This window comes from Streptomyces bikiniensis (assembly GCF_000716625.1).
GTDB lineage: Bacteria > Actinomycetota > Actinomycetes > Streptomycetales > Streptomycetaceae > Streptomyces > Streptomyces bikiniensis.
In genome coordinates this window covers 1-56,930 of sequence record NZ_JNXJ01000038.1, presented here as the reverse complement: position 1 = coordinate 56,930, position 56,930 = coordinate 1, and the positions used below count along the sequence as shown (strand labels likewise).

Below are 56,930 nucleotides of genomic sequence, written 5' to 3'. Positions count from 1 at the left end.
GAGCAGGCTGAGCGCGGTGTCCAGCTCCAGGCAGACCCGGACCTCCTCCGTGCCGCCCGCGCGGGCGGCGTCGATCAGGTCGAGCTGCGCCACGTCGTCCACCATCACGGTCACGGCGGCGGCGAGCTTCGGATCCCGCGCCAGCTCCCCGAACCCGGCGCGGTCCGCCGACGGGTACGCGAGCAGGACGTCCTCGAACCCGGCCCGGGCCAGCCACAGCGACTCGTCCAGCGTGAACGACATGATCCCGGCGAAGCCCTCCCGGGCGAGCGCCCGCTCCAGGAGCGCCCGGCACCGCACGGACTTGCTGGCCACCCGTATGGGCTTGCCCCCGGCCCGGCGCACGAGGTCCGCCGCGTTGGCGTCGAAGGCTTCGAGGTCGACGATCGCCACGGGCGCGTCGAGATGAGCGGTGGCCCGGTCGTAACGGGCCCGGTCGCCGGCACGGGGAGTCATGGCCCGAGCTTGCCAGACGGGTTTACGGGTGGGTAGCCCCTGGGTTCCCGTACGGCGGGGAACAGCCCGTAGAGTGACGGGCATTGTCGACACGAGCGGGAGACGGGGATGACCAGCGAGCACCGCCCCACGCCCTCCCGCATCACCGACCTCCTCCTCCCACCCCACCCGACGCCGCCCGCCCCCGTGGAGAACCCGGCCCCCGGCCGCCCCGGCCCCACCGGAAACCCGGTGCCACCGGCTCCCGCCGGCCCGGCGCCGTCCGGCCCCACCGGCTCGACCCCCGGGCAGTCGGCGCCACCCGCCACCACCGACTCGCCCTCCGGCCACCCGACACCGCCGAGGCCCGCCGGAAACCCGCTTCCCGCCCGTCCGACGTCCCCTGGTCCTGCCGGTCCGGCCCCCGCCCGTCCGACGTCCCCCGGGCCCGCCGGCTCGGCTCCCGCCCCTTCGGCGCCGCCGCGCCCTGCCGGAAGCCCGGCTCCCGCGCGTCGGGGGATGCCCGGCCCTGCAGGGAACTCGGTTTCCGGCCCTTCGGCGCCGCCGCGCCCTGCGGGAAGCCCGGCTCCCGCGCGTCCGGTGTCATCCGGTCCCGCCGGTCCGGCTCCCGCGCACTCGGTGCCGCCGCGCCCCGCCGGCAGCCCGGCCCCCGTCCGTCCGACGCCTCCCGGTCCTGCCGGTCCGGCTCCCGCGCACTCGGTGCCGCCGCGCCCCGCCGGTAACCCGGCCCCCGGCCGTCCGGCGGTGCCCGGCCCCGTCGGAAGCTCCGTTTCCGGGCGCCCGGTGTCCGCCGCCACCGATCCGCCCGCCGTCGAGACGACGGCCCGCCTCCGTCCGATCCGTCCCGCGGAGTCCCTGCCCGCGCAGGGTGCCACCGGCCCGCGGACCGGCCCGGCGCGCCCGGCCGCTCCGCCCCGTCCGGCGTCCAGGCCCGCCGTACCGGCACAGCCGCGGGTCGCGCCGCCCTCACCGGGTGCGGGGGCGCCGAGGCCCCCCGCACCCCCCACCCCCTTCGTACCGGCGCCCTACGCCCTGCCGCCCGAGGCGCCCGTCGAGACCACCACGCGGCTGCGGCCCGTCCGGGAGCGGCGGAGCACCGGGCGGACGGCCGCGGCCGCCGCCTGCGCCGTGCTCGGGGCCGGGCTCATCGGCGGCGCCCTCGCCGGGGTGTGGCTGGCGGCCTCCGAACCCGGGAAGCCCGCCGAACCCGCCGGGTACGCCGAGGCCCGGGAGCTCTGGCACAACGCCCCCGTCGACGCCCTCTTCCCCCGCACCCTCCCCGGCCCCGGCGCCGGCCCCGGCGCCGCCGACCGCACCTGGACCCGGATCGTCGTCGCCCCGGACGCCCCCTGCTCGCCCACCGTCCTCGCCAAGGGCCTGCTCGCCGCCGTCGAGCCGCTCGGCTGCGAGCGCGTCCTGCGCGCCACGTACACCGACGCCACCGCCAGCAGCGTGATCACCGTCGGCCTCGTCTTCACCCGCGCCGACGCCACCGCGCAGCGCGCCCTCGGAGAAGGCCTCACCGCCCGCCTCGGCCGGGACCTCCCCCCGGCCCTCTCCGGCCCCACCACCGTCGCCGCCCGCTTCGGCGACCGGCAGCGCGCGAGCTGGTGGACGAGCGCCCCCGCCGACCTCCCCGTCGTCGTCACCGCCGTCTCCGGCTTCGCCGACGGGCGGACCGTCGACGCCCCCCGGCCCGCCGACGAGGCCACCGCCAAGGGCCGCACCGACGCCGTCGCCCAGTCCGGCCTCGGCCACGAGGCCAAGGGCATCACCGAGCGACTGGAACGCCTGCTGCGCACGACCGCCACCGCGGCGGCGAAGGAGAAGAAGGCCCGGTGAACCGATCCGTCCGCCGGCGGGCGCGCGGCGGCGCGGCCGTCCTGCTCGCCGCCGCCTTCTCCGTCCTGCCCGCCACCACCGCACCCGCGCACGCCGACACCATCCGGGCCCGGCAGTGGGGCCTCGAAGCCCTCCGCACCACCGAGGCCTGGCGCACCACCAAGGGCGAGGGGATCACCGTCGCCGTCCTCGACACCGGCGTCGACGCCGAGCACCCCGACCTGGAGGGCTCCGTCCTGCCCGGTCGCGACCTCATCGGCTTCGGGGCCGCCCGGGGCGACCGCGCCTGGGCCCAGCACGGCACCGCCATGGCCGGGATCATCGCCGGGCACGGCCACGGCCCCGACGGCGAGGACGGCGTCCTCGGCATCGCCCCCGGGGCCGAGATCCTGCCCGTACGGGTCATCCTGGAGTCCTCCGACAAGGCCCGCGACAAGGCCCGCAAGAGCCGGGGCACCGCCCTCGCCCAGGGCATCCGCTGGGCCGCCGACCACGGCGCCGACGTCATCAACCTCTCCCTCGGCGACGACTCCGAGTCCGCCCACCCCGACGCGGGCGAGGACGCCGCCGTCCAGTACGCCCTGTCCAAGGGGGTCGCCGTCGTCGCCTCCGCCGGGAACGGCGGCGAGAAGGGCGACCACGCCTCGTACCCCGCCGCCTACCCCGGCGTCATCGCCGTGACCGCCGTCGACCGCTACGGGACCCGCGCCTCCTTCTCCACCCGCCGCTGGTACGCCACCGTCAGCGCCCCCGGCGTCGACATCGTCATGGCCTACCCCGACCGCCGCTATTACGAGGGCTGGGGCACCAGCGCCGCCGCCGCGTTCGTCTCCGGCGCCGTGGCCCTCGTCCGGTCCGCCCACCCCGGCCTCACCCCGGCCCAGGTCAAGACCCTCCTCATCGACACCGCGCGCAGCCGGCCGGAGGGCGGCCGCAGCGACGCCAAGGGGTACGGGACGGTCGACCCGGCCGCCGCGATCGAGGCGGGCGCCCGGCTGAAGGGCGGCGACCCGAAGAACGCCGCCACCGGCTACCGGGGGCGTCACTTCGGGCCCGGCCCCACCGCCCCCGCCGAGGAGCCCCGCTCCTTCGGCCTGCTCGCCCCGCTCCTCGGCGGCCTCGGCGCCCTGCTGCTCCTCACCGCCGTGGCCCTCCGCCGCACCCACCGCGACGGCTGACCCCACCGCGACGGCCGACCCCACCGCACCCGGCGGGCCGGGCGCACCGGCCCGGGGACTAGGCTCGGGGCGTGGCGCTCAAGAACATCCCGGACCCCGGTTTCTCCGACGACGACGGCACCGCCGACCCGCGGCTCGCCGCGGCCCTCGCGGCCTGGGCGGAGGACAGAACCGCCCACGGACCCGTCCTCGAAGCGCTCCGGGGGGCCCGTCTCCTCGTCCCCGTGGTCGCCGTCCTCGGCGAGGTCGAGACCGACGAGAACGGCCTGCGCCGCGAGAAGACCAGCGACATGGCGGTCCCCACCCTCACGGCCGGCGACCGGCGGGCCCTGCCCGCCTTCACCTCGACCGCCTCGCTCGCCCTCTGGGACCCGCAGGCCCGGCCCGTGGCCGTCCCGCTGCACCAGGCGCTCCAGGCCGTCGCGCACGAGAAGGCGGACACCCTCCTCCTCGACCTCGCGGGCCCCGTGCCGTACCAGGTCACCGGCCCCGCCCTGCTGGCCCTCGCCGAGGGCCGCGCCAGCGCCGACCCGCTCGACGACCCCGCCGTACGGGAGGCGGTCCGGGCCGCCGTCGCCGCCGAGCCCGCCGTGCTCCGCGCCCACCTGGGCCCCGGCACCGCCGACGGCACCCTCGCCCTGGTTCTCGCCGGGGACGCCTCCCCGGCGGACGCCGCCCGGCGCGTGGCGCGCGCCCTGGCCGCCGACGAAACACTGAGGGCCCGCCTGGTGCGGGGCCTCGACCTGGCGCTCCTGCCGGCCTCGGCCACGCCTCCGGGCGAGCCCTTCTACGTGAAGAACGACGAAGAGAACGTCTAGCCGTACACCGGCCTCGCGGCTGTTGTCTTCCGGGGGGCGACCCCCGTACCCCCGCGACGGGGTCCTAGCCGTACACCGGCCCCGTGGCTGTTGTCTTCCGGGGGGCGACCCCCGTACCCCCGCGACGGGGTCCTAGCCGTACACCGGCCCCGTGTACTTCTCGCCCGGCCCCTGGCCCGGCTCGTCCGGGATCAGGGAGGCCTCGCGGAAGGCGAGCTGGAGGGACTTCAGACCGTCCCGCAGGGGCGCGGCGTGGAAGGAGGACACCTCCGTCGCGCCGGCGTCGAGCAGCCCCGCGAGCGCGTGCACCAGCTTGCGGGCCTCGTCGAGGTCCTTGTGCTTGTCGCCCTCCTCGGTGAGACCGAGCTTCACCGCGGCGGCGCTCATCAGGTTGACGGCGACGGTCACGATCACCTCGACCGCCGGGACCTCGGCGATGTCGCGGGTCATGGCCTCGAAGTCGGGGGTGTCGGAGGAGTCGGGGGACTCGTTCTGGGGCGTCTCGCTCATGCCCCACACGATATGCCGGTCCGTCCCGTGCGGGGAGCGGCCGTCCCCGTTCGCGAACCGGGACGGGTCCTGCTAACCTTGTGTAACGACCGGCCGGACATCTCTGTGTCCGGCCCACAAGTGGAGGCTCCGTACTCCCACCTGACCACCCTCGCGGGTGGCGGGTCACCGGTCAGGCGGTCCCCATCGTTCCGTACGGACGATGGAACCGCCCGAATGCGCGCCCCGCGGCCATCGCGGCGGTGCTCCGGTTTCCGTGGAGCCCCGCCTGTGTACCGTCCGGGGCATTTTTCATGTACCGGCCCGGTTGGTCTCAACTGTTTCACGTGACGTGTCCGTCCGCCAAGGCGGTCGCGTGGTGCTACCGAGGAGGATCCATCAGCGCCGAGCCCCGCATCAACGAGCGGATTCGCGTTCCCGAGGTGCGTCTTGTCGGCCCCAGCGGCGAGCAGGTCGGCATTGTGCCGCTTGCCAAGGCCCTGGAGCTCGCTCAGGAGTACGACCTCGACCTGGTCGAGGTCGCGGCGAACGCCCGCCCGCCCGTGTGCAAGCTCATGGACTACGGGAAGTTCAAGTACGAGTCGGCCATGAAGGCCCGTGAGGCGCGCAAGAACCAGGCGCACACGGTCATCAAGGAGATGAAGCTCCGGCCGAAGATCGACCCGCACGACTACGACACCAAGAAGGGTCACGTCGTACGGTTCCTCAAGCAGGGCGACAAGGTCAAGATCACGATCATGTTCCGTGGTCGTGAGCAGTCCCGGCCCGAACTCGGTTACCGACTCCTGCAGCGCCTCGCCGAGGACGTCCAGGAACTCGGTTTCATCGAGTCCAACCCGAAGCAGGACGGCCGGAACATGATCATGGTTCTCGGTCCGCACAAGAAGAAGACCGAGGCCATGGCCGAGGCGCGCGAGGCCCAGGCCGCGCGCAAGGCGGAGCGCCAGGGCGGTTCGTCCGAGGCCGCCGCCGAGGCCCCCGAGGCGACCGCCCCGGAGACCCCGGCCGAGAACGCCGAGGCGTGATCCGAGGGGGCTGCCCCGCAGGCGGCCCCCGGGTTCCGCCCGGTTCCCACCCAATCGAAGAATGACGCTCCCCGCCGACCGGTGCCCGCACCGGGGGGAGCGCCACTGACGAGGAGAGAACGGCGCCATGCCGAAGAACAAGACGCACTCCGGTGCCAAGAAGCGCTTCAAGGTCACCGGCTCCGGCAAGATCCTGCGGGAGCGCGCCGGCAAGCGCCACCTGCTCGAGCACAAGTCGTCCAAGCTGACGCGTCGCCTCACCGGCAACGCCGAGATGGCCCCGGGTGACGCCGCCAAGATCAAGAAGATGCTGGGCATCTGAGCTGATCTCCCGCCCTCGGCGACGAGGGCATCCGGCACAGACCGGGACCCATCCGTTTTCCGGGTCGTGTGAGGACCACCACGACCCCGCTACAAGGAGTTAAGAAGTGGCACGCGTCAAGCGGGCAGTCAACGCCCACAAGAAGCGCCGGGCGATCCTCGAGCAGGCCTCCGGCTACCGCGGTCAGCGTTCGCGCCTGTACCGCAAGGCCAAGGAGCAGGTCACCCACTCGCTGGTCTACAACTACAACGACCGCAAGAAGCGCAAGGGCGACTTCCGTCAGCTGTGGATCCAGCGCATCAACGCCGCTGCCCGCCTGAACGGCATGACGTACAACCGCCTCATCCAGGGTCTGAAGGCCGCCAACATCGAGGTGGACCGCAAGATCCTCGCCGAGCTGGCCGTCAACGACGCCAACGCGTTCGCCGCGCTGGTCGAGGTCGCGCAGAAGGCCCTCCCGGCCGACGTCAACGCCCCGAAGGCCGCCGCCTGATCTTCCAGGCCGCAGTACCTCCGCCCGGACCCGCAGTCGCCCACGCGCCTGCGGGTCCGGGTGCGTCGGCCCCCTGAACCACCCGGCCCGCGCCGTACCCGTATCCGCGCCGTGCCCGTACCCGTGGCGCACGCGTGACGCGTCCTCGTGCCCGTGCCGTACCGGGCCGCGACCGTCCCCGGCCCCCCGCAGCCCCCGGCCCCGAAGAGAGAACCGCCGCACGCCATGGTCACCCCCGAGCTGATCTCCCCGCGTTCCCCGCGCGTCGTCGCCGCCCGGCGGCTCGCCAAGCGCAACTTCCGGGGCAAGGACCGCCTCTTCATCGCCGAGGGCCCCCAGGCCGTCCGCGAGGCCGTCGAGCACCGGGGACCCGGCGGGGAGCCCACCCTCGTCGAGCTGTTCACCACCGTCGAGGCCGCCGAGCGGTACGCCGCCATCATCGAGGCGGCCCACGCCGCCGGGGCCCGCGTCCACCACGCCTCCGACGCCGTCCTCGCCGAGGTCTCCCAGACCGTCACCCCGCAGGGGCTCGTCGGCGTCTGCCGGTTCCTCGACTCGCCGTTCGAGGAGATCGTCGCGGCCCGCCCCAGGCTGGTCGCCGTCCTCGCCCACGTGCGCGACCCCGGGAACGCCGGCACCGTGCTGCGCTGCGCCGACGCGGCCGGCGCCGACGCCGTCGTCCTCACCGACGCGTCCGTCGACCTCTACAACCCCAAGTCCGTGCGCGCCTCGGTCGGTTCGCTCTTCCACCTGCCGGTGGCCGTCGGCGTCCCCGTCGAGCAGGCCGTCGCCGGGCTCAAGGCCGCGGGCGTACGGATCCTCGCCGCCGACGGGGCCGGGCGGGACGACCTGGACGACGAGCTCGACGCCGGCACCATGGGCGGGCCCACCGCCTGGATCTTCGGCAACGAGGCCTGGGGGCTGCCCGAGGAGACCCGGGCCCTCGCCGACGCCGTCGTCCGCGTCCCGATCCACGGCAAGGCCGAGAGCCTCAACCTCGCCACCGCCGCCGCGGTCTGCCTGTACGCCTCCGCGCGCGCCCAGCGCCCCCGAACCTCTCCCTGAGAGCCCCCGGAAGGCCCCATTCCGCCCCGCCCGCCCAGTAGAGTGACGCACTCGGGGGCCCACTGCGCTACACGGAGGGGCGGGGACGGGGATGACGGTCGGCACGGACGGTTCCGCGGAAGCACGGAGCCCCGAGCCGCACGCCCCGAAACGCCCCGAGCAGCACACCCCGAAGCACCCCGGTCCCGGCGCCACGGACGCCCCGGTCCCCGCCGCCCCCTTCGGCTTCGCCGGGCTGCACCCCGACGACCTGCCCGACGGCCTCGTCGTCGCCGACGGGACCGGCCGCGTCGTCTGCTTCAACGCCGCCGCCGCCCGCATCACCGCCGTCCCCGCCGACCGGGCCCTCGGCCTCCCCCTCGACCGGGCGCTGCCCCTGGAGGACCTCAAGGGCCGCCGCTGGTGGGCGCTGACCGACCCGTACGGCGGACTCGCCACCCGCAACGGACAGCCCGAGCGCAACCTGCTCCTGCCCGGCGGCCGCGAGGTCCTCGTCTCCGCCCGCTACGTCCGCGAGCACCCCACCGGCCCCGTCCGCCGGGTCGTCGTCTCCCTGCGCGGCACCGAGGCCCGCCGCCGCACCGAGCGCAGCCACGCCGAGCTCATCGCCACCGTCGCCCACGAGCTGCGCTCCCCGCTCACCTCCGTCAAGGGCTTCACCGCCACCCTCCTCCACAAGTGGGAGCGGTTCACCGACGAGCAGAAGCGGCTGATGCTGGAGACCGTCGACGCCGACGCCGGCCGCATCAAGCGGCTCATCGCCGAACTCCTCGACATCTCCCGGATCGACTCCGGCCGCCTGGAGGTACGCCGCCAGCCCGTCGACATCGCGGCGGCCGTCGGCCGGCACGTCCACGCCCACACCACCGGCGGCCAGTCCCCGGACCGCTTCTTCGTACGGATCAGGCCCCAGCTGCCCCCGCTCTGGGCCGACCCCGACAAGATCGACCAGATCCTCGGGAACCTCCTCGAAAACGCGGTGCGCCACGGCGAGGGAACCGTCACCATCGAGGTGGCACCCACCACGGCGGGCGACGACGGAGAAGAGGGGACGGAGGTCACCGTGAGCGACGAGGGCCCCGGCATCCCCGAGGAGTCCATGAGCCGCGTCTTCACCCGCTTCTGGCGGGGCAGCAAGCGCGGCGGCACCGGTCTCGGCCTCTACATCGTCAAGGGCGTCGTCGAGGCCCACGGCGGAACCATCACCGTCGGACGGGGCCCCCGCGGCGGGGCCGAGTTCCGATTTACCCTGCCCGTCGGCACCCCGGCCCACCTCCTCTGACGTCTCGCCCCGCGAGACCTCGGACGATCAGGAGCCGCCCGGCCTGCCCACGGGCTCATTCGCGTCCCCCCACCCCGTTAGACTCGACCTTTGGCACGTTTGCGCCCTTGACGTCGAGCGGGGCCGCCCAGCCAAGCCAACGGAAGCACGGGAAGAGATGTCCGCACCCAATAAGTCGTACGACCCGGTTGAGGTCGAGGCACTGAAACCGGAAGAGATCGAGCGCATGCGGGACGAGGCGCTCGCCGCCTTCGCCGCCGCGGGCGACCTCGACGCGCTCGCGCACGCGAAGACCGCGCACACCGGTGGCACCTCGCCGCTGGCGCTCGCCAACCGGGAGATCGGCGCCCTGCCCCCGCAGGCCAAGGCCGCCGCCGGAAAGCTCGTGGGCCAGGCCCGCGGCGTCGTCTCCAAGGCGCTCGCCGCCCGCCAGGCCGAGCTGGAGGCCGAGCGCGACGCCCGCGTCCTCGTGGAGGAGGCCGTCGACGTCACCCTGCCGTACGACCGCGTCCCGGCCGGCGCCCGCCACCCGCTGACCACCCTCATGGAGCGCGTCTCCGACGTCTTCGTCTCCATGGGGTACGAGGTCGCCGAGGGCCCCGAGGTCGAGGCGGAGTGGTTCAACTTCGACGCCCTCAACTTCGTCCCGGACCACCCGGCGCGCCAGATGCAGGACACCTTCTTCGTCGAGGGCCCCGAGGGCACGACCGGCGACGGGTCCGGCGTCGTCCTGCGCACCCACACCTCCCCGGTGCAGGCCCGCACGCTCATCGACCGGGAGCCCCCGGTCTACGTCGTGTGCCCCGGCCGCGTCTACCGCACCGACGAGCTCGACGCCACGCACACCCCGGTCTTCCACCAGATCGAGCTGCTCGCCGTCGACGAGGGCCTCACCATGGCCGACCTCAAGGGCACCCTCGACCACATGGTCCAGGCGCTCTTCGGCCCGGACATGAAGACCCGGCTGCGCCCGAACTTCTTCCCGTTCACCGAGCCGTCCGCCGAGATGGACATGCTCTGCTACGTCTGCCGCGGCGAGTCCGTCGGCAACCCGGACCGGCCCTGCCGCACCTGCGGCAGCGAGGGCTGGATCGAGCTCGGCGGCTGCGGCATGGTCAACCCGAAGGTGCTCGTCGCCTGCGGCGTGGACCCCGAGAAGTACAGCGGATTCGCCTTCGGGTTCGGCATCGAGCGAATGCTGATGTTCCGCCACAACGTCGAAGACATGCGAGACATGGTCGAGGGTGACGTCCGGTTCACCCGGCCGTTCGGGATGGAGATCTGATGCGGGTCCCGCTTTCCTGGCTGCGGGAGTACGTCGACCTGCCGGCGACGGAGACCGGCCGCGACGTGCAGGCCAAACTCATTTCGGCGGGTCTCGAGGTCGAGACCGTCGAGCAGCTCGGCGCCGGCCTGTCCGGCCCGCTGGTGGTCGGCAGGGTCCTCACCATCGAGGAGCTGACGGAGTTCAAGAAGCCCATCCGCTTCTGCACCGTCGACGTCGGGCAGGCCAACGGCACCGGCGAGCCCCAGGAGATCATCTGCGGCGCCCGGAACTTCGCCGAGGGCGACAAGGTCGTCGTGGCGCTGCCCGGCGCCGTGCTCCCCGGTGACTTCCGGATCGCCGAGCGCAAGACGTACGGCCGCGTCTCCCGGGGCATGATCTGCTCCGGCGACGAGCTCGGCATGGGCGACGACGGTACGCACGGCATCATCGTGCTGCCGCCGGAGCACGAGGTCGGCACCGACGCCACGGTCCTCCTGGAGCTGTTCGACGAGGTCCTCGACATCGCCGTCACCCCGGACCGCGGCTACTGCCTCTCGATGCGCGGCGTCGCCCGCGAGACGGCCACCGCCTACGGCCTGCCGCTGCGCGACCCGGCGCTGCTCGACGTGCCCGCGCCGAACTCGTACGGCTACCCGGTCCAGATCACCGACCCGATCGGCTGCGACCGCTTCACCGCGCGCACCGTCGTCGGCCTGGCGCCCGAGGCCCGCTCCCCGATCTGGCTCCAGCGCCGCCTCCAGAAGGCCGGCATGCGCCCGATCTCGCTGGCCGTGGACGTCACCAACTACGTGATGCTGGAGCTCGGCCAGCCGCTCCACGCCTACGACCGCACCCGGCTCGACGGCCCCATCGGGGTCCGCCGCGCCGAGGCCGGCGAGAAGATCACCACGCTCGACGGCACCGTGCGCGTCCTGGACGCCGCCGACCTGGTCATCACCGACAACCGCGGCCCGATCGGCATCGCGGGCGTCATGGGCGGCGCCAACACGGAGATCGCCGACCCGGTCACCGACCCGGAGACCGGTGTCGTCACCGGCACCTCCGAGGTCGTCATCGAGGCCGCGCACTTCGACGCGATCTCGATCGCCCGCACGGCCCGCCGCCACAAGCTGTCCTCCGAGGCGTCCAAGCGCTTCGAGCGCGGCGTCGACCCGCAGGCCGCCGCCGCTGCCGCGCAGCGCACCGTCGACCTGCTCGTGCTGCTCGCGGGCGGCACGGCCGAGGCCGGCGTCACCGAGGTCGTGGCCCCGTCCGCGCCCCGGACGATCGTCGTCCCGGCGGACCACCCGGACAAGGTCGCGGGCGTCGCCTACGGCCGCGAGACCGTCGTCCGGCGCCTCCAGGAGGTCGGCTGCGACGTCTACGGCCAGGACGAGCTGGTCGTCACCGTGCCGTCGTGGCGCCCCGACCTCAACGAGCCGAACGACCTGGCCGAAGAGGTCATCCGCCTGGAGGGCTACGAGAACCTGCCCTCCACGCTGCCCAAGCCCCCGGCCGGCCGCGGGCTCACCGAGCGCCAGCGCGTCCACCGCCGCGTGGGCCGCGCCCTGGCCGGCGCCGGCTACGTCGAGGCGCTGAACTACCCGTTCATCGGCGAGCAGGCCCTCGACAACCTCGGCCTCGACGCGGACGACGCCCGCCGCCGGCTGGTGAAGCTGGTCAACCCGCTCTCGGACGAGGAGCCCGCGCTCCGTACGACGCTGCTCCCGGGCCTGCTCGGGGCGCTGCGCCGCAACGACAGCCGGGGCAGCCACGACCTGGCGCTCTTCGAGACCGGTCTGGTCTTCCTGGCCGGCGAGCGGCCGGGCGTCGCCGTCCGCCTCGGCGTCGACCGGCGTCCCACGGACGAGGAGATCGCCGAGGTCAACGCGGTCCTGCCCGCGCAGCCCCGGCACGTCGCCGTCGTCCTCGCCGGCGCGCGCGAGCAGGCCGGCTGGTGGGGCAAGGGCCGTCCGTCCGACTGGGCGGACGCGGTCGAGGCGGCCCGCACGGTCGCCCGCGAGGCCGGCGCCGAACTGATCGTGCGCCAGGGCCAGTACGGCCCGTGGCACCCGGGCCGTTGTGCCGAGCTGCTGGTCGTCGTCGACGGCGAGGAGCGCACGGCGGGCCACGCGGGCGAACTGCACCCGCGCGTCGTGAAGGCCTTCGGCCTGCCGGCCCGGACCAGCGCCATGGAACTGGACCTCGACCTGGTCGAGGCGGCGTCCGAGGGCCCCCTCAAGGCCCCCCGGATCTCCTCCTTCCCGGTCGCCACCCAGGACGTCGCCCTGGTCGTCGCCGACGGCGTCCCGGCCGCCGAGGTCGAGGCCGCCCTGCGCGAGGGCGCGGGCGAACTCCTGGAGTCCATCCGGCTGTTCGACGTCTACACCGGCGACCAGCTCGGCGAGGGCACCAAGTCCCTGGCGTACGCACTGAAGTTCCGCGCCCCGGACCGCACCCTGACGGTCGACGAGGCCTCCGCGGCCCGCGACGCGGCCGTCGCCCTGGCCGCCGACCGCACCGGCGCCGTCCTGCGCGGCGCCTGACCTCGCGGCGCCACCCGGCGGCACCAGGAGGGCCGCCCCGGAGATCCTCTCCGGGGCGGCCCTCCGTCGTTTCCGGAAACGCCGGCACCCGCCGTCCGTCAGGGCTTCACGAGGGCTGGTCCCCTGTTTCCCCGACGGTGAAAGCACCGGTGGCGGGAGCCACGCACGCGGTCACCTCCGTCGCCTCGCCCGCCGCCGTGCCCACCTCGCAGAGCCGGCCGCCGCCCTCCCGCAGGTCGAGTCGGAAGCGCGTGGTCCTGCCGTCCTGTTCGAGGCCGTGGATGCGCTCGTCGATGTATCCGAGGCCGTTCAGGGTCTTGCGGACGTTCGCGGGGGTGGGGTTCGCGACCGCCTGGAGCGCCTCGACGATGCGCTGCTCGTGCTGGACGCTCGCGCACCAGTCGCGGGCATTCAGCACCGTCTCGGGCCCGCTGGGGGCGCCGGGCTCGATCGGGCCGGTGGGGGGAGCCTCGCCCGGGGCGAGGCTCTGCTGCCGCTGCGCCCCGGTCGGCTTCGGGGCGGCGGGGGCCGTGCCGGGCGGAGGACACGGACGGGTGACCTCGTCGAGCATCGCCGCGAACGCCGCTCGCTCGGCCGACGACGACGGAGTGCCCGCCTTCCCGGCCTCGGCACCCGGACCCGGCCCGTCCTGCCCTCCGCAGCCGACAAGGGCCAGGGAGGCGAGGGCGGCGACCACGAAGGCGCGTCCGGGCCGGGCGAACGGGCCGCTGAGCGTGGAGGCGTGTGTCATGCGGTCAGCCTCCCGGAGAGGTCCGTTCTCCACATGAGTACGCGTACTCATGTGGAGAGAGCGCAAGATCGTCAACTCTTGGGACGCGATCGAGCGCGCAACCGGAAGTCTCCAGAAGGCTCTTGCGCTGCGAGGCGATCTCGATCTAGCGTCCACACCGATCCGTTTGGATCTTCACATTTTCTTCACGAGGGGGGAACTCGTGCGCAGAAGAAATGCGCTTCCTGTGCTGGCCGTGGCGTCCCTGTCCCTGCTGCTCCCGCAGGAGCTGTCCTGGGCGGCACCCGCGGCGGCCCTGCCCGCGGCGGGTGCCGCGGCCGTCGATCCGCCGCTGGCGGGGGGCGAACTCCAGCAGGTCGGTCCCGGTGTCTACTCGACCGCGGACCAGGCGTTCGAGATCTACGAGACCGATGTGCCCTTCGGCCTGATGGGCCGCAGCCACACCGTCTCCGTCCAGTCGGGCGGCGTCTCGAAGCCGGAGTCCGCGCCCGTGTCCCGCAAGGACATGGGGGTCTTCGGCCCGGGTTGGGAAGCCGAGTTCGTGGGGGGTCAGCTCAACCGCAAGCTTGAGCTGAAGGGCGGCACGGTCGTCGTCACCGATCTCAACGTGAAGTCCGCGACGACGTACAGCCTGAAGAGCAGCCTCGACTACCCGGACGGCGGCTGGGTCCGGAAGTACACGACGCCCGAGGGCGACACCTTCACCGAGACCACCAGGTTCAACGCGGCGACGGGCACGATGGTGTCCACCGGCACCGAGACCCTCAACGCCTCCACGTCGGTCCCGGACGAGGACCTGTCCGCCGACACCGACGCCGGCACCCCGGTCGACTACAACGACCTGGCGCCCTCCTACACCTGGAAGCAGGTGGGCTCAGGAGCCGACAACTGGCGCGTCACCGGCGTGGGCACCGTCTCCGACAACGCCCTTTCCACCGTCACGTACGACACCGCGGGCCGGATCTCCACCATCAAGGACACCGAGGTCGGGGAGACGACGTCCCGCCTCCTGACGGTCAAGTACTCGACCGCCACGACGGCCACCGGCACGAAGCCCGGCGAGTACGCGGGCCGCGCCAGGGAGATCACCCTGACCGACGGCGCCACGGTGCAGACGCTCGCCCGGTACTCGTACGACGCCTCCGGCCTGCTCCGCACGGTGGCCAACCCCGCCGCGGGCGTCGACACCGCCTCCGCGTACGAGTACGACACCACCGGGCGGGTCTCCGCCGTCGCCTCGCCGTCCAACGGCGAGTGGGACCTGGCGTTCCCGGCCGGATCGGCCTCCCCGAACGTCCTCCCGGTCGGCCCCGAGCGTCCGGCCTCGAACGCGCCGCTCCAGGGCGCCCCCGGGATCGACGACCCCGCCGCCGCCGGCCCGCCGGCGACCGACTTCGTCAACGGTGAGATCACCGACCCGCAGGCCTACCCGCGCCACTGCTCCGCTGCGACGGACTGGCTGTGGTACCTCAAGAAGGGCTGCGCCGCCTGGGTCGCGCACTACGGCTGGAGGTCCCCGTACTGGAAGCAGACGCCGACCAAGCACTGGGTCGTGGGCATCAACTACGACGGCTGCAGCACCCCCGGCCCCAACATCAGCCGGCCGGGCGGCTTCAACTTCCGGACCGCGTGTGACATGCACGACTACGGTTACGGCCTCATCGGCAACACGTACAAGGGCTACGCGTACTACCTCGACCGCAGCAAGAAGTCGAACGTCGAGAACGCCTTCCACACCACGATGAGGACCTACAGCTGCAAGGCCTACTTCATCACCAAGCGGCCGGCGTGCAACGCCTACGCACTGGCGTACTACAAGGCCGTGAGCAGCAAGCGCTGGGGCGGCGACCCGAAGAACGGCGCCAACGCCACGAGGTAGGGGCACCCGTCCTGCGCGGCAGCGCCTCGCCCCCGGCGCACCGACCGCCCGGGCGCACCGGCCGGACCCGGTGCGCCCTGGCCGACGGGGCCGGGCGCGGGACCCCTCCGCCCCGGCCCCGTCTCTCCGACGGGCCCGTACGTCACATGGGCTCCGCCCGCCCCGGCCCGCACCCGTGCGGCCGGCCACATCCTTCCGTCCCGGTGCACGCCCGCACCTGTCACACGTTCCTGGAGCAGAAGTTGAAGAGACCCATAGGCGGCATGGTCGTCGTCGCAGCAGCAGCGGCGGCTGCCCTGGTGGCCACCGTCACCCCGGCGGGTGCCGGCCCGTCGTCCGGAACCGCTTCCGTCGCCGAGGACGGCGGTCCGGTCGCCCCCCTGCTGTTCGACGAGACGCAGAACGGCGGCACCGTCCGCGTCAACGTCGTCACCGCCCAGCGGACCGACCTGGAATCCGTCGCCGACGCGGGCCAGACCCTCGTCTCGTACGACACGCTGCCGATGACCACCCTCCGGGTGGACAGGGCGGGTCTCGAAGAACTGAATGCCAAGCCGGGCGTCATCAGCGTCACCGAGGACGTCGCGGTCAAGCCCGCGCTGAACGAGTCCACCGCCAAGATCGGCGGCGACCAGACCGTCGCCGCCGGGAAGACGGGCGCCGGCACCGCGGTCGCGATCCTCGACACCGGCGTCGCCGTCGACCACCCGTTCCTCTCGGGCCGGGTGAAGGCCGAAGCGTGCTTCTCCGACAACGACCCGATCGCCGGTTCCAGCAGCCTGTGCCCCGACGGCTCCCCCGCGCAGGAGGGCCCCGGCAGCGCCGACGCCGACAGCGGCCCGTGCGCCACCTCGGGCGTCGACTGCTCCCACGGCACCCACGTCGCCGGCATCGCCGCCGGCAACGGAGCGGGCCTCAGCGGGGCGCCCCGGTACGGCGTCGCACCCGGTGCGGACGTCATCGCCGTCCAGGTGTTCTCCAAGTTCGACTCCGAGGACGTCTGCGGGGCCGGCCTGAGCCCGTGCGTGGCCAGCTTCACCAGCTCCCAGGCCAAGGGCCTGGAGAAGGTCCTCGCACTGAAGAAGGCCGGGACCGACATCGTCGCGGCCAACATGAGCCTGGGCGGCGGACGCTGGACCACGGCCTGCGACCAGGACCTCCGCAAGCCGGTCGTGGACGCCCTGCGCGCAGCGGGCGTCGCCACGGTCGTCGCCGCCGGAAACAACGGTTACACCGACGCCGTCAGCGCCCCCGGCTGCATCTCCTCCGCGATCACGGTCGGCTCGACCACCGACGAGGACCAGCTCTCCTCCTTCACCAACCGCGGACCGCTGCTCGACCTCCTGGCCCCCGGCACGAGCATCGTCTCCTCGGTCCCCGGCGGCGGCTACAGGACGAAGAACGGCACCTCCATGGCCGCCCCCCACGTCGCCGGGGCCCTCGCCGTGCTGAGGCAGACCTACCCCGACCTGGGCATCGGCCAGCTCGAAGCGCTGCTCAAGAGCAACGGCAAGGCCATCACGTACACCGGCGCCACCACTCCGCGGATCCAGCTCGGCCAGAGCGCGGCGCCCGCCGTTCCCGGCGACATGAACGGCGACAGGAAGCCGGACCTCGTCGCGGTCGACGAGGACGGCAAGCTGTGGCTGTACCCCGGCACCGGCACCGGCGCGCTCGGCTCCCGGATCCAGATCGGCACCGGCGGCTGGAGCGGCGCCTCGGTGGCGCACCGCGGCGACTGGACCGGTGACGGCACGGAGGACGTCGTCGCCGTCGTCGGCGGCCAACTGCTGGTCTACGCCAACCGCGGCAACGGCACCCTCGCCGCCCCCGTCAAGATCGCCACCGTGCCCACCACCACCCGGATCGTCGTCCCCGGTGACGTCAACAAGGACGGGCACCCCGACGTCGTCGCCTCCTACGACAACAAGCTCTACCTCTACACGGGCACCAGCGGCGCCAAGCCGGCCGTCTCCGCCCCGATCACCATCGGCACCGGCGGCTGGGGCGTCATGGACCTCGCCGCTCCCGGCGACGCCAACAAGGACGGCCGCGTCGACCTGCTGGCCCGCGACACCCGTGACGGCATCCTGTACCACTACGCCGGACTGCCCGACGGAAAGAACTTCAGCGAGCGCACCGAGTACGGGCACGGGTACACCACCTCCTTCCGGCCCCTGATCGCAGGGGCCGCCGACGCCGACCGCAACGGCGTCGCCGACACCTGGGCCACCGCGGGCGACGGCACCCTGAAGTTCTACAAGGGCGGCGCCGACATCCACGGCCCCATTGACGGCCCGAGCGTCCAGGTCGGCACCGGCGGCTGGCAGACCATCAAGTCCCTCAGCTGAACCGGGCCCCCTCCCCGGCGACCGCGCGACGCTCCGCACGGTGAGCCGCGCCGAAGGCCCCTCGCCACGACCGGCGAGGGGCCTTCGGGCGTGACGGGCACGGGCGGTCCCGAACCGCCGGCATCCGCTTCGTGGGAGCGGCGCTCCCTTCCCGAACCACGCGCCTCTGTACGGAGTTCGCGCACCCGTGCCGATGGCGCACCCCTGGCGAAGGGCGGCGCGCCGGGGGCGCTCACTCCTTCGGGTGAGATCGGCGGGGGGCGTTCCGCGGGGGCGGGCGCGGTCGGGAGAATCGACGCGGCCGCAGGGGCGGACCTGCGTGCCGCAGGGCCTTCGGGCACTGTCGGGGCTCGGGAAGGGCCGTGCATGATCCGTACGAGGTCGTTGGACTCCGATGGCTCCCGGCTCCGCCGGCTGGCCCCGCTCGCTCTTCCCGCCGCCTGGGGCGCGGTGGCCGTGGCGTGGAAGTTCGCCTGTCCGCCGGCCAGGGAGCCGGGGCTGCCGATGCGGATCGCCACCAGCGTCGTCCTCCTCTCCGTCGGCATCGCGCTCGTCCTCGGCGTCCGGCGCGGGCTCGCCCGCGAGCTGGCACGGGCGCGGACCGTCGCGGAGGCCACCCAGCGGGTGCTGCTGCGGCCGCCGCCGGGCCGCCTCGAAGGGCTGACCCTGGCCGCCGGGCAGCTCTCCGCCTCCCGGGGCGCCTCCGTCGGCGGGGACCTGTACGGGGCCGTGGCCACCCCCCACGGGGTGCGGATCGTCGTCGGGGACGTCCGGGGCCACGGGCTCGCCGCGCTCGGCGCCGTGGTCGCGGTGCTCGGCAGCTTCCGCGAGGCCGCCCACGACGAGCCCGAACTCGCCGGAGTGCTGCGGCGGTTGGAGCGCGCCCTGGAGCGGCACCTGCGCGAGCGGGCCCGGGACGAGCACCCGGCGCGGGCCGGGACGGACCCCGAGCACCCGGTGGCGGAGGAGTTCGTGACCCTGCTGCTCCTGGAGATCGGGCCCGACGGGCGGCTCGCCGTGTTCGACTGCGGCCACCCCGCCCCGTACCGCCTCGGCCGGACGGCGCAGCGGCTGCCCGTCGGCGACCCGCTGCCCCCGCTCGGGGTGCTGCCGCTGCCCGCCGTCCTCACGCCGTACACGGCGGCCCGGCTGCTGCCCGGCGAGACCCTCGTCCTGCACACCGACGGCGCGGAGGAGGCCCGGGACCACCGGGGCCGGTTCTTCGCCCTCGACACCGCCCTGGCCGGGCCTCCCGGCGAGGCGCCCGCGGCGCTCGTCCGCCGGGTCCGGACGGAGCTGCTGCACCACACGGGCGGCCGGCTCGCCGACGACGTCGCCCTCCTCGTCGTACGGAACGACCGTGCCAGGGTGCCGGCGCAGCCCGCCGAACCCGGGCTGCGCCGGCCCCGCACCGCCCCCTCCCCCCACTGCTGAGAGGAGGGGGACGGTACCGGCGCCGCCCGCCCCGCCACGGAGTGTCGGGCAGATCAGCGGGGCGGGCGACGCGGACCGGGCGGCCGCACTGTACGAGGGGGAGCCGGCGGCCCGGTCGTCGCCTTGCGGCGAGAAGCACAGTCAACCGGGGGCGGGACGGGCGCGGCAGAGCGCGCGGGCCGGAAGAACGGGTGATTCGTTCACACCCCGTGCGAAATCCTCGCGCAGGCCTCCGGGACCCTCCGCGCGTACACCCCGTGCACCCGATTCCCCCCGTACGGGGCCACTCCGCGCCACTCCGCCCCGCACGAAATCGGCCACCGCTACGCTGAGTTCACCGAGCGACCGGAGCGGCCATGCAGCCCAACACCTTGCTCGACGCCCTGCTCGACGAAGCGGGCGTCTCGCACGCCGGCCTCGCCACCCGGGTGAACCGGGCCGGCCGGGCCAGGGGACTCACCCTGCGCTACGAACACACCGCCGTGGCGCGCTGGTTGAAGGGCCAGCGGCCGCGCGGCCAGGTGCCGGACCTGATCTGCGAGGTGCTCGCCGCCCGGCTGGACCGGCAGGTGACCCTGGACGACATCGGCCTCGGGGTGCCGGGCGGCCCGGTCCCGCCGCCCGGTTCGCCGCTCTCCGGCTTCGTGGAGCGGGCGGCGGCCCTCTGGCGCTCCGACGAGCAGCAGCGGCCGCACATCGTCGCGGCGCCCGCCCTGACCGGCACCCCCGCGGTGATGCCCGTCTGGGAGTGGGAGAACCCGCCGGAGGACACGGACGTCTCCCGCACCGGCCGGACCGCGGTCTCGGCCGCCGACATCGACGTCCTGGTCGCCGCCCGGACCCACTACGAGCAGATGTACCGCAAGGCCGGGGGCATCGCGACCCGCGCCCGGATCGTCGGCTTCCTCACCGCCGGGACGGCACCGCTGCTCCGGGGCAGCTACGGCGACGACCTCGGACGGAGGCTGCACCGCGCCGCCGGCGGCCTGGTGGCGGTGGCCGGGATCTGCGCCTACGACGCCGACGCGCACGGCCTGGCCCAGCGCTACTTCCACCAGGCGCTGCGGCTCGCCAAGGCGAGCGGGGACCGGGGGCTCGGCGCGTACGTGATCGCGCTCCTCGTCAACCAGTCGCTGTTCACGGGGGAGTACCGGCAGGCGGTGGCGTTCGCGGAGGCGGCGCTGCGGGCGGCGGGGCGGCAGATCACCCCGGCGCTCGCCGCCGACCTGACGGCGATGCAGGCGAAGGCGTACGCGCACCTGGGCGACGGCGCGACCGCGCTCGCCTGCATCCGGCGGGCCGAGGCGGCGGCGGAGCGGATCAGCCCGGGCGAGGAACCGGCCGAGACGGGCTATGTGCAGCCGGGGCTCGTCAACGTGCAGATCGCGGAGGCCCTCCTCGGCCTGGGCGACCTCCCGGCGGCCCACGAGCACGCCGTGGCGGCGGTCGGGGCGCCCTCGCACGACCGGGGCCGGGTCCACCGCCTCGCCATGCTGTGCCGGGTCCAGCTCCGGCAGGGGGAGGCCGACGGGGCGGCGCGCACGGCGGTGGAGATGACGGAGCGGGCGCGCGGGACGGAGTCGCGGCGGCTGCGGGACCGGCTGCGGGAGGTGCGGGAGCACCTGCTCGCGAGCGGCGCGGAGGACGCGCGGGAGGCGGCGGCCCTCATCGACGGGGCGCTGCGCGTTCCCCTCTGACCTGTTCCGGTCGTTTCCGGCCTCCTCCGGTCTCGGTCGATCTCCTGTGATCCCCTTCGGTCTCCAACTGCTGCGATATTGCCACCGAACAAGCTCCGATCAGTCGGAAGGTGGCAAGAACGTGCAGTGGACGAAACTGAGCGAACGCTCTGTCTATGAGAACCGTTGGTTCCGAGTGAACCTCGCGGACGTCGAACTCCCGGACGGCCGCCACCTGGACCACTACCTGATCCGGCTCCGCCCGGTCGCCGTCGCGACCGCCGTCAACGGGGCCGACGAAGTCCTGATGCTCTGGCGCCACCGCTTCATCACCGACAGCTGGGGCTGGGAACTGGCCGCCGGCGTGGTCGAGGACGGCGAGGACGTCGAGTCCGCCGCCGCCCGCGAGATGGAGGAGGAGACCGGCTGGCGGCCGGGGCCGCTGCGCCACCTCCTCACCGTCGAGCCCTCCAACGGCCTCACCGACGCCCGCCACCACCTCTACTGGGCGGACCGGGCCACCTATACCGGGCCGCCCGAGGACGCCTTCGAGTCCTCGCGGCGGGCCTGGATCCCGCTGAAGCGGATCCCCGACATGATCGCCCGGGGCGAGGTCCCGGCCGCCAATATGGCCGCCGGTCTGCTGATGCTCCACCACCTGCGCCTCGGCTGAGCCGGACGCGGCGACCGGAGGCGGGGAAAGGCCGGACGGCCCGTACCTGTGCGGGAGTACGGGCCGTCCGGGTGGTGCGGAGAGTGGTCTGTGGGGTGCCCCCGTGAGGGGACGGCGTCAGGCGTACGGGTAGAAGCCCGAGCCCGTCTTCCGGCCGAGCCGGCCCGCGTCCACCATGCGCTGGAGCAGCGGGGGAGCGGCGTACAGCGGCTCCTTGAACTCCGAGTACATCGAGTCGGCGATCGAGGCGATCGTGTCCAGGCCGATCAGGTCGGACAGCTTCAGCGGGCCCATCGGGTGGGCGCAGCCGAACTCCATGCCGTTGTCGATGTCCTCGCGGCTCGCGATGCCCGACTCGAACATCCGGATCGCGGAGAGCAGGTACGGCACGAGCAGCGCGTTCACCACGAAGCCCGAGCGGTCCTGGGCGCGGATCGCGTGCTTGCCCAGCGTCTTCTCGGCGAAGGCCTGAGCCCGGCTGATCGTGCCCTCGGAGGTGGTGAGGGCCGGAATCAGCTCGACGAGCTTCTGCACCGGGGCCGGGTTGAAGAAGTGGATGCCGATGATCTGGTCCGGGCGGGAGGTCGCCACGGCCAGCTTCACCAGCGGGATGGAGGAGGTGTTCGAGGCCAGAATGGCGTCCGGCCGGGTGATCACCTGATCGAGGACCTGGAAGATCTCGGTCTTGACCTGCTCGTTCTCCACCACGGCCTCGATGACGAGGTCGCGGTCGGCGAACTCGCCCAGGTCGGTGGTGAAGCTGAGGCGCGCGAGCGTCGCGTCCCGCTCCTCCTCGCTGATCTTGCCGCGTTCGGCGGCCTTCGACAGCGAGTTGTAGAGCCGCGTGCGGCCGATCTCCAGCGCCTCGCCGGTGGTCTCGGCGACCCTCACCTCGAGGCCGCTCCGGGCACACACCTCTGCGATGCCCGCGCCCATCTGGCCGCAGCCCACCACTCCGACGCGCTCAATGTCGGCCATGGAGTCCGTCACCTCGTGCCTTTCGCTCTCTGCCGGCGGCGGGGCCGTGCGATTCCGGTGCGTCCGCCTCTGTCCCACGACGTTACCGCTCATTAACCGATGATCGATCGCCCGGGGCGTGGGCATGCTCTCCCGGTGAGTGTGACGTATCCAACAGAGGAGGGGTACAAGTGCGGCCTATCGGGAGAAGAGGGTTCGTGGCCGGAGCCACCGGGGCGGCGCTCGCCGTGACGGGAACGACAGGAACGGCGGCGGCGGACGGAGCGGTGCGCGGAGTGACGGCGGCGGGTGCGGCGCCCGAGGTGAGGAGCCAGGCGCGGGGGAGGCCGTACCGCCGCCGGGAGTTCCGCGGCATGTGGATGGCGACGGTCAACAACATCGACTGGCCCTCCCGGCCCGGCCTGACCGCCGGGCAGCAGCGCTCCGAACTCCTCGTCCACCTCGACACGGCGGCCGAGCGGCGCCTCAACGCCGTGGTCCTCCAGGTCCGGCCGACCGCCGACGCCCTGTGGCCCTCGCCGCACGAGCCGTGGGCGGAGTGCCTCACCGGCACCCAGGGCCGCGACCCCGGCTGGGACCCGCTGGGCACGGCCGTCGCCGAGGCCCACGCGCGGGACCTCCAGCTGCACGCCTGGTTCAACCCGTACCGGGTGGCGAACCACGCCGACCCGGCCCGGCTCACCGCCTCCCACCCGGCGCGGCGGCACCCCGAGTGGGTGCTGCCCTACGGCGGGAAGCTGTACTACGACCCCGGGCTTCCCGAGGTCCGGCGCTTCGTCCAGGACGCCATGCTGGACGCGGTGCGCCGCTACGACGTCGACGCCGTGCACTGGGACGACTACTTCTACCCGTACCCGGTCGCCGGGCAGTCCTTCGCCGACGACGAGACGTACGCGCGCCACGGCGGGGACTTCCCCGACCGGGCCTCCTGGCGGCGGCACAACACCGACCTGCTGGTCTCCGAGATGTCCGCCCGAATCAGGGCCGTCAAGCCGGGGGTGGCCTTCGGCGTGAGCCCCTTCGGGGTCTGGCGGAACCGCGCCACCGACCCGGAGGGCTCGAACACCGACGCCGGCGTCCAGACGTACGACGACCTGTACGCCGACACCCGCAAGTGGGTGCGGGAGGGCTGGCTCGATCACGTCGTGCCGCAGCTGTACTGGCACATCGGCCTGCCCGCGGCCGACTACGCCGAACTGCTGCCCTGGTGGGACGAGACGGTACGGGGCACCGGTGTCGGGCTCTACGTCGGGGAGGCGCTCCACAAGGCGGGCGACCCCGCCCAGCCCGCCGCCTGGCAGGACCCGCGGGAGCTCTCGCGCCACCTGGAGCTCGCCAAGGGGTACTCCGGGGTCGGCGGGCACTGCTTCTTCTCCGCGAAGGAGGTCGCGCGCGACCGGATCGGGGCGATGGCCACCGTGGTGGCCGACCACTACCCGGCCAGGGTCCGCCCGCCGGGGTGACGGCCCCCGGCCGGCCCCGTCTCCCGCCCGGTCCTGTTTCTCGCCCGGTCCCGCCGCTCGGTGGGTCCTGCCCCTCAGCCGGCTCCCGCCTCCGGGTGGTGGCGCACGACGGTGTCGGGGCCGGGCGACATCAGGGCCTCGTGTCCGTCGTCGTCGAACTTCACGCGGTACGGGGGAGTGCCGTTCTCCCCCAGTACCTGAAGGACCTCGGCCGTGCGGTCGTGGTGGCCGACGGTCCGTCCGTGCACCAGCAGCTTGTCGCCCACGCTCGCCTGCATCGGGGTGACCTCCTCGCGACCGGACTCGTGCCGGTCTCCCGTTCCTCAAGGTCTCTGCTTCTCATTGTGACCCTTTTCGCCCGGTTCCGTCCCGCCCGACCTCCCCGGCCTCCGGCTCACGACGTCGACCGCTGGGTGACCGCGATGCAGACCAGGACCGCGACCGCCGCGACGGGGGCGGCCGGCGACAGGGTCTCGCCGAGCAGGGTGACCGACCAGACGAGGGTGAGGAGCGGCTGGGCGAGCTGGAGCTGGCTGGCCTTCGGGATGCCGATCGCGGCCATGCCCCGGTACCAGACGTACAGGCCGAAGAAGGTCGAGCCGGCGGCGACCCACACCAGGCCGATGACGCCGTGGGCGTTCAGGTGGACCGGCTCCAGGGACAGGGCGACGGCCGAGGCGGCCACCATCAGCGGCAGGCAGAGGATCAGGGCCCAGCCGATGACCTGCCAGCCCGGCATCAGTCCGGCGAGCCGGCCGCCCTCGGTGTACCCGGCCGCGCACACGAGCAGCGCCCCGAAGAGGTACAGGTCGCCGGTGGAGAGCGCCCCGCCGCTCTCCGCGAGCGTGAAGCCGAGCACCACCACGGCCCCCGATACGGCCGCGATCCAGAAGGTGCGGGAGGGGCGCCGGCCCGTCCGCAGGGCGGCGAAGGCCGCCGTGGTGAGCGGCAGGAGGCCCACCACCACGGCGGCGTGGGAGGTGGTGGAGGTCCGCAGGGCCAGGCTGGTCAGGAGCGGGAAGCCGACGACGACCCCGCCGGCGACCACCGCGAGCCCCGCCCAGTGGCGCCGCTCCGGCAGCGGCACCCGGCCGGCGAGCAGGAAGACGCCGGCGACGAGCGCGGCGAGGGTGGACCGCACGGCCACGAGCGACCAGGGGCCGAAGCTCTCCAGGCCCCAGACGGTCGACGGGAAGGTGAGCGAGAACGCGACGACGCCGAGCCCGGCGAGCAGGGTGCCGCGGCCCCGGGAATCGGCCGCGGAGGCCCGGGAGGCGGCTGCGGGGCCCGGGGCGCCGGACGGCCCGGCGGTGGGGGAGACGGTTCCAGCGGTCGGGGAGCCGGACGGCCCGGTCGTAGGGGTCCCCGAGGCGGTGACCGCTACCGCGGTGGTGGCAGTAGCGCTATCGTGTGCTCTCATGCATGAGCGTAGCAGTGTCGCGGAGCTGGCGAAATCCCTGAAGGCGGAGCTCGACCGCTACTCTCCCGGTGGAAAGCTGCCGTCGAGCAGGGCACTCGTCGAGCGCTACCGCGTCTCCCCGGTCACCGTCACCCGCGCCCTCGCCCAGCTCGCCGCCGAAGGCCTCGTCGTCACCCGCCCCGGCGCCGGCGCCTTCCGCGCGGAGCCCCGTACCGCCACCCCGGCCGCCGGGGACACCTCCTGGCAGGAGGTCGCCCTCAGCGCCGACACCGCCACCGAGCTCGTGCCCCGGGCCGTCGACGCCTCCGGCGTCCTCGTCACCCTCTCCGCACCGCCGCCCGGCACGATCGAGTTCAACGGCGGCTACCTCCACCCCTCCCTCCAGCCCGAGCGGGTCCTCTCCGCCGCACTCGCCCGGGCCGGCCGCCGCCCCGGAGCCTGGGGCAGACCGCCCGTCGACGGCCTGCCCGAGCTGCGCGAGTGGTTCGCCCGCGAGATCGGCGGCAGCGTCACCGCGGCCGGGGTCCTCGTCACGGCCGGGGGCCAGTCCGCGATCACCACCGCCCTGCGCGCCCTCGCCCCGCCCGGCACCCCCGTCCTGGTCGAGTCGCCCACCTACCCGGGCATGCTCGCCGTCGCCCGCGCCGCCGGACTCCGGCCCGTCCCCGTGCCCGTCGACGCCGGGGGGGTCCGCCCCGAACTCCTCGAAGCCGCGTTCCGCGCCACCGGCGCCCGCGTCCTCGTCTGCCAGCCGCTCTTCCAGAACCCCACGGGGGCCGTCCTCGGACCGGAACGGCGCCGGGAGGTCGTCCGGATCGCCCGCGCCGCCGGGGCCTTCGTGGTCGAGGACGACTTCGCCCGCCTCCTCGTCCATGAGGACGCCCCGCCGCTCCCCGCACCCCTCGCCGCCGAGGACCCGGACGGCGTCGTCGTCCACGTCCGCTCCCTCACCAAGCCCACCTCGGCCAGCCTCCGCGTCGGCGCCCTCGCCGCCCGGGGCCCCGTCCTGGAACGGCTGCGCGCCATCCAGGTCGTCGACAGCTTCTTCGTCCCCCGGCCCCTCCAGGAGGCCGCGCTCGAACTCGTCGGCTCCCCGGCCTGGCCCCGCCACCTCCGCGCCGTCTCCCAGGAGCTCAAGGCCCGCCGGGACGCCCTGACCGGCGCCCTCGCCCACCACCTCCCCGAACTCTCCCTGCCCCACGTCCCCTCCGGCGGCTACCACCTCTGGCTGCGCCTCCCCGACGCCCTGCCCGAGGCCTCCCTCCACGCCACCGCCCTGCGCACCGGGGTCGCCGCCGCCCCCGGCCGCCCCTACTTCTGCGCCGAACCGCCCGCCGGCCACATCCGGCTGAGTTTCGCGGGTGTCGCGGGCCCCACGGAGATCGCGGAGGGCGTGCGCCGCCTGCGGACGGCGGTGGACGAGCTCACCGGCTGACCACGACCGGCCACCGGGGCGGGGCCGTACGGGCCCCCGGCCCCGCCCCGGTCCGGCAACGGCCCCCGGCAAAACCACCTGACAAGCCCCCGCCCTCCTGGAAGCCTGCGCCCATGACCGACAGCAGCCTCCCGGAGGGCCCCGTCATGCACGGGGCGTACGAGATCTCGTCCGACCCCGCCCGGATCGACGCCGCCCGCGTCCACCACTGGATCTCCACCGACTCCTACTGGGCCCGGGGCCGACCTCGGGAGAAGCAGGACCGGGCCGTCGCCGGCTCGCTCAACCTCGGCGCGTACCACCGCGAGACCGGCGAGATGAGCGCCTACGCGCGCGTCGTCACCGACTACGCCACCTTCGCCTGGCTCTGCGACGTCTACGTCGACCGCCCGGCCCGGGGCACCGGCCTCGGCACCGCGCTCGTCACCGCCGTCCGGGACCTCCTGGAGCCGTACGGACTGAGCCGCATCATGCTCGCCACCGCCGACGCGCACGGCGTGTACGAGAAGGTGGGTTTCGCGCCACTCCGAAATCCGGACATGTGGATGGCTCTCGGGCGGCAGTGAGCCGCGCTCCCTCCGCCCCCTCGGAACGACCCCTTGACCAGTGGCGCCACCGGCCTCACGATCGCGGCCATGGGTCTTCGGGTGACGCTCGTCACGGCGGCACGCAGCTCCTCCCTGCTCGCCGAACGGTTCGACGACGACCGGCCGATGGACGAGGCCGGCTGGTACGAGGTGCAGCAGGCCGCGCCCGCGCTCATCCCGCTCGGCGCGGCCGAGCTGCGCTACTGCTCCCCGACCCCCCGCAGCCGCGCCACCGGCACCGCCCTCGGCTACGCGCCCCTCGTCCAGCCCGCGCTGCGCGACTGCGACATGGGCCGCTGGCGCGGCCTGACCCTCGCCGAGGTCGCCGCCCTCGAACCGGCCGCCGTCGACGCCTGGCTCACCGACGCCCGCACCGCCCCGCACGGCGGCGAACCGCTCCTCGCCTTCATCACCCGGATAGGGAACTGGCTCGACACCCGGCCCGCCGAGGACTGCGCCGTCGTCGCCGTCGCCGAACCCTCCGTCGTACGGGCCGCCCTCGTGTACGCCCTGAAGGCGCCGCCCGCCGCGTACTGGAACGTCGACGTCCGCCCCCTCTCCACCGTCACCCTCACCGGCCGCCCCGGCCTCTGGCACCTCCAGCTTGACGCGGCCCTGCGCTGACGGGCCGTGCCACCGGGGCGGGAGGCGGCCCGGCGGCGCGACCGGGAGGGAGAGGTGGCCCGGCCCCGCGACCGCGACGAGGGCGGCCCGGTCCCGCGACCGGCTAGCCTGAACCCACGATGAACCGTTTGAGCACGTCATGGGGCGCCTTCGCGCTGACCCGCCACCCCGAGGACCCGCGCGACCCGCTGCGCGCCTGGGACGCGTCCGACGAGTACCTCCTGGGGCACCTGGCCGACACCGGCACCGACCTCTCCGGCACCGTCGCCGTCCTCGGCGACCGCTGGGGAGCCCTCGTCACCGCGCTTCAGGCCGCGGGACCCGGCGAACTGGTCCAGATCACCGACTCGTACCTCGGCGGGCGGGCGACCCGGACCAACCTCGCCCGTGCCGGCGCCGCCCCGGACGCCGTCCGGCTGCTCACCACCCAGGACCCGCCGCCCGAGCGGATCGACGTGCTCCTCGTCCGCGTCCCCAAGAGCCTCGCGCTCCTGGAGGACCAGCTCCACCGCCTCGCCCCCGCCGTCCACGAGGGCACCGTGATCGTCGGCACCGGCATGGTCAAGGAGATCCACACCTCCACCCTGAAGCTCTTCGAGCGGATCCTCGGCCCCACCCGCACCTCCCTCGCGGTGAAGAAGGCCCGGCTGATCCACGCCACCCCCGATCCGGCCGCCGTCCCGGGCCCGAACCCCTGGCCGTACCGGTACGCCCTCCCCGCCGACGCCCCCGCGCCCGGCCTCCCCGGGCGGACCGTCACCAACCACGCCGGCGTCTTCTGCGCCGACCGCCTCGACATCGGCACCCGCTTCCTCCTCGCGCACCTGCCCCGCGACCTCGGCCGGGCCCGCGTCGCCGACCTCGGCTGCGGCAACGGCGTGGTGGGCCTCGCGGTCGCCCTCGCCGAACCCGACGCGGAACTGCTCTTCACCGACGAGTCGTACCAGGCCGTCGCCTCGGCCGAGGCGAACTTCCGCGCCCACGCGGGCGAGGGGCGCGCGGCCGAGTTCCGCGTCGGCGACGGACTCGCGGACCTGGCCCCCGGCTCGCTCGACCTGGTCCTCAACAACCCGCCGTTCCACAGCCACCAGGCCACCACCGACCGCACCGCCCGCCGCATGTTCGCCGACGCCCGGCGCGCCCTGCGCCCCGGCGGCGAACTGTGGGTCGTCGGCAACCGGCACCTCGGCCACCACATCACCCTCCGCCGTATCTTCGGCAACGGCGAACTGGTCGCGAGCGACCCGAAGTTCGTGATCCTGCGCGCGGTCCGCCGCTAGGGCCCGTCCGGCGGATCATGGCCGGGCAGGCCCCGGCAGGCACGCGGCGGGCGGGCCTGCCCCTGACGCGCGGGTCAGGGTCTGCGGTCCGGCCGACCCGCCCGCCCTCCTCCTGGAGCACGCCGTGGCCGCCCACCGCGAGATCCGGCTGCGCACCCGCCCCGCCCACGGTTTTCCGACCCCCGCCCACCTCGAACGCGTCACGACCGCCCGCCGCGCGTCCCCGCCGGGCCCGGCGAAGCGCTCAGCGCCCCACGAGTTCCCGGGCCGCCCGCTGCCGGGTGTCGGCGAGTTCCGCGTCGATCGCGGCGACCCTCTCCGCGTCCAGAACGATCAGGGCCCCGCCCGGTGCGCCTGCCGACAGCAGCCGGTGCCGCAGGTGGGTGGGCGGGTGCGTGGAGTCCACCTGGTGCCCGCGCCGCTCCGCGACCCGGCGCAGCCGCTCGTACTCGCGCTCCGGGACCGACGCGGCATGGGCGGCGATCCGCTCCCACAGCCCCTCGGCGGGGTCCTCGCGGCGCGCGCCACCGCCGCCGATCCGGGTCCGTGCCGCCACGGCCTCCCGGTGCAGCGCGCCCGTGACGCCGTCGGAGACCAGGATCCTGTCCATCAGCCCGGCCGCCGCCTCCGTACCCGCCGCGCGGGCGGCGGTGGAGTCCGCGAGGTACTCGGCGCGCTGCGACTCGCGCAGGGTCAGGTGCTCCAGGAGGACGAGGACGCCGTCGACGAGCCACCGGGGCGGGGCGGTCACCACGTTCACGAAGTGCTCGGCCAGGCTCTCGGCCCGCTGCGGGGCCAGCGTGTAGCGCCAGGTCTCCAGGGAGCGGAACGCGTTGCCGACCAGGAGGGAGCGGCGGGTGTCCCCGTGCGCGTAGTGCCCGAACTCGTGGCCGAGGAGCGCGATCCGCTCCTGCGGGGTCAGGACCTCCCAGAGCCCGAGGCCGAGGCGGAGCAGACGGTGCTGCCGGACGCCGTAGGCGGTGACGGAGGCGTTGACCTCGCTGTCGACCACCACGGCCCGTACGCCCGTCGTGCCGACGCTCCCCGCGACCTCGTCGAGCAGGGCGAAGAGCCGTGGCGCGTCCGGGCGACGCAGTACGGGCCGGTCTCCCGCCGCCTTCGCGAGGCTGCCGAACCGGGGCCGGAGCAGTACGGCGAGGGCGATCAGCAGCCCTCCGAGGAAGGGCAGGGCGCCGCTGCCCCAGCGCGCGACCAGCAGCCAGAGGCCGCCCGCGAGCAGGGCGGCGGTCACGCCGTGGACCGCGACCGCGAGCGCCGCGGCGAGCCCACCGGGCACCCCGCGCCGGGGCCGCCCCGCCCCCGTACCGGGTGTCGCCCCGGCGGCCGGCGCCGCGAACTCGGCGTGGAGCTGCTCTCCGTACCGCCGGGCCAGACGCCGCCGGATGCGCTCGACCCGCCCCGGCGGCTCCTCCTGGTGCCCGGGATCCACGTTCCAGTCGCACGCGGTGCACCACGTGACGTACTGCCCGCCGTCCGGCACGCGCTCCCCGCAGTCGGGACAGTCCCGCTCCACCGCCCGGGCGGTGTGCGCCGTCTCCGTCATTCCGTACCCCCCCGGCGGGCCTTCCGGGGCCCGCCCGTTCCGTCCTCCGCGCGGACCGTCCCGCACGTGCGGCCCGCCTCCGTCCGGAAACACCCGGAAACGCCGGACGCGACAAGGCCCGGACGCGAAAAGGCCGGTCCGGCACCGAGGGTGCCGGACCGGCCTTCCGTGGCTGACAGGACGCCGATCATACGTACCGCACGAACCGCCGTACGAACAACGGCCGCCGCCCGGCGCCCGCGCGTCAGTCCGTGCCGAACTCCATCGCGGCCCGGTCGAGCAGCTCGTCGTCGCCCGAGGACTCGCCGCGCGAGGCGATGGCCTCGGCCCCGCCCTCCGGCATGCTGCCGATCAGCCCGGTCGCGGCGGCCTGGGCGGCGCCGATGGCCGGACCGCCGCTGCCGATCAGGCCGAGGCCCGCGTACTGCTCCAGCTTGGCGCGGGAGTCGGCGATGTCGAGGTTCCGCATGGTGAGCTGGCCGATCCGGTCCGCCGGGCCGAAGGCCGAGTCCTCGGTGCGCTCCATGGACAGCTTGTCCGGGTGGTAGCTGAACGCCGGGCCCGTGGTGTCGAGGATCGAGTAGTCCTCGCCGCGCCGCAGCCGCAGCGTCACCTCGCCGGTGACGGCCGCGCCGACCCAGCGCTGGAGCGACTCGCGGACCATCAGGGCCTGCGGGTCCAGCCACCGGCCCTCGTACATGAGCCGGCCGAGGCGCCGGCCCTCGTTGTGGTACTGGGCGAGGGTGTCCTCGTTGTGGATCGCGTTGACCAGGCGCTCGTACGCGGCGTGCAGCAGGGCCATGCCGGGGGCCTCGTAGATGCCCCGGCTCTTGGCCTCGATGATCCGGTTCTCGATCTGGTCCGACATGCCCATGCCGTGGCGGCCGCCGATGGCATTGGCCTCCATCACCAGGTCGACGGCGGAGGAGAACTCCTTGCCGTTGACGGTGACCGGGCGGCCCTGGTCGAAGCCGATCGTCACGTCCTCGGCGGCGATCTCGACCGACGGGTCCCAGAACCGGACGCCCATGATCGGCTCCACGGTCTCGACGCCCGTGTCCAGGTGCTCCAGGGTCTTGGCCTCGTGGGTGGCGCCCCAGATGTTGGCGTCGGTGGAGTACGCCTTCTCCGTGCTGTCGCGGTAGGGGAGGTCGTGGGCGAGGAGCCACTCCGACATCTCCTTGCGGCCGCCGAGCTCGGTCACGAAGTTGGTGTCCAGCCACGGCTTGTAGATCCGCAGGTGCGGGTTGGCGAGCAGGCCGTAGCGGTAGAACCGCTCGATGTCGTTGCCCTTGAAGGTCGAGCCGTCGCCCCAGATCTGGACGTCGTCCTCCAGCATCGCCCGGACCAGGAGGGTGCCGGTGACGGCGCGGCCCAGGGGAGTGGTGTTGAAGTAGGCACGGCCGCCCGAGCGGATGTGGAACGCGCCGCAGGTGAGCGCGGCGAGGCCCTCCTCGACCAGCGCCGCCCGGCAGTCGACCAGGCGCGCGATCTCGGCACCGTAGGTCTTCGCCCGATCGGGCACCGAGGCGATGTCGGGCTCGTCGTACTGGCCGATGTCGGCGGTGTAGGTGCAGGGGATGGCGCCCTTGTCGCGCATCCATGCGACCGCGACGGAGGTGTCGAGGCCGCCGGAGAAGGCGATGCCGACGCGCTCGCCGGCGGGCAGGGAGGTGAGGACCTTGGACATAGGAAGAGTATGCATCATCGCGCATGGTCATGCAAAGAGGGCGTAGGGGAACCCCGTGGAAAGGACTCGGTGCGCGGAAGGGGCGACCGTATCGACATCGCCGGACCGAAGCTTCTGCGAGAGTACGGACCCGTGACGGAAGAGAAAGAAGAGGGGAAAGGGAAGGAGCGGAGGATGGGAGAGGCGGAAGCGGGCGCCGTCGACGCGATCCTGCGCGCGGCCGACCGTGCGCCGGCCCCTGCCCACCTGGAGTTCCCGTACGGCTTCGACCACCCTCGGGCCCTCGCCCGCGTCCGTGCCCTGGTCGACCGGTTGCAGACAGCCTTCGACTGCCGCTGTCCGGCCGACACCGGCGTCCAGGACGCGAGCTTCCATGCGACCGTCTGCGTCCCCGCCGAGGCGACCGGGGCGGGGGAGCGGATCGTGGTCCGGCTGAGCAACTTCGGGGATCTCGCCGTCGCCTCCGCGGATTTCCCCGGCTGCTACGGCGACCTGGACGAGGCTGAGGAGGCTGGGGCTCTGACCTCTGCCGACCGCCGCACGGTGGAGGAGGCGGCGCGCTCCCTCGGCTACGTACTGATCCCTGAGTCCGCCCTGCGGCGCCCCTACGACGGGGTCACGCGCATGGCGGAGTGGGCCCTCCGTGGTGAAGTCACCTGGTGGACCAGATTCTTCGACTATCTGTGATGTGGTGATCCGCGATGCGTACCGCGGTCGTCCCCGCCGGCACGCGCGTGGTGGACCGGGTCGAGCCGGACGATCGATGCCGGACACCAGGGCCTGTCCGGCGGATCATGGCCGGGGCCGCGACGGAGAGATCCACGCTTACGTCGTGGGCTCCGGCGCGCCGGGGCCGCTGGAGCCCGCGGGGGTGTTCCGTCCGCGGCGCGGGGACGAGGTCGTGGAGTCGGCGGTCCAGCCCGATCTGGAGCGCGTCGTGTACACGACGCCGAACGACGTCGTCTGCCTCGCGCGCCGGCAACCCCGTGTGGGCGTCGGATTCCGAGCCGCACTCCGACCGACCGCATGGTCATCGGCCCGGCTGCGCGCTGTCTCTCGACGGCCGGAGCGTGTGGGTTTACCGGCCGGACGCGATGGCGGGGCGCGGGGACGGGGGCCAGTGGGTCGTGTACGACGTCGACGGTGGGGCGGTGATCGCCCGCCGGGAGCTGGAGACGGCCGGGCACGGTGCCCTCCACCGCGTGCACCCGGTGGACGGCAGCGTCCACCTGGACGTCGGTGAGGGCCAGGACGGTTCGGTCGTCCTCAGGGGTAGGGCCGGAGTCGGTGGCGAGCCGGAGTTCGCGACGTACCCGTGGCAGGACCGCTGCCTGATCGACCTGTCGCCGGACGGCGAGCGGTTCATGACCTTCGACCGCGGGCGGGCGGATGTCGCCTTCCACCGCCACCCCGAAGGGGACGTGCTCCTCACCCTCCCCGTCGAGGCCTTCGGATACGACCCGGAGGAGACGTTCGTGGAGTGGAGCGGCGGCTACCTGACCCCGGAGCCGGCCGTCGTCACCCTGGGCGGCGAGGGCCGGTACGAGGAGGAGTGGTTCCGTCACCACTTGGTCGACGTGCGCACGGGCGTCCTCCGCGGCGAGATCGACCTGAAGCGGCCCGCCCGTACGACCTGGTCCCCTTGGGTGATGGCTCCTGGCTCACCGGCGACCCCGGAGGCCACCCCGTACGCCGGTCGCACGCCACCTCGGCTTCCGCGCCCTCGGAACCGGAGGCTGACAGGGCGGCGCCGCACCCGACGAAGCGGCACGTCGGCCCCCGAGTCGGCACCCGCTTTTCCTCCGGCCCGCCTCCCCGGGCGTGCGGGTGCCGGCCGGGGCGTCCGGGTCCGGCAGGAGGCCGGCGCCCCCGCGGCTCGTTGCATAAAAGTGCAGGCTTGCGTATAGTCATGCCATCCATGAGGAGGGTTTCGATGACGGTACGAGTAGCAGTGGCGGGCGCGAGCGGATACGCGGGCGGAGAGCTCCTGCGTCTGCTCCTGGCGCACCCCCACGTCGAGATCGGGGCCTTGACCGGCCACTCCAACGCCGGTCAGCGACTCGGGGCCCTCCAGCCCCACCTGCTCCCGCTCGCCGACCGCGTCCTCGTGCCCACCGCCGCCGAGGAGCTCGCCGGGCACGACGTCGTCTTCCTCGCCCTGCCGCACGGCCGGTCCGCGGCCGTCGCCGAGCAGCTCGGCCCGGACGTCCTCGTCGTCGACATGGGCGCCGACTTCCGGCTGAAGGACCCGGCCGACTGGGAGACGTACTACGGCTCCCCGCACGCCGGGACCTGGCCCTACGGCCTCCCCGAACTGCCGGGCGCCCGCGCCGCCCTCGAAGGGTCCAAGCGCGTCGCGGTGCCCGGCTGCTACCCCACCGCCGTCTCGCTCGCGCTCTTCCCCGCGTACGCGAACGGCCTCGCCGAGCCCGAGGCCGTGATCGTCGCGGCCTCCGGAACCTCCGGCGCCGGCAAGGCCGCCAAGCCGCACCTGCTCGGCAGCGAGGTCATGGGCAGCATGTCCCCGTACGGGGTCGGCGGCGGCCACCGCCACACCCCCGAGATGATCCAGAACCTCAGCGGACCGGCGGGGGAGCGGGTCACCGTCTCCTTCACCCCCACCCTGGCCCCGATGCCCCGCGGCATCCTCGCCACCTGCACGGCCGCCGCGAAGCCGGGCACCACCGCCGAGGCCGTACGGGCCGCGTACGAGAAGGCCTTCGCGGACGAGCCGTTCGTCCACCTGCTCCCCGAGGGGCAGTGGCCGGCGACCGCGTCCGTCCACGGTTCCAACGCCGTTCAGATCCAGGTCGCGTACGACCCCGGTGCGAACCGGATCATCGCGATCAGCGCCATCGACAACCTCACCAAGGGCACCGCCGGCGGCGCGGTGCAGAGCATGAACACCGCCCTCGGGCTCCCCGAGGACACCGGACTTTCCACGATTGGAGTCGCTCCGTGAGCGACGCACGCGCAGCCACCGGTCTGCAGACGACGACGAAGCCCACACCCTTGTGCCGCGCGGGCGGAGACGGGGGCACCTCCCAGGCGTCGGCCCTGGGGGAGAACGGAGAAGCACAGTGAGCGTCACCGCAGCGAAGGGATTCACGGCGGCGGGCATCGCCGCCGGGATCAAGCAGAACGGCAACCCGGACCTGGCCCTCGTGGTCAACACCGGGCCCCGCCGCGCCGCCGCGGGAGTCTTCACCTCCAACCGCGTCAAGGCCGCCCCCGTCGTCTGGTCCCAGCAGGTCCTCGCCGACGGCGAACTGACCGCCGTCGTCCTCAACTCCGGCGGCGCCAACGCCTGCACCGGTCCCCAGGGCTTCCAGGACACCCACGCCACCGCCGAGAAGGCCGCCGAAGTCCTGTCCGCACGGGGCGAGGAGGTCGGCGCCGGTGAGGTCGCCGTCGCCTCCACCGGCCTCATGGCTGGACGGTCGGCGGCATGGCCAAGGGCGCCGGCATGCTCGCCCCCGGCCTCGCCACCATGCTCGTCGTCCTCACCACCGACGCCGACGTGGACGCCCAGGGCCTCGACGGCGCCCTCCGGAGCGCCACCCGCACCACCTTCGACCGGGTCGACTCCGACGGCTGCATGTCCACCAACGACACCGTCCTGCTCCTCGCCTCCGGCGCCTCCGGCCTCACCCCCGCCCAGGACGAGTTCGCCGAGGCCGTACGGGCCGTCTGCGACGACCTCGCCCGCCAGCTCATCGGCGACGCCGAGGGCGCCAGCAAGGACATCCGCATCGAGGTGGTCAACGCCGCGACCGAGGACGACGCCGTCGAGGTCGGCCGCTCCATCGCCCGCAACAACCTCCTCAAGTGCGCCATCCACGGCGAGGACCCCAACTGGGGCCGGGTGCTCTCCGCCATCGGCACCACCTCGGCCGCCTTCGAGCCCGACGAGCTCAACGTCGCCATCAACGGCGTCTGGGTCTGCCGGAACGGCTCCGTCGGCGAGGACCGCGACCTCGTCGACATGCGCTACCGGGAGGTCACCATCACCGCCGACCTCGCCGCCGGCACCGAGTCCGCCGTCATCTGGGCCAACGACCTCACCGCGGACTACGTCCACGAGAACAGCGCGTACTCGTCGTGACCGGCGCCACGCGGAAGCACACCGCGCTCCCCAAGGCCCAGATCCTCATCGAGGCCCTGCCCTGGCTCACCCGCCACCACGGTAAGACCGTCGTCATCAAGTTCGGCGGCAACGCCATGGTCGACGAGGACCTCAAGGCCGCCTTCGCCCAGGACGTCGTCTTCCTGCGGCACGCCGGCCTCAGGCCGGTCGTGGTGCACGGCGGCGGCCCCCAGATCAACGCCGCCCTCGACCGGCACGGCCTGGTCAGCGAGTTCAAGGCCGGCCTCCGGGTCACCACCCCCGAGGCGATGGACGTCGTACGGATGGTGCTCGCCGGCCAGGTCCAGCGCGAGCTCGTCGGACTGCTCAACCAGCACGGCCCGTTCGCCGTCGGCATGACCGGCGAGGACGCCCGCACCATCACCGCCACCCAGCACCGGCCGCTCATCGAGGGCGAGCAGGTCGACATCGGCCGGGTCGGCGAGATCACCGCCATCGAGACCGGCGCCATCGAAGCACTCCTGGAGGACGGCCGGATCCCGGTCGTCTCCTCCATCGCACGCTCCCAGGACGACGGACATGTCTACAACGTCAATGCTGATACGGCGGCTGCGGCACTCGCTGCGGCGCTGGGTGCCGAGACCCTGATGGTCCTGACCGACGTCGAGGGCCTCTACGAGGACTGGCCGAACAGCGACGAGGTCATCAGCAGGCTCACCGCGAGCCAGCTGGAGAAGCTGCTGCCCGAGCTCTCCAGCGGCATGGTCCCCAAGATGGAGGGCTGCCTGCACGCCGTACGGAACGGGGTCACCACGGCCCGCGTGATCGACGGCCGCGTCCAGCACTCGATCCTGCTGGAGATCTTCACCGACGAGGGCATCGGCACGATGGTCGTACCGGACGACCACCACGGACGGGGGAACCGATGAGCGGCACCGACACCAACGACAGCACCGGCAACGCCGAGTTGACCCGCCGGTGGCAGGGCTCGCTCATGAACAACTACGGCACGCCCCGACTGCCCCTCGTCCGCGGCGAGGGCGCCAAGGTCTGGGACGCCGACGGCAAGGAGTACCTGGACTTCGTCGGCGGCATCGCCGTCAACGCCCTCGGCCACGCCCACCCGGCGGTCGTCGAGGCCGTCTCCCGGCAGGTCGGCACCCTCGGCCACGTCTCCAACCTCTTCGCCGCCGAACCGCCCGTCGCCCTCGCCGAACGGCTCCTCGGCCTCTTCGGCCGGCCCGGCAGGGTCTTCTTCTGCAACTCGGGCGCCGAGGCCGTCGAGGGCGCCTTCAAGCTCGGCCGGCTCACCGGCCGCCCCCACATGGTCTCCACCCACGGCGGCTTCCACGGGCGGACCATGGGCTCCCTCGCCCTCACCGGCCAGCCCGCCAAGCAGACCCCCTTCCTGCCGCTGCCCGGCGACGTCACCCACGTGCCGTACGGTGACGCCGAGGCGCTGCGGGCCGCGGTCACCGAGGACACCGCGCTCGTGATCATCGAGCCGATCCAGGGCGAGAACGGCGTGGTCGTCCCGCCCCCGGGCTACCTCAAGGCGGCCCGGGAGATCACCCGCGCCACCGGCACCCTGCTCGTCCTCGACGAGGTCCAGACCGGCATCGGCCGCTGCGGCCACTGGTTCGCGGCCCAGGCGGAAGGCGTCGAGGCGGACGTCGTCACCCTCGCCAAGGGCCTCGGCGGCGGCCTCCCGATCGGCGCGACCGTCGCCTTCGGTCCGGCCGCCGACCTCTTCGGCCCGGGCCACCACGGCACCACCTTCGGCGGCAACCCGGTCGCCTGCGCCGCCGGACTCGCCGTCCTGGACACCCTCGCCGCCGACGCGGCCCTCGACCACGTGAAGGCGGTCGGGGAGCGGCTGCGGCAGGGAATCGAGGCCCTGGGCCACCCGCTGGTCTCCCACGTCCGTGGCGCGGGCCTCCTGCTGGGTATCGTGCTCACGGAGTCCCTCGCGCCCCAGGTGCAGCAGGCGGCTCAGGACGCCGGCCTCCTGGTGAACGCGCCCGCCCCCGATGTCGTACGGATCATGCCTTCGCTGCTCCTCACCGACGCCGAGGCGGACGCCTTCGTCCAGGCCCTGCCCGGAGTCCTCGACGTGGTGAACGGGCAAGGACGAAGCGGAGAATGAGACGACGATGACCGACGCGCAGGAGAACGAGCACGGAGGGCCGTCCGTTCCGCAGACCCGCACCGCACGCCACCGCAGGATCGTCGACATCCTCAACCGGCAGCCGGTGCGCTCGCAGAGCCAGCTGGCCAAGCTCCTCGCGGACGACGGGCTGAGCGTCACGCAGGCGACGCTCTCCCGCGACCTCGACGAGCTGGGCGCGGTGAAGATCCGCAACACCGGCGGCGAGCTGATCTACGCGGTGCCCAGCGAGGGCGGCTTCCGCACCCCGCAGGCCCCGCTCGGCGAGTCCGCCAAGGAGGAGCGCATGCGGCGCCTCTCCGGCGAGCTGCTGATCTCCGCCGAGGCCTCCGCGAACCTGGTGGTCCTGCGGACCCCGCCGGGCGCCGCCCAGTTCCTCGCGTCGGCCATCGACCAGGCCGAACTGCACGCGATCCTCGGCACGATCGCGGGCGACGACACCCTCCTGCTGATCAGCCGCGACCCGGTGGGCGGCCAGGCCCTGGCGGACCACCTCCTGAAGCTGGCCCAGAAGTAGGCCCGCCCGCGGTGCGGACCCGTACGGCCCGTCCCGTACGGGTCACCCGCCCGCGGGCAGCGGCGGCAGGGGCAGCGGCAGCGCGGGCAGCCCGTCCAGGCTGCTCGCGATGTGCTCCTTGCCCTCGCAGTACGCGTTGAACTCCTCGTCCGTCTTCCGGTTGAAGTACTCGGCGTGCAGCGTCCGTTCCTCCCGGTACTCCATCAGCGGGACGGCGAACCCGCACGAGTCGCTGATCCGGTGCGCCCGCACCAGGACGATCGCCCGCGCACTGCCCTGCCCCTCCACGGCCTCGGCCGGGAACCGCCCGAACAGCTCGCTCCAGCGCGGGTCGTCGCGGAGCACCGCCTCCCCGGTCCCGTGCACCCGGACCACCGTCGGCGGCCCCGAGAACGCGGTCCACATCAGGGTGATCCGCCCGTTGCCCGGCTCCCGCAGGTGCGCGAGCGTCTCGGCGCTGCTGCCGCCGAAGTCCACGTAGGCGAGGGTCAGTTCGTCGAGCACCACGAGGGTGCCGTACCGGCCCTTGGGGGAGAGGTTGACGTGGCCGTCGCCGGACAGGGGAGCAGTCGCGGTGAAGAAGACCGGCTGCTCCTCGATGAAGGTGCGCAGCCGTCCCTCGATACGTTCGTATGTCTTTCCCATGGTCCGCATTCTGCTCACCGCCACCGCGGGGGGCGACGCCTTGGCGAGTCCCTTGCGAAAGAAGGCGTTCATGCCCCCGCTGCCGCACGTGCCCGGGCACGCAGCTTCGGGTCCGGGTCGTCGGCGAGCACCCGGACCGCCTCCCGGAACGCGGCGCCACCGGTCTCGGCGAGCAGCCGCAGCGCGCCCTTCCGCACGTGCGGGGCCGGGGCGGCGGTCGCGCGCCGGAGGAGCGCGTCGGCCGGAAGCCGGCGGGCCCATGGCAGCAGCGCCGCCACGACCTCCCGCACGACCCGCGCCGAACCGTCGTCCAGCAGGGGTACGAGGGGCTCGACCCGTACGGCGTCGAGCCGGCGCAGTCCCGCCACGGCGCTCGCCCGCACACGGGGCCGCTCGTGGCCCGTCAGCACCCACAGGGCCGGCACGTCCACGGACCGGTCGCCGCACTCGGCGAGCCCGAGCGGCGCGTCGTCGGGCACCCCGCCCCCGGCGGCGCAGGCCGCCCGGTAGAGCGGCAGCGGCTCGGTGCCCGCCTGCCGCAGCACCCAGCGGGCGCAGGCGCGCACCGACGCGGAGCGGTCGTGCAGGAACGGCTCGGCCTCGGCGGCCCGTCCCGCCCGGCGCAGCCCGGTGACCCCGGCGGCCCGTGCCCGGCCCTGCCGGGAGCGCAGGAGCGGGGCGAGGACGACCCCGTGGTCCCCGTCCCCGCCGTCCCCGATCGTCGCGAGCGCCGCGTTCGCGCACAGGTCCTGGACGACCACGTCGGGATCGGTGGCGGCGATCTCCGCGAGCCGGCCGGGGGAGAGCAGACCGCGCTCCAGCCCGATCCGGTGGGCGAGCCGCCGGACCCTCCGGTCGCCGCTTCCGAGCAGCGCGGTCACCCGGCTCCCGGGCCCCTCCCACAGGAGTCCGGTCAGCAGTTGCCGCGCGGCGTCCCCGTGCCGTCGCCCGGAGAGCAGCAGGGCGGCCGCCAGGAGGTCGCCGAACGTCCCGTGCGGCAGCCCCGGCAGCTCCGAGCGCAGGACGGACCGCGCCCGCTCCCGTACGGGGCCGGCCCAGTCGGCGCACCGGACGACGACCAGGGGGAGGAGCCCGGGGACGCCGCGCACGTAGGAGAGGGCGACCTCCCGCGTCCGCCCGTCGGGGCCGCACAGGGCGACGGCCGTCTCGGCGGCGGCGGGCCGCCGACCCGGGGCGCCGGGGAACCAGGTGTGGACGGGCGGCAGGGAGGAGCCCCACCGCAGCTCGGCGCGGACGCCCTCGTCGAAGCCGGCCCACGCCTCCGCGCCGGCCCCCTCCGGTATCCGGGCGAAACGGCCTGCGAGCTCTTCGAAAACACTGGTCGGCATGGGCGGATCCTAGGGCCTGTCCGGCGGATCATGGCCGGGGCCGCGGCGTCCGGCACGGCACCTCGCCGCGTTGCCGAAACGCCCCGACAGCTCCGCTGTCGAACCGCTCCGGCGCCTTGCGAGCCACCGCACCGGACGCCGCGGCCCACCCGACCCTGATCCGCCGGACAGGCCCTGGAGACGGACGGTCGGGGGTGCCGCCGGATATCGAGCCGGAGCCGCGCGCCCCACCGCACCCGCCGCAGCGCGTTGACAAAACATACGGAGGATTGCATAGTTATGCCATCGTCTTCTCCGGGCCACCGCTTCTTCCGGCCCGCCGCGAGGCCCCCGGGCCGGGAAGGCGACGGTCCACCCACCCTCCCGAGGAGCAGCAGCTGTGAGCAGCAACAACGGTGACGTACGGCTCTGGGGCGGACGGTTCGCCGACGGTCCCGCCGAGGCCCTGGCGAAGCTGTCCGCGTCGGTCCACTTCGACTGGCGTCTCGCCCCGTACGACATCGCCGGCTCCCGCGCCCACGCGCGCGTGCTGCACGCGGCGGGTCTGCTCACCCAGGACGAGCTGACCCGCATGCTGGCCGGACTCGACCGATTGGAGGCGGACGTCGCGGACGGCTCCTTCGTCGGGACGATCGCCGACGAGGACGTCCACACCGCCCTGGAGCGGGGCCTCCTGGAGCGCCTCGGCCCGGACCTCGGCGGCAAGCTGCGCGCCGGCCGGTCCCGGAACGACCAGGTCGCCACCCTCTTCCGGATGTACCTGCGCGACCACGCCCGGATCATCGGCGGCCTCCTCGCCGACCTCCAGGACGCCCTCGTCGGCCTCGCCGAGGCGCACGCCGACGTCGCCATGCCCGGCCGCACCCACCTCCAGCACGCCCAGCCGGTGCTCTTCGCCCACCACGTCCTGGCCCACGTCCAGTCCCTCTCCCGGGACGCCGAGCGGCTGCGCCAGTGGGACACCCGGACGGCGGTCTCCCCGTACGGCTCCGGCGCCCTCGCCGGCTCCTCCCTCGGCCTCGACCCGGAGGCGGTCGCGAAGGACCTGGGCTTCGAGCGGGGCAGCGCGGGCAACTCGATCGACGGCACGGCCTCCCGCGACTTCGTCGCCGAGTTCGCCTTCATCACCGCGATGATCGGGGTGAACCTCTCCCGGATCGCGGAGGAGGTCATCATCTGGAACACGAAGGAGTTCTCCTTCGTGACCCTCCACGACGCCTTCTCCACCGGCTCGTCGATCATGCCGCAGAAGAAGAACCCCGACATCGCGGAGCTCGCCCGGGGCAAGTCCGGCCGCCTCATCGGCAACCTCTCCGGTCTGATGGCCACGCTCAAGGCGCTTCCGCTCGCCTACAACCGGGACCTCCAGGAGGACAAGGAGCCGGTCTTCGACTCCTGCGACCAGCTGGAGGTCCTGCTGCCCGCCTTCACCGGGATGATGGCCACGCTCACCGTCAACCGGGAGCGCATGGAGGCCCTCGCCCCGGCCGGCTTCTCGCTGGCCACGGACATCGCGGAGTGGCTGGTCAAGCAGGGCGTGCCGTTCCGGGTGGCGCACGAGGTGGCCGGCGAGTGCGTGAAGGTCGCCGAGTCCGAGGACAAGGAGCTGGACGAGCTGACGGACGAGCAGTTCGCCAAGATCTCCGAGCACCTCACCCCCGAGGTCCGCACGGTCCTCAACGTCCCCGGCGCCCTCGCCTCCCGCAACGGCCGGGGCGGCACCGCCCCCTCCGCCGTCGCCGTCCAGCTCGTCGAGGTCAAGGCGGACCTGGTGATCCAGCACGCCTGGGCCACCGCCAAGCACTGACCGCGTAGCCCCGCAGCGCCGCCGCCCGCTCCGCGAGCGCGTCGAAATCCGGCCGGATCGACCCGATCCGCTCGTCGACGCGCGGGAGCAGGCGGCGGCGAGGTGTTTTCCGCTCCGTGCGGCCGCGTGCGCCTCCGCCGCCCCCGCGGGCACGAGGCCGTGACCACGGCGCCTCGTCCCCGCACCGGACATCCCCGATGAGGCGTCGATTTATCGAATGAGACACTGATGTCTCATAGGGTGTATGATCGTCTCATGTCAGTCGACCGCACCCAGGTGCTCCGCGCCGCCGCCGCCCTGCTCACCCGTAAGGCGACCGCCACGATGGACGAGGTCGCCCGGGCCGCCGGGATCGGCCGGGCCACGCTGCACCGGCACTTCGCCGGGCGCGACGCCCTGGTGCGGGCGCTCGAAGAGCTCGGCCTCCAGGAGCTGGAGGCGGCCCTCGACACCGCCGCGATCGACGAGGGACCCGAGGACGACGCCGTACGCCGGCTCGTCGCCGCGGTCGAACCCGTCGGCCCCCTGCTCTCGTTCCTCGTCACCGAGAACCAGCTCTTCGAGGGCGACCAGCAGAACGAGGGCTGGGCGCGCATCGACGCCCGGATCTCCGCACTCTTCCGGCGCGGACAGGAGAACGGCGTCTTCCGTATCGACCTGACCCCCGCCTGGCTCACCGAGGCCCTCTACGGGCTCGTCGGGGCCGGCGCCTGGGCCGTGCAGGACGGCCGGGTCGCCGCCAAGGACTTCCAGTACATGATCGTCGAGCTGCTGCTCGGCGGAGCGCGCAGGAGCGTGGAGAAGTGACCACCAGCACCTTCAAGAACACGGGCCATACCGAGGGCGTGCGCCGCCCCGGCCGGTGGCTCGCCCTCTCCGTCCTCGTCCTGGCCGTCCTGCTCGTGGCGGTCGACGCCACGGTGCTGGGCCTCGCCACCCCCTTCCTCTCCGAGGACCTGAAGCCCACCGGCACCCAGCTGCTCTGGATCGGCGACGTCTACTCCTTCGTCATCGCCGGACTCCTGGTCTCCATGGGCAGCCTCGGCGACCGCATCGGCCGCAAGAAGCTGCTCCTCATCGGTGCCACCGCCTTCGGCGCCGTCTCCGTGCTCAACGCCTACGCGACCAGCCCCGAGACGATGATCGTCGCCCGCGCCCTCCTCGGCGTCGCCGGCGCGACCCTGATGCCGTCCACCCTGGCGCTCATCCGCAACCTCTTCCACGACCCGCGCGAGCGCAGCCTCGCCATCGGCATCTGGGGCGCCATGGCCTCCGCCGGCGCGGCCGTCGGACCGGTCGTCGGCGGCTTCCTCCTGGAGCACTTCTGGTGGGGCTCGGTCTTCCTCATCAACCTGCCCGTCATGGCCGTCCTCGTCCTCGTCGGCGTCAAGCTGATCCCCGAGTCGAAGAACCCGAACCCGGGCCCCTGGGACCTGCCCAGCGTCGCCCTCTCCCTCGTCGGCATGATCGGCGTCGTCTACGCGATCAAGGAACTGGCCTCGCACGGCCCCTCCCCGGACGCGGGCCTCGCCGCCCTCGCCGGTGCCGGCGCGCTCACCTGGTTCGTCCGCAGGCAGCTCACCCTGCCCGCGCCCCTCCTCGACATGCGCCTCTTCCGCCACCGCGGCTTCTCCGGCGCCGTCCTCGCGGACCTGCTGACCATCCTCGGCCTCTCCGGCCTGGTGTTCTTCCTGTCCCAGTTCTTCCAGCTGGTCCAGGGCCGCCAGCCGCTGGAGGCCGGACTCGCCGAACTGCCCGCCGCGGTCGGCGCGGTCACCGCGGGACTGGTCGCGGGCGTCGCGGCCCGCCGCTTCTCCGTACGGTCCGTGGTGACCGCCGGCCTCGCGGCGGTCGGCCTCTCCCTCGCCGTCCTGACCGGTCTCGACCAGCACACCGGCTACCCGCTGCTCGGCGCCGCCCTGCTCGTCGTCGGCATCGGCGCGGGCTTCGCCTTCACCGTCACCGCCGACGTCATCCTCTCCAGCGTCCCCAAGGAGCAGGCCGGCTCCGCGTCCGCCGTCTCCGAGACCGCGTACGAACTGGGCGCCGCGCTCGGCATCGCCGTCCTCGGCTCCATCGTCACCGGGGTCTACCGGGGCTTCACCGTCCCGGCCGGCGTCCCCTCGGACGTCGCCTCGGCCGCCCACGAATCCCTGGGCGGCGCCGTCGAGGCCTCCGCGTCCCTCGCCCCGCAGACGGCGACGGCCCTCGTCTCGGCCGGCCAGGAGGCCTTCGTCGACGGCCTGCGGATCGCGGCCGGCGTCGGCGCGGCGGTCCTCCTCGCGACGGCGGTCGCGGCCTGGTTCCTGCTCAGGGGCCAGAAGCTGGCCGACGGCATCGAGCACTGACGCGCGGCCCCGGGCCTCCCGCAGCCGGGCCCGCCCCGCGCACGGAAGCGCCCCCGTACGGCGGAAACCGTACGGGGGCGCTTCCGTGCGCGTACGAGCGGGACCTACGCGGCCTTCGCCTTGGTGGCGTACATGTCCACGTACTCCTGTCCGGAGAGCCGCATCACCTCGGCCATCACCGAGTCCGTCACCGCCCGCAGGACGTAGCGGTCGCGGTCCATCCCCTCGTACCGCGAGAACTCCATCGCCTCGCCGAAGCGGACCGTCACCCGGCCCGGGCGAGGGAAGCCCGCCCCGCCCGGCTGGATCTTGTCGGTGCCGATCATCGCGAACGGCACCACCGGCGCGCCCGTCATCAGGGTCAGCCGCGCGATGCCCGTACGGCCCCGGTACAGCCGCCCGTCGGGGGAGCGGGTGCCCTCCGGGTAGATCGAGAAGACCTTGCCCTCCTCCAGGACCCGGCGCCCCGTCATCAGCGCCGCCACCCCGCCCCGGCCGCCGTCCCGGTCCACCGGGATCATGCCGACGCTGGTGAAGAACCAGGCCATCGCCCGGCCCTTGATCCCCTTGCCCGTCACGTACTCGTCCTTGCCGATGAAGTGGACCGGGCGGTCCAGGCAGATCGGCATGATCATCGAGTCGATGAAGGTCAGGTGGTTGCCCGCGAGGATCACGGGACCCGTTCCCGGGATGTTCTCGGCGCCCTCCACGCGGGGGCGGAACATCAGGCGCATGACCGGCCCGAGCACTGCCTTGATGATCGCGAGACGGGACAACGGTTCCTCCGGTGGGAAGCGGGTCGGGCGAAGGCGGCCGCACCGACGGTGCACCCGGCGACGATACTCGCGGGTCACCACCGCGCGCACATCGGGTTCACCGAGTGGATACGCAGTGTTGACGCGTGTTTCCGCCATGTTCGGCGCAGGTCTGCCGCCCGTAGGGGCTCTGTGCCTAGCGTCGGGTCCACCGCCGACAGGTGCGGGACATCACATCACGGTCCACTCAGGAGGATCCCTCATGACCCAGGGCGAACGCCGGACCCCGGCGCGGCGGACGGTTCTCGGCGCGGCGGGCGCCACCGTCCTCGGCGCCTCCGCGGCCCTCACCGCCGGCACCGCGCAGGCCGCCGACCGGGCCCCGCGGACCGCCCCCGGGGCGAGCGGCGCGCACGGCCGCGGCCGCGGCTACCGCTCCCTCCCCGTCCCCACCGTCATCGGCCACCGCGGCGCGAGCGGCTACCGCCCCGAACACACCCTGGGCTCCTATCGGCTGGCCCTCGACCTCGGCGCCCACGTCATCGAGCAGGACCTCGTCCCCACCCGGGACGGGCACCTGGTCTGCCGCCACGAGAACGACATCACCGGCACCACCGACGTCGCCGACCGTCCCGAGTTCGCCTCCCGGAAGACCACCAAGACCGTCGACGGGACCAAGCTCACCGGCTGGTTCACCGAGGACTTCACGCTCGCCGAGCTCAAGACCCTCCGCGCCAAGGAGCGCATCCCGGGCAACCGCCAGGAGAACACCCTCTACGACGGACGCTGGACGGTCCCCACCTTCGAGGAGGTGCTGCGCTGGGCCGACGAGGAGGGCCGCCGCCGGGGCCGCGAGGTCTGGCTGTACGTCGAGACCAAGCACCCCAGCTACTTCCGCTCCCTCGGCCTCGGCCCGGAGGAGCGGCTCGCCAGGCTGCTGCGCCGGTACGGGCGCCACCGCGCTCACTCCCCGGTCATCCTCCAGTCCTTCGAACCGAGCAGCATCCAGCGCCTGGCGAAGCTGGTCGACGCCCCCGGCGTGGTCCTGCTCTCCGGCGCGGGCACCCGCCCCTGGGACTTCACCGAGGCCGGGGACCCGCGCACGGTCGCGGACCTGATCACCCCCGAGGGCCTGCGGTGGATCTCCTCGTACGCGAAGGGCATCGGGCCCACGCTCGACCTGGTGATCCCCCGGGACGCGGCCGGCCGGCTCGGCACCCCGACCACCCTGGTCCGCGACGCGCACGAGGCCGGGCTCGTCCTCCACCCGTACACGCACCGCAACGAGAACGCCTTCCTGCCCGCCGAGTTCCGCCGGGGCGCCGACCCGAACGCCTACGGCGACTCCTTCGGGGCCCTGAGGAAGTACCTGGAGACGGGCATCGACGGCATCTTCTCCGACAACCCGGACACCGCCCTGCTCGCCGCCGCGGACTTCACCGCCCGCGGCTGACGAACGCGCCGCCCCGTGCGGGCCCGAAGCCAGGAACTCCGGGCCCGCACGCCCCTCCCGGGAGGACTCCAAACCCGCACGACCCCCTCCCGGGTGGTTTACGCCCCGTACCGCAACCACGCGCGCGTGCCCCGGCATCGTGCGGGGCATGACCACCCCCGACACCCTCGCCGAGCCCGTAGCTGCACCCGCAACCGCGGCCGCACCCGCACCCGCGCCCGTACCTCCCGCTCCCCTCGCCGGCCCGTCCGCGACCGGCCTCCTCGCCGAACTCGCCCCGCTCCTCGCCGCCGAGTCGGACGCCGAGGCGCCGGGCGCCGGCGTCGACCCCGGCGACCTGGAACAGGCCGTCTGGCTCCGCCTCCTGGAACGCCTCCGGGAGGCCGGCGCCCCCGCCCGGCCCGCCGCATGGCTGCGCCGGGCGGTACGGGCCGAGGCCCGCCGCGCCCGCAGGACCAGCGACCGCGAACGCCCCTACCCGGACGAACCCGCCCAGGAGCCGTGCGGCGCCGAGCCCCACGGCTCCCCGGAGCACTCCCTGCTCGCCGCCGAGGGCCGGCGCACCCTGCGCGCCGCCGTCACCCGCACCCCCGGCCGCTGCCCCGGCGTCCTCGCCGCGATGCTCGACCCGAAGGACCCCACCTACCGCGAAATCGCAGGAGAGTTGGGTATCTCACAGGGGAGTCTGGGGCCGATGCGTTCCCGTTGCCTGGGATGCCTGCGCAGAATGCTGGCGGCAGAGGTTCCCGCCCCGGGTCGTCGGGGAAGGGTGTGTTGAACCGATGATCGACAGATGAGCGGGAGGCGTGCACACATGGGCCTGAGTGTGACCATCTCAGCGGCGGACGCGCGGGACGCGGAGCACATCCTGAAGCTGCAGTACCTCTGCTACCAGAGCGAGGCGGAGCTCTACGGGGACTGGTCCATCGAACCGCTCACCCAGTCGCTCGACGCCCTGCGCGCCGAACTGGAGGAGGGGCACGGGCTCGTGGCCCGCCTCGGCGACGAGGTCGTCGCCTCCGTACGGGCCCGCATCGACGAGGACGGCACCGTACGGATCGCCAAACTCATCGTCCACCCCCGGATGCGGCGGCACGGCCTCGGCGGCCGGCTCCTCGACGCCATCGAGCGCCACTTCGCCGCCGCCCCCGAGGCGACGTCCCCCGCCAAGCGCTTCCAGCTCTTCACCGGCCACCGCAGCGAGGTCAACCTGCGCCTCTACCGCAGCAAGGGGTACGCCCAGGTCGCCACCAGGGAACTCGGCCCCAGGCTCACCCTGGTCACCCTGGAGAAGGCCGCCTAGGGGCACCCCCTGCACGCGTTCTAGGCGGTGGTCCTGGCCCTCCGCAGCCACCAGATCCCGGTCAGCGGCAGCAGCACCGGAATGAAGACGTAGCCGTAGCCGAAGTCCGACCAGACCGTCGAGTCCGGGAAGGCGGACGGCTCGACCAGCGTCCAGGCCCCCACGACCAGCACGCCCGCGAGCTCGGCGGCGCAGCACGCCAGCGCCGCCCTGCGGGCCTTCTCCCCGCCCCGTACCAGCGTGTACGTGATGAAGACGTAGACGACGGCCGCCACCGCGGACAGGGAGTACGCGAGCGGCGCCCGGTCGAACTCGGTGGAGATCTGGTAGATCGAGCGGGAGACCGCGCCGACCGACATCACGCCGTACAGCCAGACGAGGAGCATGCCCGGCCCCTTGACCAGGCGGGTCGTTCCCTCGGTCGCGGTCATGGTCAGCCCACCGTCCAGATGTCGTGGAGACGTACTTCGAGCACGGCCAGGACGACCGCGCCGGCCGCCACCGTCGTCGAACCCCACCGGCTGCGCTCCGCGAGCGACATGAACCCGGCGATCGGCACCGCGCACAGCGCGCCGAGCAGATAGGCGACGAAGATCGTCGTGCCCTCCTCGGCCTTCTCGCCGCGCGCCAGCTGCACGATGCCGACGATCAGCTGGACCAGGACCAGGAAGGTCACCACGGCCATGCCGATGAAGTGCCAGTCCTTGGTCGGCTGGTCGCGGAAGGCGGCGAAGCCGCACCAGGCGGCGAGGGCGAGCGCGGCCACGGAGACCGCGACCGTCAGGGCGTCGAGCATGCGCCCGAGGGTATTACGGTCCGAATGACCCGATGCGCTCGCCCCTCCCCACCGCCCCCCCACCGCCCCCCGCCCCCGCGTGGCCTTGGCCACAGAAGGCGCCCCGCCCGGACCCCCTCCGCACCCGCCCCTCACCCCTGTCCCTCCAGGCCGCACAAGGGAGAGAAGCGGAACGAGCACTTCCAGGCTGTCCGCATGGCATCTCAGTGACGTCCGCTATTCGGACAGCTCCCTTTCGTCCCCGACCGTGCGTGCTTTACTTGCACACATGACCACGACGAGCAGCCGCACCCTTGCGACCGAGGCGATCACGACGCCCGGTGCTCGTTGTACGTGTCGAATGTGCGCCATCTGAGGGCCCCCGCTGCGTTTCGCGCCCCGAAGCGAGACCGACGGCCGCACCGGTCCCACCCGCCCACGGCGGCGGACCGTGCCTGCCCCGCGCACCTGCCGACGCCCGGCCACCCGCCGGACCGGCCCCCGTGCGCCTGACTGTCCGATGACGAATGCCCCGTGCGTGACGGACCCCGCGTCGCGCACTCGACAGTGACGGAAACCCCTGTGATCACCACTTCGGGCCTGACCAAGGTCTACGAGTCGCGCGGCCGGCGGGTCACCGCTCTGGACGGCGTCGACCTCCACGTCCGCGAGGGCGAGGTGTTCGGCGTGATCGGCCAGAGCGGCGCCGGCAAGTCCTCCCTCATCCGCTGCGTCAACCTCCTGGAGCGCCCCACCTCCGGCACGGTGACCGTCGACGGCGTCGACCTCACCGCCCTCGCCGGCAGGGGCCGCCGCGCGGGCAGGGACCTGCGCCGGGCGCGCAGCAGCATCGGCATGGTCTTCCAGCACTTCAACCTGCTGTCCTCCCGCACGGTCAAGGACAACATCGAGCTCCCCCTGGAGATCCTCGGCATATCCGGCGCCGAGCGCTCCCGCCGCGCCCTGGAACTCCTCGACCTCGTCGGCCTCGCCGACAAGGCCAAGGCCTACCCCGCCCAGCTCTCCGGCGGCCAGAAGCAGCGCGTCGGCATCGCCCGCGCCCTCGCCGGCAAGCCCAAGGTCCTCCTCTCCGACGAGGCCACCAGCGCCCTCGACCCGGAGACCACCCGCTCCATCCTCCAGCTCCTGCGCGACCTCAACCAGCAGCTCGGCCTCACCGTCCTGCTCATCACGCACGAGATGGACGTCGTCAAGACCATCTGCGACTCCGCCGCCCTCATGCAGCACGGGCGCGTCGTCGAGTCCGGCACCGTCGGCGAACTGCTCGCCACCCCCGGCTCCCAGCTGGCCGCCGAGCTCTTCCCCGTCGGAGGCGCCCCCACCGGCCCCGACCGCACGGTCGTCGACGTCACCTTCCACGGCGAGGCCGCGACCCGGCCGGTCATCTCCCAGCTCTCCCGCACGTACAACATCGACATCTCGATCCTCGGGGCGGCGATGGACACCGTCGGCGGCAGGCAGATCGGCCGGATGCGGATCGAACTGCCCGGACGGTACGAGGAGAACGTCGTCCCGGTCGGCTTCCTGCGCGAGCAGGGCCTCCAGGTCGAACTCGTGGAAGACCCCGAGAACCCCGAGAACGCCGAGGCCGCGCCGCAGTCCGCCGACGCGTCCGCACTGGTGAAGGAAGGTGCGAAGTGACCTGGTCCGAGATGCAGCCCCTGCTGGAGCAGGGCACCGTCGACACCCTCTACATGGTCCTGTGGGCCACGTTCGTCACCGTCCTCGGCGGCCTGCCGCTCGGCATCCTCCTCGTCCTCACGGACAAGGGCGGACTGCTGCAGAACCGGCCGGTGAACAAGGTCGTCGGCGCGATCGTGAACGTCGGGCGCTCGCTGCCCTTCATCATCCTGCTGATCGCCCTGATCCCCTTCACCACCTTCGTCGTCGGCACCTTCATCGGCCCGACCGCGATGATCGTGCCACTCGCCATCGGCGCCATCCCCTTCTTCGCGCGCCTCGTCGAGACCGCGATCCGCGAGGTCGACCACGGACTGGTCGAAGCCATCCAGGCCATGGGCGGCGGCATCCCCACCATCGTCCGCAAGGTCCTGCTCCCGCAGGCCCTGCCCTCCCTGGTCTCGGCCGTCACCACCACCGTGATCGTGCTCATCGGCTACTCCGCGATGGCCGGCGCGGTCGGCGGCGAGGGACTCGGCTCCAAGGCCGTCACCTACGGCTACCAGCGCTTCGACACCACCTTCATGCTCGTCACGGTGGTCGTCCTCGTCGTGATCGTGACCGTGGTCCAGCTCATCGGCGACGGAGTCGTCCGGCTCCTCGCCCGCCGGGGCCGCACGGCCTGAGCCGTCCCGCCCCGCCCCCCGGCTTCGTCCTTCGAAGAACAGTCCGGACTTGTTGTCCAGACGACTACCACTCCACCTGAAAGAGGCACTCTTCGTGCGCAAGAACATCAAGCTCACCGCCGGCGTCGCCGCCACCGCAGCCCTCGCCCTCGGCCTGAGCGCCTGCGGCACCTCCTCCGACCCGTCCTCCTCCAAGGACCCGGCCGGCGCCGCCGACAAGCCCCTCGTCGTCGCCGCGTCCCCGACGCCGCACGCCGACATCCTCGACTACGTCAAGGACAACCTGGCCGAGAAGGCCGGCCTGAAGCTGGAGGTGAAGGAGTTCACGGACTACGTCCTGCCGAACACCGCCACCCAGTCCGGCCAGGTCGACGCCAACTTCTTCCAGCACAAGCCGTACCTGGACGACTTCAACCAGAAGAACAAGACCACCGTCGTCCCCGTGGTCAACGTCCACCTGGAGCCCCTGGGCCTCTACTCCAAGAAGCTCAAGTCGCTGAAGGACATCAAGCCCGGCCAGACCATAGCCGTCCCCAACGACACCACCAACGGCGGCCGCGCGCTCCAGCTCCTCGCCGAGAACGGCCTGATCGCGATCAAGGACGGCGTCGGCACCAACGCCAAGCTCTCCGACATCACCGACAAGAAGGGCCTGGAGTTCAAGGAGCTGGAGGCCGCCACCGTGCCCCGCGCCCTGAACGACGTCGACGCCGCCGTCATCAACGGCAACTACGCCCTGGAGGCGAAGCTGGAGCCGGCGAAGGACGCCCTCGCTCTGGAGAAGGCCGAGGGCAACCCGTACGCCAACTTCCTCGCCGTCAAGGCGGGCAACGAGAAGGACGCCCGCGTGCAGAAGCTCGCCCGGCTCCTCAACTCGCCCGAGGTGAAGAAGTACATCGAGGACACCTACAAGGGCTCGGTCGTCCCGGCCTTCGGCGCCCCCCAGAAGTAGGCGCCGCCCGAGGAGCCGTCAGAACGGTTCCCCCGTACGTTCCTTGAACGGAAGGCCCCCCGCACCCCGTCCGGTGCGCGGGGCCTTCCGCCGTACCCGACCCGGCCATGCGCACCGGCGGTGGCATGCTGCATGCTGTGCGTTCACGGTCGATTCGGACGGTCCACGGCATGGAGCTGCGCATGACTACCACCTTTCCGGACATCTCCATCAACACGGACCGGTTGGTGCTGCGCGCGCTGGAGGAGGCGGACGCCCCCGCGCTCGCCGAGATGATGAACGACGAACTCGTCGGCGCCTGGACCGCCGTGCCCCAGCCCTTCACCGAGGCCGCCGCCCACCACTGGATCACCCACTACGCGCCCGCCGAGCGCGCCGCGGGCCGCGGACTCGACCTCGCCGTCACCGAGTTCCTCACCCAGCGCCTCGTCGGCATCGTCCAACTGGCCCACACCGACTGGCGCGTCCGCTCCACCGAACTCTCCTACATCGTCGCCCCCTGGGCCCGCGGCGAGGGCTACGCCTCCGAAGCCGCCCTCGCCACCGCCCGCTGGCTCTTCAACGACCAGAAGTTCGAACGCCTGGAACTGCGCACCGCCGCCGACAACACCGCCTCCCAGCAGGTCGCCCAGAAGATCGGCTGCATCAGCGAGGGCGTCCTGCGCAACGCCTGCATAGCCCGCACCCGGACCGAGGACGGCGGCTGGACCGAGCTGCGCACCGACTTCATCCTCTGGGGCCTCCTCCCCGAGGACCTGGACGACGCCGCCGACCAGATGGCCGACGCCGGATACTCCTCGTACACCGACTGGAGCTGAGGACCGGGTACGCTCGGCACGCCCCCGACCTGCGACAACACCACAGGGAGACAGACGACGATGGCCGACCGCGTCACGGTGATCGGCTGGGACGGCTCGCCCCTTTCCCCGGCGGCCCTGTCCGCGCTCTCCGCCGCCACCCTGGTGGCCGGAGCCGGCCACCACCTGACCCGGCCCGAGGTGCCGCCCGCCGCCGAACGCATCCGCCTCGGCAGCGTCGACCTCGCCGCCCGCCGCATCGCCGGCCACCGCGGCACCGCCGTCGTCCTCGCCGACGGCGACCCCGGCTTCTTCGGCGTCGTCCGCACCCTGCGCGCCCCCGAGCACGGCCTGGAGGTCGAGGTCGTCCCCGCCGTCTCCTCCGTCGCCGCCGCCTTCGCCCGCGCCGGCATGCCCTGGGAGGACGCCCGGACCGTCGTCGCCCACCAGCGCACCCTGCGCCGCGCCGTCAACGTCTGCCGCGCCCACCCCAAGGTCGCCGTCCTCACCTCGCCGGGCGCGGGCCCCGCCGAACTCGCCCTGCTCCTCGACGGGGTCCACCGCACCTTCGTCGTCTGCGAGGAACTGGGCACCGACCGCGAACGGGTCTCCGTCCTCACCTCCGACAAGGCCGCCGACCACACCTGGCGCGACCCGAACGTCGTCCTCGTCATCGGCGGGGGCGGCGGCACCCCGGCCGTCCCCTGGCTGGCGGGCCAGGACCCCTCCGTCCGCCCGGTCCGCGGCTGGGGCCTCCCCACGCAGGAGTACGACTCCGAGGGGCACGCCACCGGAACCGATCAGGTCCGTCCGAAAGCGGGTGAGGACCCCGCCCTCCGCGCCGCCCAGCTCGCCCGTCTCGGGCCCCGCACCGGCGACCTCGTCTGGGACATCGGCTGCGCGGGCGGCGCCTTCTCCGTCGAGGCCGCCCGCTTCGGCGCCGCCGTCATCGCCGTCGACCTCGACCCGGCCGCCTGCGCCCGTACCGAGGCCGCCGCCCGCCGCCACGGCGTCCTCCTCCAGGCCGTCCGGGGCCGCGCCCCGCACGTCCTGGAGAGCCTTCCCGAACCCGACGTCGTACGGATCGCGACCGGCGGCGTCCCCGTCGTCACCGCCTGCGCCGACCGGCGCCCGGAACGCATCGTCGCCCACGCCTCCACCCGCGACGAGGCCGAGGCGATCGGGGCCGCCCTCACCGCCGCCGGGGGCTACGCCGTCGAAATCCTCCTCCTCCAGACCGTCGGACTCGACCCGGACACCTGGTCGGAACGCGATCGTTCGGCGGTCTTCCTGCTCTCCGGACGCAGGATCGAACGCGCCCCGTGATCCGCCCGCCCCACCGGGCGAGGTAGGCTGGCCGATTGTTGTACCGCGTCCGGACGTTCGTCACTTCGTGTGTCGATGTCCGGAAATGGTGGCCCTTCGGAGTCACCCGTGTGGTACGCGACAAGGGGGGACCGCGCGACGTGGCGCAGTCCACAGCGCACCGTGGCGAATCTTCCTGCCACGGAGGCCGAGGGCCGGGACAATGTGCAGGTGCCCGCGTCCTTCGTGCCGCGCGGCGCGCACGCTCGTTCTTGTCGACGGGCACAGGTCTGAAGGAGCACAAGCGATGGGCGAGGGGTACGCATGACGGACACCGGCCAGGTCCCGGGCGAGGGACTGCCGGAGAACGCAGGCATGGTCGAGCAGCCGGGCATCCCCGCACCGGACGCGTACACCTTCCTGGACCCCTCCGAGCACACCGCCGAGGACGACGACCTGCTGCTGATGCCGGGCGCCCAGGGCGCCTGGAGCGAGCACCCGCCGGGCGTCGTGCCCGCGCCGCCGGTCGCCGTGCCGCCCCCCCCGGCGGCCCCCGCGGTCCCGCACCAGGGCGTCCCGCACGCCGCCCCGCACCAGGAGGCCCCGGCCCCGACGGGCGACCCGCTGACGGACCCCCTGCCGGACCCGCTCACGGACCCGCTCCCCGAGCGGCCCGTCGCCCTCGGCGACGCCCTGACCGCCCCGCAGGGCCAGACCCCGCCGCAGGGCGTACCGATCGCCCCGTACCCCGGCACCCCGGCACACGGCGTCCCCGTCGCGGGCACGCCCGCCCACGGCGTCCCCGCCGCCCCCCACGAGCCGGTCGTCACCGACCACGGCTACGAGCCGGGCATCCTCGACACCGGCGCGCACGAGCCCGCCGGCCACGACTCGGGCTCCGTCGACCTCGGCGGCGCCCCCGTGCCCCCGCCGGCCGTGGCGCAGACCCCGCCGCCCGCCCGCCGCCCCCTGCACATGGGCCCGCCCGTGCCCGAGGGCACCGGCGGAGTCGTGCGCTCGCTGGCCGACCGGGGCCCGGCCACCGCGCCCGCCCCGGCCCCGCAGCCCGCCCCGGAGCCCCTCGTGGCCACCGGCCCCGCCCCCGTCCCGGTCCGCACCCCGGGCCCGCCGACCACGGGCCCCGAGTACTTCGACATCGCGCAGGAGCAGCAGCTCGCGCCGCAGGGCGCCGAACCGTGGACCGCGCAGGAACCGGTGGCGCAGCCCCCCGCAGAAACGGTCGTCCCGCAGCCGGACCACTCCGGCCGGTTCGTTCAGGTGGAGGGCGCCGTCCCGACGGCCCCGCACCTGGCCCCGACGCCGACCGGGGAGCAGCCCCCGGCCCCCGAGCCGGTTCCCGCGCCCGAGGAGCGGCCCGAGGCGCCCGCCGCCGCGGCGGAGCCGGCGCCCGAGGCCGCCCCGGAGATCTGGGAGGAGCCGACCGGTCCCGAGGCGATCGTCGTGCCCGCCCCGCGCGAGCCCGAGCCGGTGGCACCGGAAGCCGCCGAGCCGGAGCCCGCCCCGGTCGCCGCCGCACCGGACGGGCCCGAGCAGGCCCAGGAGCCCACCGCCGAGCCCGAGGCCCCGGCGGAGCAGCCCCCCGCCGAACCGACCGCGGAGACCGCCCCCGGACAGCCGCAGGAGCAGGAGACCCCGGAGCCCACCGCGACACCGGAACCGCCCCAGGGCGAGGCCCCCGCCCCGGCCCAGGAGGCCCCCGCCCCGGCCCAGGAG

50 protein-coding genes and 2 pseudogenes (1 of these 52 running past the window's edge) are annotated in these 56,930 nt (G+C 73.8%); 39 read left to right on the top strand and 13 right to left on the bottom strand.

Annotated features, from left to right (window positions below; translation table 11 throughout):
- A protein-coding gene (locus OO47_RS25920; RefSeq protein ID WP_030214655.1) for an amino acid deaminase/aldolase crosses the window boundary here: on the bottom strand, positions 1 to 456 show its start. The gene continues 747 nt to the left of window position 1, outside the view; only the first 456 of its 1,203 coding nucleotides appear in the window; its start codon is at positions 454 to 456; its stop codon lies beyond the left edge, outside the window.
- A 783-nt stretch (positions 457 to 1,239) separates the two neighbouring features.
- Between OO47_RS25920 and OO47_RS25915 the strand changes: the two genes are divergently transcribed.
- The 3 genes from OO47_RS25915 to OO47_RS25905 all read left to right on the top strand — a co-directional run bounded on the left by OO47_RS25915 (position 1,240) and on the right by OO47_RS25905 (position 4,294).
- A complete protein-coding gene (locus tag OO47_RS25915) occupies positions 1,240 to 2,298 on the top strand; it encodes a hypothetical protein (protein ID WP_234323298.1) in 1,059 nt (352 codons plus the stop codon).
- A complete protein-coding gene (gene mycP / locus OO47_RS25910; protein ID WP_030214661.1) occupies positions 2,295 to 3,476 on the top strand; it encodes a type VII secretion-associated serine protease mycosin in 1,182 nt (393 codons plus the stop codon). Before OO47_RS25915 ends, mycP begins: the two co-directional genes overlap by 4 nt.
- 71 nt (positions 3,477 to 3,547) lie before the next feature.
- The gene (locus OO47_RS25905) at positions 3,548 to 4,294 is read left to right on the top strand and encodes an SseB family protein (RefSeq protein WP_030214664.1); all 747 of its coding nucleotides are present in this window, start codon (positions 3,548 to 3,550) and stop codon (positions 4,292 to 4,294) included.
- Between the two features lie 132 nt (positions 4,295 to 4,426).
- On the opposite strand, the gene OO47_RS25900 is transcribed toward OO47_RS25905, so the two are convergent.
- Entirely contained in the window at positions 4,427 to 4,804 is a 378-nt protein-coding gene (locus tag OO47_RS25900) for a DUF1844 domain-containing protein (RefSeq protein WP_030214668.1), read from the bottom strand.
- A gap of 293 nt (positions 4,805 to 5,097) precedes the next feature.
- On the opposite strand from OO47_RS25900, the gene infC reads away from it, so the two are divergent.
- The 7 genes from infC to pheT all read left to right on the top strand — a co-directional run bounded on the left by infC (position 5,098) and on the right by pheT (position 12,804).
- On the top strand, positions 5,098 to 5,829 hold the full coding sequence (gene infC / locus OO47_RS25895; protein ID WP_407696360.1) for a translation initiation factor IF-3: 732 nt from the start codon (positions 5,098 to 5,100) through the stop codon (positions 5,827 to 5,829).
- A 127-nt stretch (positions 5,830 to 5,956) separates the two neighbouring features.
- On the top strand, positions 5,957 to 6,151 hold the full coding sequence (gene rpmI, locus OO47_RS25890) for a 50S ribosomal protein L35 (protein ID WP_015032399.1): 195 nt from the start codon (positions 5,957 to 5,959) through the stop codon (positions 6,149 to 6,151).
- A 106-nt stretch (positions 6,152 to 6,257) separates the two neighbouring features.
- Positions 6,258 to 6,644: a 50S ribosomal protein L20 gene (gene rplT, locus OO47_RS25885; RefSeq protein ID WP_019884941.1), complete on the top strand. Its 387-nt coding sequence runs from the start codon at positions 6,258 to 6,260 to the stop codon at positions 6,642 to 6,644.
- A 225-nt stretch (positions 6,645 to 6,869) separates the two neighbouring features.
- Positions 6,870 to 7,709, top strand: coding sequence for a TrmH family RNA methyltransferase (locus OO47_RS25880; RefSeq protein WP_030214673.1), 840 nt, complete (start codon positions 6,870 to 6,872; stop codon positions 7,707 to 7,709).
- 91 nt (positions 7,710 to 7,800) lie between these two features.
- Entirely contained in the window at positions 7,801 to 8,991 is a 1,191-nt protein-coding gene (locus tag OO47_RS25875) for a sensor histidine kinase (RefSeq protein WP_030214676.1), read from the top strand.
- 157 nt (positions 8,992 to 9,148) lie between these two features.
- On the top strand, positions 9,149 to 10,276 hold the full coding sequence (gene pheS / locus OO47_RS25870) for a phenylalanine--tRNA ligase subunit alpha (RefSeq protein ID WP_030214679.1): 1,128 nt from the start codon (positions 9,149 to 9,151) through the stop codon (positions 10,274 to 10,276).
- Positions 10,276 to 12,804, top strand: coding sequence for a phenylalanine--tRNA ligase subunit beta (gene pheT / locus OO47_RS25865; protein ID WP_030214682.1), 2,529 nt, complete (start codon positions 10,276 to 10,278; stop codon positions 12,802 to 12,804). Before pheS ends, pheT begins: the two co-directional genes overlap by 1 nt.
- Before the next feature lie 106 nt (positions 12,805 to 12,910).
- Here pheT and OO47_RS38090 read toward each other — a convergent pair whose 3' ends face one another.
- Entirely contained in the window at positions 12,911 to 13,555 is a 645-nt protein-coding gene (locus OO47_RS38090) for a hypothetical protein (RefSeq protein WP_030214687.1), read from the bottom strand.
- Positions 13,556 to 13,790: 235 nt separating this feature from the next.
- Here OO47_RS38090 and OO47_RS25855 point away from each other — a divergent pair, with 235 nt between their 5' ends.
- The 5 genes from OO47_RS25855 (at position 13,791) to OO47_RS25835 (ending at position 21,568) form a co-directional block, all read left to right on the top strand.
- Positions 13,791 to 15,434, top strand: coding sequence for a phospholipase A2 (locus tag OO47_RS25855; protein WP_158708695.1), 1,644 nt, complete (start codon positions 13,791 to 13,793; stop codon positions 15,432 to 15,434).
- A gap of 242 nt (positions 15,435 to 15,676) precedes the next feature.
- Positions 15,677 to 17,785, top strand: a complete 2,109-nt coding sequence (locus OO47_RS36440) for a S8 family serine peptidase (RefSeq protein ID WP_158708694.1) — start codon at positions 15,677 to 15,679, stop codon at positions 17,783 to 17,785.
- 366 nt (positions 17,786 to 18,151) lie between these two features.
- Positions 18,152 to 19,219: a PP2C family protein-serine/threonine phosphatase gene (locus tag OO47_RS25845; protein WP_030214690.1), complete on the top strand. Its 1,068-nt coding sequence runs from the start codon at positions 18,152 to 18,154 to the stop codon at positions 19,217 to 19,219.
- 356 nt (positions 19,220 to 19,575) lie between these two features.
- The gene (locus OO47_RS25840; RefSeq protein WP_030214693.1) at positions 19,576 to 20,916 is read left to right on the top strand and encodes a hypothetical protein; all 1,341 of its coding nucleotides are present in this window, start codon (positions 19,576 to 19,578) and stop codon (positions 20,914 to 20,916) included.
- Between the two features lie 121 nt (positions 20,917 to 21,037).
- A complete protein-coding gene (locus tag OO47_RS25835) occupies positions 21,038 to 21,568 on the top strand; it encodes an NUDIX hydrolase (protein WP_030214697.1) in 531 nt (176 codons plus the stop codon).
- Positions 21,569 to 21,685: 117 nt separating this feature from the next.
- On the opposite strand, the gene OO47_RS25830 is transcribed toward OO47_RS25835, so the two are convergent.
- The gene (locus OO47_RS25830) at positions 21,686 to 22,546 is read right to left on the bottom strand and encodes a 3-hydroxybutyryl-CoA dehydrogenase (protein ID WP_030214698.1); all 861 of its coding nucleotides are present in this window, start codon (positions 22,544 to 22,546) and stop codon (positions 21,686 to 21,688) included.
- Positions 22,547 to 22,743: 197 nt separating this feature from the next.
- Here OO47_RS25830 and OO47_RS25825 point away from each other — a divergent pair, with 197 nt between their 5' ends.
- Positions 22,744 to 24,009, top strand: a complete 1,266-nt coding sequence (locus tag OO47_RS25825) for a glycoside hydrolase family 10 protein (RefSeq protein WP_199812339.1) — start codon at positions 22,744 to 22,746, stop codon at positions 24,007 to 24,009.
- Positions 24,010 to 24,083: 74 nt separating this feature from the next.
- On the opposite strand, the gene OO47_RS25820 is transcribed toward OO47_RS25825, so the two are convergent.
- The gene (locus tag OO47_RS25820; protein WP_030214702.1) at positions 24,084 to 24,287 is read right to left on the bottom strand and encodes a DUF1918 domain-containing protein; all 204 of its coding nucleotides are present in this window, start codon (positions 24,285 to 24,287) and stop codon (positions 24,084 to 24,086) included.
- 116 nt (positions 24,288 to 24,403) lie between these two features.
- Positions 24,404 to 25,429 (bottom strand): EamA family transporter, encoded by a 1,026-nt coding sequence (locus tag OO47_RS25815; RefSeq protein ID WP_037665060.1) that lies wholly within the window; start codon positions 25,427 to 25,429, stop codon positions 24,404 to 24,406.
- Here OO47_RS25815 and OO47_RS25810 point away from each other — a divergent pair.
- The 4 genes from OO47_RS25810 to OO47_RS25795 all read left to right on the top strand — a co-directional run bounded on the left by OO47_RS25810 (position 25,428) and on the right by OO47_RS25795 (position 29,355).
- Positions 25,428 to 26,864, top strand: a complete 1,437-nt coding sequence (locus OO47_RS25810) for an aminotransferase-like domain-containing protein (protein ID WP_030214706.1) — start codon at positions 25,428 to 25,430, stop codon at positions 26,862 to 26,864. The two genes, OO47_RS25815 and OO47_RS25810, sit on opposite strands and share 2 nt — an antisense overlap.
- A gap of 113 nt (positions 26,865 to 26,977) precedes the next feature.
- Positions 26,978 to 27,430, top strand: coding sequence for a GNAT family N-acetyltransferase (locus tag OO47_RS25805; protein WP_030214708.1), 453 nt, complete (start codon positions 26,978 to 26,980; stop codon positions 27,428 to 27,430).
- Between the two features lie 69 nt (positions 27,431 to 27,499).
- A complete protein-coding gene (locus tag OO47_RS25800) occupies positions 27,500 to 28,075 on the top strand; it encodes a histidine phosphatase family protein (protein WP_030214711.1) in 576 nt (191 codons plus the stop codon).
- A gap of 119 nt (positions 28,076 to 28,194) precedes the next feature.
- A complete protein-coding gene (locus tag OO47_RS25795) occupies positions 28,195 to 29,355 on the top strand; it encodes a methyltransferase (RefSeq protein WP_030214716.1) in 1,161 nt (386 codons plus the stop codon).
- A 244-nt stretch (positions 29,356 to 29,599) separates the two neighbouring features.
- Here OO47_RS25795 and OO47_RS25790 read toward each other — a convergent pair whose 3' ends face one another.
- Together OO47_RS25790 and argG are read right to left on the bottom strand one after the other, a co-directional pair.
- On the bottom strand, positions 29,600 to 30,919 hold the full coding sequence (locus OO47_RS25790; RefSeq protein WP_051716095.1) for a M48 family metallopeptidase: 1,320 nt from the start codon (positions 30,917 to 30,919) through the stop codon (positions 29,600 to 29,602).
- Positions 30,920 to 31,163: 244 nt separating this feature from the next.
- Positions 31,164 to 32,609 carry an argininosuccinate synthase gene (gene argG, locus OO47_RS25785; protein WP_030214719.1) on the bottom strand — a complete coding sequence of 482 codons (1,446 nt, stop codon included), beginning with the start codon at positions 32,607 to 32,609 and terminating at the stop codon, positions 31,164 to 31,166.
- Positions 32,610 to 32,783: 174 nt separating this feature from the next.
- Here argG and OO47_RS25780 point away from each other — a divergent pair, with 174 nt between their 5' ends.
- The 7 genes and pseudogenes from OO47_RS25780 to OO47_RS25750 all read left to right on the top strand — a co-directional run bounded on the left by OO47_RS25780 (position 32,784) and on the right by OO47_RS25750 (position 39,380).
- Positions 32,784 to 33,296, top strand: a complete 513-nt coding sequence (locus OO47_RS25780) for a hypothetical protein (protein WP_030214722.1) — start codon at positions 32,784 to 32,786, stop codon at positions 33,294 to 33,296.
- Positions 33,297 to 33,679: 383 nt separating this feature from the next.
- On the top strand, positions 33,680 to 34,516 hold the full coding sequence (locus OO47_RS33575) for a hypothetical protein (RefSeq protein ID WP_407696359.1): 837 nt from the start codon (positions 33,680 to 33,682) through the stop codon (positions 34,514 to 34,516).
- A gap of 26 nt (positions 34,517 to 34,542) precedes the next feature.
- Positions 34,543 to 35,571, top strand: a complete 1,029-nt coding sequence (gene argC / locus OO47_RS25770; protein WP_030215210.1) for an N-acetyl-gamma-glutamyl-phosphate reductase — start codon at positions 34,543 to 34,545, stop codon at positions 35,569 to 35,571.
- Positions 35,572 to 35,689: 118 nt separating this feature from the next.
- Positions 35,690 to 36,714: pseudogene (locus OO47_RS33570) on the top strand (bifunctional glutamate N-acetyltransferase/amino-acid acetyltransferase).
- The gene (argB, locus tag OO47_RS25760; protein WP_030214725.1) at positions 36,711 to 37,625 is read left to right on the top strand and encodes an acetylglutamate kinase; all 915 of its coding nucleotides are present in this window, start codon (positions 36,711 to 36,713) and stop codon (positions 37,623 to 37,625) included. Before OO47_RS33570 ends, argB begins: the two are co-directional and overlap by 4 nt.
- A complete protein-coding gene (locus OO47_RS25755) occupies positions 37,622 to 38,842 on the top strand; it encodes an acetylornithine transaminase (RefSeq protein WP_030214727.1) in 1,221 nt (406 codons plus the stop codon). The genes argB and OO47_RS25755 overlap by 4 nt, the downstream gene beginning before the upstream one ends.
- Positions 38,843 to 38,849: 7 nt before the next feature.
- A complete protein-coding gene (locus tag OO47_RS25750) occupies positions 38,850 to 39,380 on the top strand; it encodes an arginine repressor (RefSeq protein ID WP_030214728.1) in 531 nt (176 codons plus the stop codon).
- Between the two features lie 42 nt (positions 39,381 to 39,422).
- On the opposite strand, the gene OO47_RS25745 is transcribed toward OO47_RS25750, so the two are convergent.
- Together OO47_RS25745 and OO47_RS25740 are read right to left on the bottom strand one after the other, a co-directional pair.
- Positions 39,423 to 40,025 carry a pyridoxamine 5'-phosphate oxidase family protein gene (locus OO47_RS25745; protein ID WP_030214729.1) on the bottom strand — a complete coding sequence of 201 codons (603 nt, stop codon included), beginning with the start codon at positions 40,023 to 40,025 and terminating at the stop codon, positions 39,423 to 39,425.
- A gap of 68 nt (positions 40,026 to 40,093) precedes the next feature.
- Positions 40,094 to 41,374, bottom strand: a complete 1,281-nt coding sequence (locus OO47_RS25740; RefSeq protein WP_063831933.1) for a hypothetical protein — start codon at positions 41,372 to 41,374, stop codon at positions 40,094 to 40,096.
- A gap of 379 nt (positions 41,375 to 41,753) precedes the next feature.
- Here OO47_RS25740 and argH point away from each other — a divergent pair, with 379 nt between their 5' ends.
- The 3 genes from argH to OO47_RS25725 all read left to right on the top strand — a co-directional run bounded on the left by argH (position 41,754) and on the right by OO47_RS25725 (position 45,529).
- On the top strand, positions 41,754 to 43,181 hold the full coding sequence (argH, locus tag OO47_RS25735; protein ID WP_030214731.1) for an argininosuccinate lyase: 1,428 nt from the start codon (positions 41,754 to 41,756) through the stop codon (positions 43,179 to 43,181).
- A gap of 255 nt (positions 43,182 to 43,436) precedes the next feature.
- A complete protein-coding gene (locus tag OO47_RS25730; RefSeq protein WP_030214732.1) occupies positions 43,437 to 43,988 on the top strand; it encodes a TetR/AcrR family transcriptional regulator in 552 nt (183 codons plus the stop codon).
- Positions 43,985 to 45,529, top strand: coding sequence for an MFS transporter (locus OO47_RS25725; RefSeq protein ID WP_030214737.1), 1,545 nt, complete (start codon positions 43,985 to 43,987; stop codon positions 45,527 to 45,529). Before OO47_RS25730 ends, OO47_RS25725 begins: the two co-directional genes overlap by 4 nt.
- A 104-nt stretch (positions 45,530 to 45,633) precedes the next feature.
- Here OO47_RS25725 and OO47_RS25720 read toward each other — a convergent pair whose 3' ends face one another.
- Positions 45,634 to 46,305, bottom strand: coding sequence for a lysophospholipid acyltransferase family protein (locus OO47_RS25720; protein WP_030214747.1), 672 nt, complete (start codon positions 46,303 to 46,305; stop codon positions 45,634 to 45,636).
- Positions 46,306 to 46,546: 241 nt separating this feature from the next.
- Between OO47_RS25720 and OO47_RS25715 the strand changes: the two genes are divergently transcribed.
- From OO47_RS25715 to OO47_RS25705, 3 genes are all read left to right on the top strand, one after another.
- On the top strand, positions 46,547 to 47,737 hold the full coding sequence (locus tag OO47_RS25715; protein ID WP_030214752.1) for a glycerophosphodiester phosphodiesterase: 1,191 nt from the start codon (positions 46,547 to 46,549) through the stop codon (positions 47,735 to 47,737).
- 148 nt (positions 47,738 to 47,885) lie between these two features.
- On the top strand, positions 47,886 to 48,515 hold the full coding sequence (locus OO47_RS25710; protein WP_030214754.1) for a sigma-70 family RNA polymerase sigma factor: 630 nt from the start codon (positions 47,886 to 47,888) through the stop codon (positions 48,513 to 48,515).
- Positions 48,516 to 48,551: 36 nt separating this feature from the next.
- Complete coding sequence (locus OO47_RS25705; protein WP_030214755.1) at positions 48,552 to 49,040, top strand: GNAT family N-acetyltransferase; 489 nt, start codon at positions 48,552 to 48,554, stop codon at positions 49,038 to 49,040.
- 20 nt (positions 49,041 to 49,060) lie between these two features.
- On the opposite strand, the gene OO47_RS25700 is transcribed toward OO47_RS25705, so the two are convergent.
- Both OO47_RS25700 and OO47_RS25695 read right to left on the bottom strand, forming a co-directional pair.
- The gene (locus tag OO47_RS25700; protein ID WP_030214756.1) at positions 49,061 to 49,471 is read right to left on the bottom strand and encodes a hypothetical protein; all 411 of its coding nucleotides are present in this window, start codon (positions 49,469 to 49,471) and stop codon (positions 49,061 to 49,063) included.
- 2 nt (positions 49,472 to 49,473) lie between these two features.
- Positions 49,474 to 49,836 (bottom strand): hypothetical protein, encoded by a 363-nt coding sequence (locus tag OO47_RS25695; protein WP_030214758.1) that lies wholly within the window; start codon positions 49,834 to 49,836, stop codon positions 49,474 to 49,476.
- Positions 49,837 to 50,397: 561 nt separating this feature from the next.
- Here OO47_RS25695 and OO47_RS25690 point away from each other — a divergent pair.
- From OO47_RS25690 to OO47_RS25665, 6 genes and pseudogenes are all read left to right on the top strand, one after another.
- Positions 50,398 to 51,477 (top strand): methionine ABC transporter ATP-binding protein, encoded by a 1,080-nt coding sequence (locus OO47_RS25690; RefSeq protein ID WP_030214760.1) that lies wholly within the window; start codon positions 50,398 to 50,400, stop codon positions 51,475 to 51,477.
- A complete protein-coding gene (locus OO47_RS25685; protein WP_030214762.1) occupies positions 51,474 to 52,142 on the top strand; it encodes a methionine ABC transporter permease in 669 nt (222 codons plus the stop codon). The genes OO47_RS25690 and OO47_RS25685 overlap by 4 nt, the downstream gene beginning before the upstream one ends.
- Before the next feature lie 94 nt (positions 52,143 to 52,236).
- Positions 52,237 to 53,094, top strand: a complete 858-nt coding sequence (locus tag OO47_RS25680; protein WP_030214764.1) for a MetQ/NlpA family ABC transporter substrate-binding protein — start codon at positions 52,237 to 52,239, stop codon at positions 53,092 to 53,094.
- Positions 53,095 to 53,276: 182 nt separating this feature from the next.
- A complete protein-coding gene (locus OO47_RS25675; protein ID WP_030214766.1) occupies positions 53,277 to 53,912 on the top strand; it encodes a GNAT family N-acetyltransferase in 636 nt (211 codons plus the stop codon).
- 60 nt (positions 53,913 to 53,972) lie between these two features.
- Positions 53,973 to 55,217 (top strand): precorrin-6y C5,15-methyltransferase (decarboxylating) subunit CbiE, encoded by a 1,245-nt coding sequence (gene cbiE, locus OO47_RS25670; protein WP_030214768.1) that lies wholly within the window; start codon positions 53,973 to 53,975, stop codon positions 55,215 to 55,217.
- 303 nt (positions 55,218 to 55,520) lie between these two features.
- Positions 55,521 to 56,930: pseudogene (locus tag OO47_RS25665) on the top strand (nicotinate-nucleotide--dimethylbenzimidazole phosphoribosyltransferase); the annotation flags it as partial.

Excerpts from the sequence above, each read along its gene's own strand:
- pheS (WP_030214679.1), top strand. The coding sequence starts at position 9,149 with ATGTCCGCACCCAATAAGTCGTACGACCCGGTTGAGGTCGAGGCACTG.
- OO47_RS25810 (WP_030214706.1), top strand. The coding sequence starts at position 25,428 with ATGCATGAGCGTAGCAGTGTCGCGGAGCTGGCGAAATCCCTGAAGGCG.
- OO47_RS25845 (WP_030214690.1), top strand. The coding sequence starts at position 18,152 with ATGATCCGTACGAGGTCGTTGGACTCCGATGGCTCCCGGCTCCGCCGG.
- OO47_RS25880 (WP_030214673.1), top strand. The coding sequence starts at position 6,870 with ATGGTCACCCCCGAGCTGATCTCCCCGCGTTCCCCGCGCGTCGTCGCC.
- OO47_RS25715 (WP_030214752.1), top strand. The coding sequence starts at position 46,547 with ATGACCCAGGGCGAACGCCGGACCCCGGCGCGGCGGACGGTTCTCGGC.
- OO47_RS25750 (WP_030214728.1), top strand. The coding sequence starts at position 38,850 with ATGACCGACGCGCAGGAGAACGAGCACGGAGGGCCGTCCGTTCCGCAG.
- OO47_RS25745 (WP_030214729.1), bottom strand. The coding sequence starts at position 40,025 with ATGGGAAAGACATACGAACGTATCGAGGGACGGCTGCGCACCTTCATC.
- OO47_RS25795 (WP_030214716.1), top strand. The coding sequence starts at position 28,195 with ATGAACCGTTTGAGCACGTCATGGGGCGCCTTCGCGCTGACCCGCCAC.
- OO47_RS25790 (WP_051716095.1), bottom strand. The coding sequence starts at position 30,919 with ATGACGGAGACGGCGCACACCGCCCGGGCGGTGGAGCGGGACTGTCCC.
- OO47_RS25705 (WP_030214755.1), top strand. The coding sequence starts at position 48,552 with ATGGGCCTGAGTGTGACCATCTCAGCGGCGGACGCGCGGGACGCGGAG.
- OO47_RS25675 (WP_030214766.1), top strand. The coding sequence starts at position 53,277 with ATGACTACCACCTTTCCGGACATCTCCATCAACACGGACCGGTTGGTG.
- OO47_RS25780 (WP_030214722.1), top strand. The coding sequence starts at position 32,784 with ATGGGAGAGGCGGAAGCGGGCGCCGTCGACGCGATCCTGCGCGCGGCC.
- OO47_RS25815 (WP_037665060.1), bottom strand. The coding sequence starts at position 25,429 with ATGAGAGCACACGATAGCGCTACTGCCACCACCGCGGTAGCGGTCACC.
- OO47_RS25900 (WP_030214668.1), bottom strand. The coding sequence starts at position 4,804 with ATGAGCGAGACGCCCCAGAACGAGTCCCCCGACTCCTCCGACACCCCC.
- cbiE (WP_030214768.1), top strand. The coding sequence starts at position 53,973 with ATGGCCGACCGCGTCACGGTGATCGGCTGGGACGGCTCGCCCCTTTCC.
- OO47_RS25695 (WP_030214758.1), bottom strand. The coding sequence starts at position 49,836 with ATGCTCGACGCCCTGACGGTCGCGGTCTCCGTGGCCGCGCTCGCCCTC.
- OO47_RS25805 (WP_030214708.1), top strand. The coding sequence starts at position 26,978 with ATGACCGACAGCAGCCTCCCGGAGGGCCCCGTCATGCACGGGGCGTAC.
- OO47_RS25820 (WP_030214702.1), bottom strand. The coding sequence starts at position 24,287 with ATGCAGGCGAGCGTGGGCGACAAGCTGCTGGTGCACGGACGGACCGTC.
- argC (WP_030215210.1), top strand. The coding sequence starts at position 34,543 with ATGACGGTACGAGTAGCAGTGGCGGGCGCGAGCGGATACGCGGGCGGA.
- OO47_RS25755 (WP_030214727.1), top strand. The coding sequence starts at position 37,622 with ATGAGCGGCACCGACACCAACGACAGCACCGGCAACGCCGAGTTGACC.
- pheT (WP_030214682.1), top strand. The coding sequence starts at position 10,276 with ATGCGGGTCCCGCTTTCCTGGCTGCGGGAGTACGTCGACCTGCCGGCG.
- rpmI (WP_015032399.1), top strand. The coding sequence starts at position 5,957 with ATGCCGAAGAACAAGACGCACTCCGGTGCCAAGAAGCGCTTCAAGGTC.
- OO47_RS25700 (WP_030214756.1), bottom strand. The coding sequence starts at position 49,471 with ATGACCGCGACCGAGGGAACGACCCGCCTGGTCAAGGGGCCGGGCATG.
- OO47_RS25710 (WP_030214754.1), top strand. The coding sequence starts at position 47,886 with ATGACCACCCCCGACACCCTCGCCGAGCCCGTAGCTGCACCCGCAACC.
- infC (WP_407696360.1), top strand. The coding sequence starts at position 5,098 with ATGTACCGGCCCGGTTGGTCTCAACTGTTTCACGTGACGTGTCCGTCC.
- OO47_RS25800 (WP_030214711.1), top strand. The coding sequence starts at position 27,500 with ATGGGTCTTCGGGTGACGCTCGTCACGGCGGCACGCAGCTCCTCCCTG.
- OO47_RS25740 (WP_063831933.1), bottom strand. The coding sequence starts at position 41,374 with ATGCCGACCAGTGTTTTCGAAGAGCTCGCAGGCCGTTTCGCCCGGATA.
- OO47_RS25875 (WP_030214676.1), top strand. The coding sequence starts at position 7,801 with ATGACGGTCGGCACGGACGGTTCCGCGGAAGCACGGAGCCCCGAGCCG.
- OO47_RS25840 (WP_030214693.1), top strand. The coding sequence starts at position 19,576 with ATGCAGCCCAACACCTTGCTCGACGCCCTGCTCGACGAAGCGGGCGTC.
- OO47_RS38090 (WP_030214687.1), bottom strand. The coding sequence starts at position 13,555 with ATGACACACGCCTCCACGCTCAGCGGCCCGTTCGCCCGGCCCGGACGC.
- OO47_RS25730 (WP_030214732.1), top strand. The coding sequence starts at position 43,437 with ATGTCAGTCGACCGCACCCAGGTGCTCCGCGCCGCCGCCGCCCTGCTC.
- OO47_RS25830 (WP_030214698.1), bottom strand. The coding sequence starts at position 22,546 with ATGGCCGACATTGAGCGCGTCGGAGTGGTGGGCTGCGGCCAGATGGGC.
- argG (WP_030214719.1), bottom strand. The coding sequence starts at position 32,609 with ATGTCCAAGGTCCTCACCTCCCTGCCCGCCGGCGAGCGCGTCGGCATC.